Source organism: Pseudoroseicyclus sp. H15 (genome assembly GCF_054353345.1).
Genome location: NZ_JBTHJE010000008.1, coordinates 109,274 through 164,168, shown reverse-complemented (window position 1 = coordinate 164,168; position 54,895 = coordinate 109,274). Strand labels below are relative to the sequence as shown.

Here is a 54,895-nt window from a genome sequence, read left to right as displayed (position 1 = left end):
AAGTCGATGACCGGCCACCTGCTCGGCGCTGCCGGCGCCATCGAGGCAATCTTCTCGATCCTCGCGATCCGTGACCAGGTTTGCCCGCCGACGATCAACCTCGACAATCCTGCGGTTGAGACGAAAGTCGATCTCGCGCCCAACAAGAAAGTCGAGCGGCAGGTGAATTACGCCCTGTCGAACTCCTTCGGCTTCGGCGGCACCAATGCCAGCGTGATCTTCGGGAAAACCGACTGATGTGGAAGGGCATCGCGTCGAACGCACTGACGCTGTTCATCGTCGTCCTCTTCCTGCTCGGCGGCATCATCAGCTGGGGCGCGAACGAATACCGCACTGAAGGCCCGCTGGAGACGGCGATCTGCCTGCGCGTGCCCTCGGGCAGCAACATGCGCCGGGTCAGCGACGATCTGGCCCAGCAGGGCGCCATCAGCTCGGCCGCCATCTACCGGATCGGCGCCGATTATTCCGACAAGGCCTCCGACCTGAAGGCCGGCGCCTTCCTCGTGCCCGCCGGCGCATCGATGGAGCAGATCCTCGACATCGTCACCCGCGGCGGCCAGTCGACCTGCGGGACGGAGATCGTCTACCGCGTCGGCCTCACCGGCCTGCTCGCCGAGGTGCGCGAGCTAGACCCCGAAACGAGCCGCTTCGAGGAAGTCGCGGAATGGGACCCGGCGGCCCAAGCCGAAGCCCCCGAGGAATACACCCGCATCCGCGAGGCCGCCGACACGCGCTACCGCGTCGTGCTGCCCGAGGGCCTGACCTCCTGGCAGGTGGTGCAGGGCCTGAACGCCGTAGAGGTTCTGAGCGAGCCGGTGGAGGATATCCCACCCGAAGGCATGCTCGCTCCCGACAGCTACGAGATCGTGCCCGGCGATAGCGTCGCCAGCGTGCTGGAGCGCGCGCAAAGCTCGCAGGCCGCCATCCTCGCCGCCGCCTGGGCCGAGCGGGAAGACGGGCTGCCGATTGCGACGCCGGAAGAGGCACTCATCCTAGCCTCCATCGTCGAGAAGGAGACTGGCGTGCCCGAAGAGCGGCCCATGGTGGCCTCTGTCTTCGAGAACCGGCTGATCCAGGGCATGCGCCTGCAGACCGACCCGACGGTGATCTACGGCGTCACCGAAGGGCGCGGCGTGCTTGGCCGGGGCCTGCGGCAGAGCGAGCTGCGCGGCGAGACGCCCTACAACACCTATGTGATCGACGGCCTGCCGCCGACACCCATCGCCAACCCTGGCCGCGCCGCCATCGAGGCGACGCTGAACCCGGCCGACAGCAACTACATCTTCTTCGTGGCCGACGGTACGGGCGGGCACGCCTTTGCCGCGACGCTCGATGAGCACAACGCCAATGTCGCCCGCTGGCGGCAGATCGAGGCCGAACAGGCGACGAGCGGAGACGATTGAGGTTAACGCCGCCCTGCGCCACAGCGCGCAGGGCAGGGCGCAACACATTGACTTTTCGAAGAAAAAAGCGGAATACTCTGCGCAATAAGAACAACGAAGGGGGGCCGAATGTGGCCCCCTCTTTTCGTTTGAGGCACATCCCCGGGCCGCGCCCGGGGGAGCAAAGGCAGCAGATGACCAACAGGATTCCACCCCCCCTTCAACCGGAAGGGGGCGTCGCCAAAGAGCTGGCCGACGCCGTGACCCTTCTGGGCTCGGCCCGCAGCCGGCTCGCCACCCTTCTCGCAGAGATCGAGACCGGCAATGCCGCCGCCGCCGGCGAGGCCAAAGCGGAAGTCGAGAAGCTTTTTGACGCGGTGCGCCGCGCGTTTGACGTAGAGGCGAAGTACAATGACTGGCACGCAAAGCAATCTGGGCTTGCAACCGGAGGCGAGCTCGATCTCGCCGATATCCGCCATCAGATCGGCTGCCGGCTGGCTCGCCTCCGGTCCTGCGGAGGCCCAGGCTGAGTTTCTCGACAGCCTCAGCGCCGAAGAGCTGCGCGCCCTGCCATGGCTCTTCGACTTCTGGGCGATGGAGCATCAGCTGCCGCCCGAGGGCGACTGGCGCTCATGGGTGATCCTCGGCGGCCGCGGCGCGGGCAAAACGCGCGCCGGCGCCGAATGGGTGCGCAGTATGGTCGAGGGTGCCAGGCCCGACAGCCCCGGCAAGGCGCGGCGCGTGGCGCTGGTAGGAGAGACCATCGACCAGGCGCGCGAGATCATGGTGTTCGGCGAAAGCGGCATAATGGCCTGCTCGCCGCCTGACCGGCGGCCCGACTGGATCGCGACGCGGCGCATGCTGCGCTGGCCGAACGGGGCAGAGGCGCGGCTCTACTCGGCGCATGAGCCCGAGGCGCTGCGGGGCCCGCAATTCGATGTGGCCTGGGTGGATGAGCTCGCCAAGTGGAAGAAGGGCGAGGAGGCGTGGGACATGCTGCAATTCTGCCTGCGCCTCGGCGACGACCCGCGCGTCTGCGTCACCACCACGCCGCGCAACTCCGCCGCCCTGAAAAGTCTGCTCGCCCAGCCGAGCACCTGCCGCACCCATGCGCCCACCATGGCCAACCGCGCCAATCTCGCGGCAGGGTTCATGGAGGAGGTGCAGCGCCGCTACGCAGGCACGCGCCGGGGCCGCGAAGAGATCGAGGGCCAGATGCTGGCCGAGGCGGAGGGCGCGCTCTGGCCCTCGGCCCTGATCGAGGCGGCGCGCACCGATGACGTGCCGAAGCTCGACCGGATCGTCGTGGCCATCGACCCGCCGGTCACGTCGCATGCCGGCTCGGATGAATGCGGCATCGTCGTCGTCGGCGCCGTCACGCAGGGCCCTCCGCAGGAGTGGCGGGCCTATGTGCTGGAGGATGCCTCGCTCGCCGGCGCCTCACCGTTCGACTGGGCCAAAGCCGCCATCGCCGCGCGCGAGCGGCACGGGGCCGAGCGGCTGGTGGCAGAGGTCAACCAGGGCGGCCAGCTGGTGGAGACGGTGCTGCGCCAGATCGACCCGCTGGTGCCATACCGCGCTGTCCGCGCCCAGGCCGGCAAATCGGCCCGGGCAGAGCCGGTCGCCGCGCTCTACGAGCAGGGCCGGGTGCGGCATGTGACGGGGCTGAGCGCGCTGGAAGACCAGATGGCGCTGATGACCCGCACGGGCTTCGAGGGGCGCGGCTCGCCCGACCGGGTGGATGCGCTGGTCTGGGCGCTGACCGAGGCGATCCTCGTGCCGGCCGCCATGTGGCGTCGTCCGCGGCTGCGGGCCCTGTGAGGAGGGGCGGCGCCGGGGGAACCGGCGCCGCGATACGTCTAGCGGGTGGCTTAGCGGGGCAGGGCGGCGGCTTCGGCCGCCAGCGCCTCGATCCCCGCCCAATCCTCGCTCTCGATCATGCCCTTCGGCGCCACCCAGGAGCCGCCGACGCAGAGCGTGTTGGACAGGGCCAGGTACTCCGGCGCGTTCTTGAGGTTGATCCCGCCCGTCGGGCAGAAGCGGATCTGGGGCAGCGGCGAGGCCAGCGAGCCCAGCGCCTTGGCGCCGCCGATAGCCTCGGCCGGGAAGAACTTCATCGTCTTGTAGCCGCGCTCCAGCAGCGCCATCGCCTCGGTCGCCGTGGCGACGCCGGGCAGCAGCGGCAGGTCATTGGCCTCGCAGGCCTCCAGCAGCCGCTTGGTGGAGCCGGGCGAGACACCGAAGCTGGCGCCGGCCTTCTTGGCCTTCTCCACATCTTCCGCCGTCAGAAGAGTACCGGCGCCGACAACGCCGCCCTCGACCTTCGCCATCTCGGCAATGGCTTCCAGCGCGGCGGGGGTGCGCAACGTCACCTCCAGCGCCGGCAGGCCGCCGGCGATGAGCGCGCGGGCCAGGCCCTCGGCTTTCGAGGCATCGTCGAGCACCAGCACCGGCACGACGGGGGCGAGCTGGCAGGTTTTGGCGGTGAGTTCAGAGGCGTGTTCGGGGGTCATCGGCTTGGGTCTCCGGCAAAGGGGGCCAGCGCGCGGGGGCGCCGGCGGAAGGGCTTAGAGCAGGGCGCTCGCACCGGCGGTGGCAAGGCCGACATTCTGGCGGAACACCTCGAAGAGGTCGCGGCCGAGCCCGGTGTCATTGGCCGACAGATCCACCGGCTCCGCCTCTCGGCCCGACAGATCGGCCAGCACCTCCAGCACGCCGGCCTCGGCATCGAGCCGCATCAGGTCGCCGTCGCGGATCAGCCCGATCGGCCCGCCATGCGCGGCCTCGGGCGAGACATGGATCGCCGCCGGCACCTTGCCCGACGCGCCGGACATCCGCCCGTCGGTCACCAGCGCGACCTTAAGGCCCCGGTCCTGCAGGACAGAGAGGGTGGGGGTCAGCGAGTGCAGCTCCGGCATGCCGTTCGCCTTCGGCCCCTGGTAGCGGACGACGACGATGGTGTCTTCGGTGAACTCCCCGGCGCGGAAGGCGGCCTTGACGCTCTCCTGGTCGTGGAAGACGCGGGCCTTCGCCTGCACCATCCGCCGCTCTGGCGCGACGGCGGAAACCTTGATGACAGCGCGGCCGATATTGCCGTTCAGCTGCGCAAGGCCCCCGGTTTTGGCGAAGGGGTCGCTGATGGGGCGCAGGATCTTGTCATTCTGCGTCACGCCATCGCCCTCGCGGTATTCCAGCTTGCCGTCCACCAGCTTCGGCTCGCGGGTGTAATGCTCCAGCCCCGTGCCTGCGACCGTCTCGGTGTCGTCATGCAGCAGGCCGGCCTCAAGCAGCTGGCCGATCATGTATTGCAGCCCGCCGGCGGCGTGGAAGTGATTCACGTCGGCCAGACCGTTCGGGTAGACCTTCGCCATCAGCGGCACGATGGCCGAGATATCGGCGAAATCCTCGATGTCGAGGATCACGCCCGCGGCCCGCGCCATGGCGGGCAGGTGCAGGACGAGGTTCGTCGAGCCGCCCGTCGCCATCAGCCCAACGATGCCGTTCACGAAGGTGCGCTCGTCGAGGATCTGCCCGACGGGGCGGTAATCGTTGCCCAGCGCGGTGATCTCCGCTGCCCGTTCGACGCCGGCCACCGTCAGCGCCTCGCGAAGCGGGGTGTTCGGGTTGACGAAGCTCGCCCCCGGCAGGTGCAGCCCCATGAACTCCATGAGCATCTGGTTGGTATTGGCGGTGCCGTAGAAGGTGCAGGTGCCCGGGCCGTGGTAGCTGGCCATCTCGGCGGCCATCAGCTCTTCGCGGGTGGCGTCGCCGGTGGCGAAGCGGTTGCGCACGGCGGCCTTCTCGTCATTCGGCAGGCCGGAGGTCATCGGCCCGGCGGGGATGAACACGCCCGGCAGATGGCCAAAGCTTGCGGCGGCGATGATGAGGCCCGGCACGATCTTGTCGCAGACGCCGAGGTAGAGCGCGGCGTCGTAGGTGTTGTGGCTGAGGCCCACGGCAGCGGCCATGGCGATGACATCACGGCTGAACAGCGACAGCTCCATGCCCGTCTGGCCTTGCGTGACGCCGTCGCACATCGCGGGCACGCCGCCCGAGACCTGCGCCGTCGCCCCCACGCGGCGGGCCGCATCGCGGATCACCTGCGGGAAAGTCTCGAACGGCTGATGCGCCGAGAGCATGTCGTTGTAGCTGGTGATAATGCCGATGTTCGGCGCCTTACCCTCGGCCAGCGAGCCCTTGTCGTCTCCCATCGCCGCATAGGCATGGGCCTGGTTGCCGCAGGCCAGATGACCCCGGTTCGGCCCCGCCGCGCGCGCCGCCTCCAGCCGCGACAGGTAGCTGCTGCGCGGCCCTTCAGAGCGGGCGCGAATACGGTCGGTGATCTCGATGAGCTTGGGATGGAGCGGCATGGGGGCGGCCTTTCCGGGTCTGATGGCGTCAGTGTCTGTTGGTTCGCTGTCTATCAGCAGGCGTTAGCGCTAACAAGCAACCTGAGCCCATTTGCCGCGGCTTTCGCCCGCGAGCGGGCCGGGATAGGAGGGCGCATGAGTGATTTGACCTCCATCTATCCCACCGTGCGCCTGATGCCCAAGGCGGAAGCGCGCGCCATCCGCCACGGGTTCCCTTGGGTCTATTCCAATGAGCTGGTTCTGGACAGACGGGCCAAAAATCTGGCGCCCGGCACATTCGCTGTGCTCGAAGATGCCGAGCGCCGGCCCATGGCGCTGGTCACGGTAAACCCCGCCTCGCGCATCGCGGCCCGGGTGATGGACAGTGACCCCGCCGCCGAGATTGGCCCGGCCTGGCTGCGCGCCCGGCTGGGGGAGGCCCTGGCGCATCGCGCGCGGCTCTATGACACGCCCTATTACCGGCTGGTGCATGCCGAGGCCGACCGGCTGCCGGGCCTGATCATCGACCGCTTCGGCGATATCGCCGTCATGCAGCCGAACGCGGCCTGGGCCGAGACGATGGCGGAGGAGATCGCCGCAGCTCTGGTGGAGGTCACCGGCGTGACGGCGGTGCTGAAGAACGGCACCTCCCGCGGCCGGGCGCTGGAGGGGTTGCAGGAAGAGACGGCAATGCTGGTGGGCGAGGCGCCCAGCGGCCCGCTGCCCGTGCCGATGAACGGCGCCACCTATATGGCCGACCTGATGGAGGGGCAGAAAACCGGCCTCTTCTTCGACCAGCGGCCCAACCATGCCTTCGCCGCCGGGCTGGCGAAGGGCGGCCGCGTGCTGGATGTCTTCGCCCATGTGGGCGGCTTCTCCATCGCGGCGCTCGCTGCCGGCGCCCAGAGTGCGCTGGCCGTCGACAGCTCCGCCACTGCGCTGGCGCTGGCCGGGCAGGGGGCCGAGGCCAGTGGCAGTGCCGCCCGCTTCAGCACCCGCCAGGGCGAGGCCTTCGCGGTGATGGAGGCGCTGGCCGCCGAGGGTGAGCGCTTCGACCTCGTCGTCTGTGACCCGCCGGCCTTCGCGCCCAATAAGGCGGCGCTCGACAAGGGCCTGCGTGCCTACGAGCGCGTCGCACGGCTCGCGGCGCCGCTGGTGGCCGAGGGCGGCTACCTGATGTGCTGCTCGTGCAGCCACGCCGCCGATCTGGCGAACTTCCGCGCCGCCAGTGCCCGCGGCATCGGCAAGGCCGGGCGGCGCGGGCCGATCGTGCACACCGGCTTTGCCGGGCCCGACCATCCGCAGGTGCCTCAGCTGGCCGAGAGCGGCTATCTGAAGACCGTGACCTTCCGCCTGTAAAGATGCGCGCCGTTCTCGACGCCTGCGTGCTCTACCCCACCGTCATGCAGCGGATGCTACTGGGCGCGGCCGGCGCGGGCCTGTTCGAGCCGCGCTGGTCGCCCCGCATCGAAGAGGAATGGGCCCGCGCCGCCGCCCGCAAGGGGCAGGAGGTCTTCGCCCGCGGCGAGATCGCCGCAGCCAATGCGGCCTTCCCCCGCGCCCGCGTGAGCTGGCAGGCCGAGCTTGAGCGGCGGCTCTGGCTGCCCGACCCGGCGGATGTGCATGTGCTTGCCGCCGCCATCGCCAGCTCGGCCGACATGATCGTCACATCGAACGCCAAGGATTTCCCCCGCGGGCTGCTGGCGGAAGAGGGCCTGTCCCGCGCCGACCCCGATGCGCTGCTGCTGGGCTTCTTCGAGGCAGACCCAGAGCGCCTGCGCCCCGTCGCCGAGAAAGTGCTGGCCGAGGCGCGCGATCTCTCCGGCGAGGCGTGGGAGATGCGGCCCCTCATGAAGAAGGCCCGGATGCCGCGACTGGGCAAGGCGCTGACCTAGGGCTGGGGCCCGCCCCGCTGTCCAGCTAAGACATGGTTAATTGCCGGCGCCCTGAAGCACCGGCCATTAACCCTTGTTACCGCTATCCTAAGCCTCGCCGCGTTAGCCCCGGGTGATCCACCCGCCGCCGAACACCCGCGTGCCTTCGCCGGCGTAAAAGACGCAGGCCTGGCCCGGGCTCACGCCCTCTTCGGCGAGGGCCAGTTCGACCTCGGCCTCGCGCGGGCCGGTCGGTCGCACCACCGCATCCACCGGCGGCTTCGTCGAGCGCACGCGGACGCGCACGTGATATTCGCCCTGGTCGGTGAAGGCGCCATCGCCCAGCCAGTTGACCTCTTTGAGCGGAATGCGTCGCACGGCCAGCATCTCCCGCGGGCCGACGACCACTTCGCGGCGATCAACATCCAGACGAATTACATAAAGTGGTTCAGACAATCCGCCGATGCCGAGCCCGCGGCGTTGACCAATTGTATAGTGAATCACCCCTTCATGAGTGCCAAGAACACGGCCGTCGGCATGCACGATCTCGCCCGGCTGGGCGGAGCCGGGGCGGATCTTCTGGATCAGCTTGGCGTAATCGCCATCGGGCACGAAGCAGATATCCTGGCTGTCCGGCTTGTCGGCCACACCCAGCCCGTAGCGCTGCGCGAGCTCGCGCGTTTCGCTTTTGCTCTTCAGATGGCCGAGCGGGAATCGCAGGTAGGCGAGCTGTTCCTTGGTCGTCGAGAACAGGAAATAGCTCTGGTCGCGCGCCGGGTCGGCGGCCATGTGCAGCTCGGGCCCATTCGGCCCTTCGAGGCGGCGGATGTAATGGCCGGTGGCCATGCATTCGGCCTCCAGGTCCTTCGCAGTGCCCAGAAGGTCTTGAAATTTCACACGTTCGTTGCAGCGGATGCAGGGCACCGGCGTGGCGCCGCCGAGATAGCTCTCGGCGAATTCGTCAATCACTGCCTCGCGGAACATGTTCTCGTAATCGAGCACGTAATGCGGGAAACTCATCGTTTCCGCTACGCGGCGCGCATCGTGAATGTCGCGCCCGGCACAGCAGGCGCCCTTCTTGGCCAGCGCCGCCCCGTGGTCGTAGAGCTGCAGCGTGACGCCGACGACATCGAAGCCCTGCTCGGCCAGCATCGCAGCCACGACAGAGCTGTCGACGCCGCCGGACATGGCGACTACGACGCGGGTAGAAGCGGGTGCGCCCGGCAGACCGAGCGCGTTGAGAGGTGTCTCAAGCGGCATGGATTGATCCTTGATATTGGCCGGAAATATAGGAAAATCCTCCGTATCTACAACCTCATGATTTACGACCCGTTAATATCCGCCACGGAGTCTGCGCGTGCAAACGATCCACGGAGGGGTGAGATATGTATTTGCGCAAGGTGGAGGGCCCAAGGGCCGTCCAGCTGCCTGATGGCAGCTATATGTCGAGGGCGGATCTTCCGCCACCCGAGACCCGGCGCTGGGTGGCCTCGCGAAAGGCCGCGGTCGTAAAGGCTGTGACTCACGGCCTGATCTCGCGCGAGACAGCGCTCGAGGATTACAGCCTGTCGGACGACGAGTTCGATAGCTGGATCAATGCCGTCGCCCGCCATGGCGAAGTCGCCCTGAAAGCAACCGCGCTCAAGCGGTTTCGCAAAACATAAATGGTCGACCGATTGGCAATCCTACAGTAACGTCGCGTTAACCATATTCTGGTTAAGCTCCGAACGCTGCTGTATCACGGAGGGTTGCATGCGAGTGCTGCTGGTTGAAGACGATCCTACCACATCTAAGAGCATCGAACTGATGCTCACCCACGCCAACCTCAATGTCTATGCCACGGACATGGGCGAAGAGGGCATCGATCTGGCGAAGCTCTACGATTACGATCTGATCCTTCTGGATCTGAACCTTCCGGACATGACGGGCCACGAGGTGCTTCGCCAGCTTCGCGTCAGCCGGGTCGATACGCCTATTCTGGTGCTCACTGGGGATGATGCAACAGAAAGCAAGCTGAAGAGCTTCGGCTTTGGCGCGGATGATTACCTGACCAAGCCCTTCCACCGCGAAGAGCTGATCGCGCGCATCCATGCCATCATCCGCCGCAGCAAGGGCCACGCGCAGTCGGTCATCAAGACCGGCAAGATCACCGTGAACCTCGATGGCAAATCGGTGGATGTCGATGGCCAGCCCGTGCATCTGACCGGCAAGGAATATCAGATGTTCGAGCTGCTTTCGCTGCGCAAGGGCACGACGCTGACCAAAGAGATGTTTCTGAACCATCTTTATGGCGGCATGGACGAGCCCGAGCTGAAGATCATCGACGTCTTCATCTGCAAGCTCCGCAAGAAGCTCAGCCAGGCAACCGGCGGCGAGAACCATATCGAGACGGTCTGGGGCCGCGGATATGTTCTGCGCGATCCCGATCCTGCGTCAGCGCAATCGCAGGTCGCCATCGGCGCCTGAGCCATATCCCGATGCCTGCGCCAGTTCTGGCGCGGGGCCGGCGGGGCGGGGGCCCCCAGCCGGAGGTGCCAGAAGGCACGCGGCCGCTCCAGGCGGGGCGCAGCCAGGCCGGGCGATCTGGTGCCATTTCCATCTCGGTCAGCGGGGCAACATCACGCGGTATTGCCGCCAGCGACTACAGCCCGGCCATCGCCGCCGCCAAGGCTGGACGCCTCCCTTGCCCCGTTTTAGACCTTGGCCAGGGGCGCGCCAGGCGCCAGCCGGCGGAGGGCCCATGAGCAAAGCGAGCGATGCGCCCGAAACGGCAAAAGCGGCCGATGTCGCCGTGGATGAGCTGACGCCAGAGGCCGCCGAGGCAGAGCTCGCGCGCCTCGCCGCCCGGCTCGCCGAGGCGAACGACGCCTATCACGGCGCCGACGACCCGGTGATCGACGATGCCGAATATGACCGGCTGAAGCGCCGCAATGCCGATATCGAGGCTGCCTTCCCGGGCCTCAAGCGCCCGGATTCCCCCAGCGAGCAGGTGGGCGCTGCCCCCTCTGAAGGCTTCGGCAAGATCCGCCACGAGCGCCCCATGCTCTCGCTGGCCAATGCCTTCGAGGCCGAGGACATCGCCGATTTCGACCGCGGCATCCGCCGCTACCTGGGCCTCGCGGGCGACGCCCCGCCGCTGGCGTATACGGCCGAGCCGAAGATCGACGGCCTCTCACTGTCGCTCCGCTACGAGCAGGGCGCCCTCGTCTATGCCGCCACCCGCGGCGACGGCACCACGGGCGAGAACGTCACCGAGAATGCCCGGACGATCGCCGACATCCCGGAAAGTCTGACCGGTGCGCCGGACGTGCTGGAAGTGCGCGGCGAGGTCTATATCGCGCACGACGATTTCGCCGCCCTCAACGCCCGCCTGGCCGAGGCCGGCGCCAAGACCCTCGCCAACCCGCGCAACGCCGCCGCGGGCTCCCTCCGCCAGCTCGACGTCTCCATCACCGCCAGCCGGCCGCTCCGCTACTTCGCCTATGCCTGGGGCGTCACGTCTGAGCCGCTGGCCGAGACGCAGATGCAGGCCATTGAGCGGCTCGCTGCCCTCGGCTTTCAGACCAACCCCGAGACGCGCCTTTGCGCCGGGCAGAAGGAGATGCTCGCCACCTACGAGCACCTCACCACCGCGCGGCCCGATCTGGGCTATGACATCGACGGTGTCGTCTACAAGCTCAACGATCTCGCCCTGCAGGCGCGGCTCGGCTACCGCTCCACCACGCCCCGCTGGGCCATTGCCCACAAGTTCCCCGCCGAGCTGGCCTGGACGACGCTGGGGGCCATCGACATCCAGGTCGGCCGCACCGGCGCGCTCTCTCCCGTGGCGCGGCTCGCCCCGGTCACCGTGGGCGGCGTCACCGTCTCCAACGCGACGCTTCACAATGAGGATTACATCGCCGGCCGCGCCTCCTCTGGCGAGGAGATCCGGGGCGGCAAGGACATCCGAATCGGCGATCGGGTGCAGGTGTACCGCGCCGGCGACGTCATCCCCAAGATCGCCGATGTCGATCTGGCCAAGCGCCCGGAGGGCGCCGAGCCCTACCAATTCCCCGAGACCTGCCCCGAATGCGGCTCGCCCGCCGTGCGCGAGCCGGGCGACGCCATACGGCGCTGCACCGGCGGCCTCATCTGCCCGGCGCAGGCTGTGGAGAAGATGCGCCATTTCGTCAGCCGCGCCGCCTTCGACATCGAGGGTCTCGGCGCCCGGCAGGTCGAGCAGTTCTTCGCCCTCGGCTGGATCCGCGAACCGGCGGACATCTTCACGCTGGAGGCGCGCGACAGCGACAAGGCGGTCGCCGACATCACCGAGAGCCTCACGCGCCAGGTCGCCAGCAGTACCGAACCCGCACCCGAGGCGGCGGTGATCGAGCGCTACCGCACCATCCTCGCCCCCCTCGGCGAGCCTGTGATGGAGGAGAGCCTGGCTGGCGTGGCCGAGGCCGTGCAGCGCCTGTCGACCCGGCCACTCTCCAAGACCAAGGGCTGGGGTGCGAAGAGCGCCGCCAACCTCTTCGCCGCCATCGAAGAGCGGCGGACGATAGAGCTGGCCCGCCTGATCTTCGGCCTCGGCATCCGGCATGTCGGTGAAGTGGCAGCCAGCGATCTCGCCCGCCACTACAGCACCTGGACCGCGCTTGAGCGGGCGATGGATCTCTCCCGCCCCGCCGCGCTAGCGCACCGCGCCGCCGACGAGGCCGAACGGGCCGAGCGGCAGGCCGCGGCGGAGGAAGGTCGGCGTGCCCGGCTGACCGAGGCGCGCGACAAGGCCGCGGCAGAGGCGGCTGCCCCGGTCGAGGCCCGCGCCGCCTGGGACGAGCTGGTCGGCACCGATGGCATCGGCCCCGTGCTGGCGCTGTCGCTCTCCGACGCCTTCGCCAATAGCGACGAGCGCGGCTCGATCGACCGGCTGGCGGGCGCCCTTGAGGAAATCACCGCCGCCGAGAAACCCGCGAGCGACAGCCCCGTCGCGGGCAAAACGGTCGTCTTCACCGGCACGCTGGAGAAGATGACCCGCGCCGAGGCCAAGGCCCGGGCCGAGAGCCTGGGCGCCAAGGTGGCCGGCTCGGTCTCGGCGAAGACCGACCTGCTCGTCGCCGGCCCCGGCGCCGGCTCGAAGGCCAAGAAGGCGGCCGAGCTGGGCGTGGAGACCATCGATGAAGATGGCTGGCTGGCGCTGATCGGCGATGGCTGAGCCGCCGCGCGCCAAAGGCCGGCCAGAGCTGCTCTGGCCGCTGTTCGCCAGCCTCACCAAGCTCGACGGCATCGGCGACAAGACCGCCGCCCTGCTCGCGCCCGCCGGCATCGAGAAGCCGAAGGACATGCTCTACACCCTGCCGCATACCGGCATCGACCGGCAGATGCGGCGCACGATCAAGGGCTTGGCCCTGCCCGGGACGGCGACCGTGCAGGTGCGCATCGGCCTGCACCATGCCCCGCGCGTGAAGGGTCGGCCCCATATCGTCGATGTCGAGGATGAAGAGACGAGCTTTCATCTCGTCTTCTTCCATGCCGGCAGCGGCTGGCTGGCCCGGCAGCTGCCGCCGGGCGAGACCCGCGTCGTCTCCGGTAAGCTGGAGCTCTACGACGGGGTGGCGCGCATGGTGCATCCCGACCATATTGTCTCGCCCCGCGCGGCCGAGAGCATTCCGCCCTACGAGCCGGTCTACCCACTTGTGCACGGCATCACGCAGAAGCTGATGTTCCGCGCCAGCCGCTCGGCGCTGGGGATGGCGCCGGACCTCGCCGAATGGGCCGATGAGGGGCTGGTGGCGCGCGAGGGGTGGCCCGCCTGGCGCGCGGCGCTGCAAAGCGCGCATGCTCCGGTTGGGGCCCAGGCGCTCGACCCGGCCGATCCGGCGCGGCGGCGGCTGGCTTACGACGAGTTCTTCGCTCATCAGATGACGCTGGCCCTCGCCCGCGCGAATGCCCGCCGCGGCAAGGGCCGCCCCTCCAGCGGCGACGGCCGGCTGCGCGAGAAGATCCTCGCCGCGCTGCCCTACAAGCCGACCGGTGCCCAGATGCGGGCCGGCGAGGAGATCGCCGCCGACATGGCCGCGCCGCAGCGGATGAACCGGCTGCTGCAGGGCGATGTCGGCGCCGGCAAGACGCTGGTGGCGCTGATGGCGCTGCTCAACGCGGTGGAATCGGGCGGGCAGGGAGCGCTGATGGCCCCGACGGAGATCCTCGCCCGCCAGCATGCCGCTGGCCTTGCGCCGCTGGCGATGACGGCGGGCGTGCGGATGGAGCTGCTGACGGGACGCGACACGGGTGCCGCCCGCGCCGCCAAGCTCTCCGCCCTCGCTGAGGGGCGCATCGACATCCTCGTCGGCACCCATGCGATCTTCCAGGCGGGCGTCGAGTTTCGCGACCTGCGCCTTGCCGTGGTCGACGAGCAGCATCGCTTCGGCGTGCGCGAGCGGATGGAGCTGGGCGCCAAGGGCCGCGCCGCCGATATGCTGGTGATGACGGCAACGCCGATCCCCCGCAGCCTGGCTCTGGCACAATACGGCGACATGGATGTCTCGGTGCTCGATGAGAAGCCGCCGGGGCGCAAGCCGATCACCACGGCGCTCGTCTCCACCGGGCGGCTCGATGAGGTGCTGGAGCGGCTGAAGGGCGCGCTTGATGAGGGCCGGCAGGTCTACTGGGTTTGCCCGCTGGTGGAGGAGAGCGAGACCTCAGACCTCGTCGCGGCAGAGCAGCGCTTCACCTGGCTGCGGGCGCGGCTGGGGGAGGGGCGCGTGGGGCTGGTGCATGGGCAACTCCCCCCGGCAGAGAAAGACGCCGCCATGGCTCGCTTCGCCGCCGGCGAGACAGGGCTGCTGGTGGCGACGACGGTGATCGAGGTGGGTGTGGATGTGCCCAATGCCTCGATCATGGTGATCGAGCGGGCCGAGAGCTTCGGCCTTGCCCAGCTCCATCAGCTGCGCGGCCGCGTCGGCAGGGGCGAGGCCGAGTCCACCTGCCTGCTGCTCTACCGCGCCCCGCTGAGCGAGACGGCCCGGAGGCGGCTGGAGATCCTGCGCCAGAGCGAGGACGGCTTTCGCATCGCCGAAGAGGATCTGGCGATCCGCGGCTATGGCGACCTCATCGGCACCGCGCAATCGGGCGTTCCTCGTTTTCGCATCGCCGATCCAGAGCGGCAGGGCGCGCTGATGAAGCTCGCGCAGGACGACGCCCGTGCCCTTCTCGCCCGCGACCCAAAGCTCGAAACACCGCGCGGAGAGGCGGCCCGCACCCTGCTATGGTTGCTGGAACAAGACCGCGCCATCCGGCTGTTAGGTGTTGGTTAACAGCGATTTGCTCGTTTGTTCGCGAATGTTCTCACAAAGTTCTTTACAGAATGAGAACAATGTGGGAACTCTACTCCATCAGAGGATGGAGGCCAGCATGGCGCAGCGCATCAAGCAACTGATTACCCGGGCAGACGAAAGCTGGCTGGGGGAAGCCGCCGGCGCCGTGAGCCTGTTCGCCATCCTATTCGCGGCCCTCACCCTCGGGGGAGTGTCCTGATCTCTGCCTGGCGATGATTTTGTGAAAGCCCGGGCCCGGTGCGCTGCCTCGCACCTGCCTGAAGCTGCCTCTTCGGGCCCCTGTCCGGCTTGGGTCTTTCTGTCCCCATGACATCGCCTGCCTGCCGCCGCTGCCCCCTGCCCGGGCAGCGGCGGTTTTTTCTTTAGGGCAGGGGTGTCGTCAGAGCTTTCGCGTCAGAGCTTCTGCGCGATGATCCGGGCAGTCAGGGCCAGCACCAGCACGCCGATTCCCAGCGGCACGGGCGTGCCGTTGAAGGCCAGCCCGATCGGCCCGGCTACCAGCGTGGCGGCAACGGTGCCGAAGGCTGTCATCAGCGAAGCCGCCATGCCGGCGACATGGCCGAGCGGCTGCAGGGCGAGCGCGTTGAGGTTGCCCATGCAGAAGCCCATCTGGAAGAAGATGCTGATGAGCCAGAGATAGAAAAGCGGGAAGTGCAGCGCCTCTGGCGCCCAGACCCAGCCGGCCAGCATCACGGCGACCAGCACGATCTGCACCACCATCATCAACCGCACCGCGCCGCCCATGCCGATCCGCTCGACAAAGCGCGCGTTGATCGGCCCGCCGGTCGAGGCGATGACGGCGACGCCGCCGAACCAGAGCGGGAAGCCCGCGCCCCGGTCGAAGGCGACATCGAAGAGCTGCTGCACAGAGGCAAGCGTTGCGAAGAGCATCGCGTAGATCAGTGCTTGCAGGATCGCGGAGCGCCGGGCGACGGAATTGCGAACGACCTCCAGAAAGGCGATCTTCAGGGGTGAGAGGCGCAGCTGGCTGCGGCGCCCCTCCGGCAGGGTCTCTTCCAGCCGGCTGACCATCCACACCATGGTCACGAGCGAGAACACCGCGAGAAATGCGAAGATGCCGCGCCAATCTGCCAGGAAGAGGATGGCGGTGCCGAGCAGCGGGGCCAGTGCTGTCAGCAGCGCGAAGATCATCATCACGAAAGACAGCAGGCGTGCCATCTCGTTGCCCTCGTACCGGTCGCGCACGCAGGCGAGCGCGATCACGCGGGGGGCGGCGGCCCCGATGCCCTGCAGCACGCGGGCCGCCAGCATCCAGCCGAGCGAATGCGACATCGTCGAGAGGGCGGCGCCGATGAGGTAGAGCGCGGCGCCGATCAGCATGGCGCGCTTGCGACCGATGGAATCCGAGATCGGCCCGGCGAAGAAGGTGCCGACGCCCATACCGAAGAGGAAGAAGGTGACGATCAGCTGCGCGCGGTTCGGCTCGCCGGGCGTCAGCGTCTCGGCGATATAGGGCAGGGCGGGCAGCATGGAATCGACGGAAAGGGCAACCGTCGCCGTCAGCGCCGCCATCAGCGCAATGAATTCGAACCGGCCCATGGCCGGCCGCGCCGGCGTGGACGAGGTTGTCACGCCCCGGCGCCCTGCTCTTCGATCTCCTCGATCACCTTGGCCCAAAGCTCGGCCGGCTGCGCGCCAGGCACGACATGCTGCTCTGCCACGATGAAGGTCGGCACGGCGCTCACACCCATGCCGCGGGCCTGCACATCGAGGTCACGAACCTCGGCGAGGTCGGCATCGCTGGCGAGCAGCCGCAGCACCATGTCGCGATCCATCTCGCAGCGGGCGGCGACATCGGCGAGCACCTCATGGTCGCTGATGTCGAGGCCATCCTGCCAATAGGCCTGCATCAGCGCAGAGACGACGGGCGTCGCCCGCTGCTCCAGCGTGGCCCAGTGGATCAGGCGGTGCGCATCGAGCGTGTTGGGCACGCGGCCGATCTTGTTGAAATCGATCGTCAGCCCGGCCTTGGCAGCATGCTCTGCGAGCATGGCATTGGCGCGCTCGGCACCCTCCTTGCCCATCTTGCCTTCCAGATAGCTGCGCCGGTCTGCGCCTTCGCGGGGCATGTCGGGGTTGAGCTGGAAGGGGCGCCAGGTGATCTCGAACGGATTAATCCGGCCTTCCAGCGCATTGAAGAGATTGGTCTTTCCGATATAGCACCAGGGGCAGATGGGGTCGGAAAAGATGTCGAGCCGAACCATGGGGCGGCCTTTCGTTTATTGCACATGTCTCGGGGCGATGCGCCGCGCAGGCGCAGGGCGTTGAGGCCTACTTAAGGGCGGGGCGCGGCGCTGTCCAATGCGGCACCTTGGCAGGGGCCGCCATTGCCTCTGGCGCGGCGCGCAGCCTATAACGCCCGCCATGGCACTTGAAGAGAACGGCTCGATCCTGCGCCTGGCGCGCGAGGGCGGCGGGGAGGACCCGGTCACGCCGCTCGACTTGGGCGCGCGGGTGCGCGAGCTGCGCAAGGCCCAGGGCTGGACGCTGGAACAGGCCGCCAGCCAGGCCGGCCTCGCCCGCTCGACCCTCTCGAAAATCGAGAACGGCCAGATGTCGCCGACCTATGACGCGCTGAAGAAGCTGGCGACGGGGTTGCAGATCTCCGTGCCCCAGCTCTTCACCGCACCCTCACGCGGCCAGGTGACGGGGCGCATGGCGATGACCCGTGCGGGCGAGGGGGTGAGCCACCCGACGGCGACCTATGAGCACGAGCTGCTCTCTGGCGCGATGACCCGCAAGAAAATGCTGCCCTACCGGGCGCGCGTGCGGGCGCGGCGTATGGAAGAGTTCGACGGCTGGGTGCGGCACGACGGCGAGGAATTTCTCTACGTGCTGACCGGGGTGATCCGGCTTTTCACCGAGTTCTACGAGCCGGTGGAGATGAAGCGCGGCGACAGCGCCTACTATGACGCTTCGATGGGGCACAACGTGGTCTCTGTCAGCCCGGAGGATGCGACGATCCTCTGGGTGACCTCTCTCGACTGACCTCGCCGCTCAGCGCACGGAAATCGCGCGATTTCCGTGACGAATTTCGCGCGAAATTCGGGGGCGCTGATTGCTGAGGGAGGGAGCGGAAACCATATGGTTTCCGCTCGCGATTTCCATATGGAAATCGCCTACTCGTCTTCGGGGTCTTCCAGCTCGCCGCCGATCTCGCGCTCGTCCATGTTCTCAAGGAAGTCGGCCAGCTCGTCTTCGGCCTCGGCCTCGTCCAGCCCTTCGACCTCGGCGAGATACTTCAGAAACCCCGCCTCGTCGCCGTCCATCTCTTCGAGCGTCTCTTCCTCCATGTCCGACCACCGGGCCAGAATGAAGGGAAGAGCGGCCTGCCAGTTCTCTTCGATGCGTGTCCAGTTCATCGGGGTTCCGCTTGCTGCCAGTTTGAAAAAGAAGAAACCGGGAGTGTGCTCCCGGTTCCATCTTCGGTCTCAATTTTTGAAGGCGACGTAAAGAGGCTTATTCGGCCTCCGCGTCAGCATACCACACGTCGGGCAGCCAGCCCGGCCAGTCACCGAAGAGCGGGATGTGCTCGGGGTGATGCAGCTCGGAATTGTAGGCGATATACGTGTTGTTCCACTGATAGATCGGGATCACGTAGCGCCCGGCCATCAGCGCCCGGTCCAGCGCCTTGGCGGCGGCATAGAACCCATCCTGGCTTTCGGCATTGAGCAGCGCATCGATCATCGCATCGACCGCGGGCGAGGCGACGCCCATGGCGTTGCGCCCGCCCGTCTCGGCCTGCTCGGAGCCGAAGTAGAGATACTGCTCGTTGCCCGGCGAAAGCGACAGGCCGACCCGGTAGTAGGTCATATCGAAATCATATTCCTGCGTGCGCTCGGTGAACTGGGCGCTGTCGGCCTGCACGACGTTCACGTCGATGCCTAGGCCGTCGAGCGACTGCTCGAAGATGTCGACCATGGCCTGCTGCTCGGTCGCGCCCGTCTGGGTGAGGATCTCGAAGGTGAAGGGCTCGCCCTCAGGGGTCGTCATCACGCCGTTCTCGACGGTGTAGCCGGCCTCCTGCATCAGCTCCAGCGCGCGGCCAAGCCCGGCCCGGTTGCGCTCGCTGCCGTCAGAGACGGGCAGGGCGTAGCCTTCGATCGCGCCGGGGAGCAGGTCATCCGCATATGGCTGCAGCAGGTCGAGCACCATGCCCTCGGCTGGCGTTCCCGGCTCCATGCCGAGCGGCGAATTAGAGAAGTACGAGGCGATGCGCGGCTGCTGGTCACCGGTCATCGCTTCGTTGATGAACTCGAAGTTCCACGCCTCGATCATCGCCTGGCGCACGCGCCAGTCTTCGAACGGCTCGCGGCGGGTGTTCATGACGAAACCCGTCATCCCCGAGGGGCGCGAATGGGTGAAGGTTTCCTTGGTGACCTCGCCATTCTCGACGCGCGGGAAGTCGTAGTTGCTTTCCCAACGGGCGACGTTGAACTCACGGGTGAAGGTGACTTCGCCAGTCTTGAAGGCCTCGAACGCGGCGGTCTCGTCCCCGAAGAACTCGATGCGGTAGCTGTCGAGGTTGTAGGTGCCGCGCCGGAACGGAATGTCCCAGCCCCAGTAATCGGGGTTGCGCTCGAGCTCGAGGTAACGACCCGCCTCGAAATCACCGATGATATAGGGGGAGGAGACGATGGGCACGATGTCGGTGCCGCCGGTCTCGGCGAAATCCACGCCTTCCCACTGCGCCTTCTTCAGGATCGGGCGCAGGCCCGCCAGCAGGGCCAGCTCGGGATTGTCTTCGTTGAAGGTGATGCGCACCTTGCCTTCGCCGGTCTGTTCGATGCTGTCGACGGCAGACCAGAAGCCGGCGTAGCGGCCATGGCCCTCTGTCCCCAGCGTCTCGAACGACCAGATCACGTCTTCGACGGTGACCGGCGAGCCGTCCTGGAATTCGGCGGCGGGATTGAGCGTGAACTCGACCCATTCGCGATTCGGCCCGGTCTCTACGGATTCGGCGAGAACGCCGTAAAGGGTAAATGGCTCATCCAGCGTGCGGCCCATGAGGCTTTCGCCGATCACGTAGCGCAATTGCCACGGCACATTGCCCTTGCGCACCCAGGGGTTCAGCGAGTCGAAGCTGCCGACGGTCGCCTCCACAAGCGTGCCGCCAGTCGGCGCATCGGCATCTGCATACGGCAGAGACACAAAATCCTGTGGCAAAGCCGGCTCGCCATACATGGATATGCCGTAGGTCGGCTCTGCTGCGGCGCTGCTGGCCACAACAGCCAGACCGGCGCCAACGGCACCCGCCTTCAAAGTTGCGAAAATCTGCCCGTGCTTCATGTCCACTCGCTCCCCGGTTCCAGAGGTTGTTTATCGGAAGCCTACGGGCGCCCTCCTTTGATTACAAACTTTTAGCTTGGAGAGCGGCGCGAGATTGCCTATAAAGTCCGTACTGCTCGATAGGTTTCTTGCCTGTATGAAACCTGCCTCAATAACTTAACGCCCGCCTTGTGCGGGCGTTTTTTTCTTGGGGCCCCGTGCATTGCACACAGTGCCGCGCAGGCCTGCCTCCCGCTCTCTTTTTCGTGATTCCCTCCGCCGCGAATCTCCCGGCGAATCTGGCACCCCGCAGTGCGTCCGAGGGCCTGTCATTGCCGGCGCCCGTCTCTATGCTCGGTGCCGCAACGACTCGCGAGGAGGCTTCGCCCATGTCCCTGAAAGGCAAACGCGCCATTATTACCGGCTCCAACTCCGGCATCGGGCTTGGCGTCGCCACCGAACTGGCCCGCGCTGGCGCCGAGGTTGTGCTGAACTCCTTCACCGACAGCGACGAAGACCACGCGCTGGCCGAAAAGCTAGCGAGCGAGACGGGTGCGCCGGTGCGCTACATCAAGGCCGATCTTTCGAATGGCGAAGAGGCGCGGGCCCTCGTCGAGGCCGCGGGCGGCTGCGATATTCTGGTGAACAACGCCGGCATCCAGCATGTCGCCAAGCTGGAGGAGTTTCCCACCGCCAAGTGGGACGCGATCCTCGCCATCAATCTTTCCAGTGCCTTCCACACCACAGCCATGGCGCTGCCCGGCATGAAAGAGCGTGGATGGGGCCGCGTCATCAACATCGCCTCCGCCCACGGGCTGACAGCCTCGCCCTACAAGGCGGCCTATGTTGCCGCCAAGCACGGTATCGTCGGCCTTACCAAGACGGTCGCGCTTGAGGTGGCGGGGCAGGGCATCACTGCCAATGCCATCTGCCCCGGCTATGTGCTGACCCCGCTCATCGAGGCGCAAATCCCCGACCAGATGAAGACCCATGGGATGGACCGCGAGACGGTGATCCGCGAGGTGATGCTCGACCGGCAACCCTCGAAGGAATTCGCGACGGTGGAAGAGATCGGTGGCACGGCGGTGTTCCTGTGCTCCGACGCGGCGCGCCAGATCACCGGCACGACCATCTCTGTCGACGGGGGCTGGACGGCGCTCTGACGTCGGCGAAATCTCACCCATCGGCGGGCCTGACCCAAAAGTGCGTGGACAGGCCCCGCCATCTCCGATCCAAGCTCGCGGGAAACGAGCAGGAGGAAAACCTCATGAAGACTTTAGCAAAATCCGCTTTCGCCCTGGCCTTCGCCTTTGCTGCCAGCAGCGCGATCGCCCAAGATACAAGCACTGAGGGGCAGATCACGCTGCCCGAGGGCGCGCAGATGGTGGAGGTGCCCGGCGGGTCCTGCGGCCTTTACGCCATCGTCATCCTCGCCGATGGTAACCAGCAAGTCATCACCGCCGGAGGCGACGTGCGGCCGGTGGCAGAAGACGATGTTGCCTGTTTGACTGAGCTGATCAGCGGCTGATTGCTGAGAATTCTTGTCTGCCGCAGGTGCAACAACCGGAGGAAGACAATGAAAACGATCCTTTCCATCACGGCTCTTGCCGCGCTCGCCGCCTGCAGCTCCGGCTCTGGCGGCGGCTCATCCACCCCGCCGCCCGGCGGCAACGGCGGCGGCTCGGGCGGGGGCGACACCCCGGTGGCGACCCAGCAGTTCCAGGGCTCGATCAACTCGATCCGCGCCGACAATGGCCGCCGCGCCATCACCGCCGATCCGCTTCTGAACGAGGCCGCCGGCGATTACGCCGAGGTGCTGCGCGCCGAGGGGCCGACCTACATCTCGCACACCGGCCCCGACGGCAGCACGCTGGGCGAACGGCTGGATGCCGTGGGCTACGAGTATGCCTGGGCCGCCGAGAACCTCGCCGCGGGGTACAACAGCAACGAAGCCGTTCTTGAGGGCTGGATGAACTCGCCCGGCCACCGCTCGAACATGCTGGCGCCCGAGGCCGAGGAATTCGGGCTGGGGCTGGAAGACCGGACCTGGGTGCTGGTGCTCGCTGCGCCGGCTGACTGACCGCTAGAGCCAGAACTCCGCCAGCAGCTTGGCCGCGATGGCCCACATGACGAGCCCCACCAGGCCGTCGAACACGGCCCAGGCGCGGGGGCTGCGCATCACCGGTGCCAGCAGCCGCGCCCCGTAGCCAAGCGCGAAGAAGAACACGAAGGAGGCGGCAACAGCCCCGGCCCCATAGGCCAGCCGCGCCGCCCCTTCGAATTGCAGCGAGACAGCGCCGATCAGCCCCAGCGTGTCGAGATAGACATGCGGGTTCGCCCAGGTGAAGGCCGCGGCCATGGCCAGCACCCGGCCTAGGCTCTGCACCGCCGGTGCCTCATTCGCCGCCAGGCCCTGATCGGGCCAGAGCGCGGCGCGGAAGCGCATCACCCCGTAGACGATCAGAAATCCCGCCCCCGCCAGCGCCATGGCGCGCGGCAGCCAGGGCAGGGCGCTCGTCGCCGCCCCGAAGCCCGCGACGCCGGCGCTGATCAGCACGGCATCCGAGACCGCGCAGAACAGCACGAGCGGCAGCACATGGGTGCGCAGCAGCCCCTGACGCAGCACCAGCGCGTTCTGCGCCCCGATGGCGAGGATCAGCGAGAAGCCGGTGGCGAAACCGGTGAGGGCAGCGGCAAGCACGAAAGCCTAGCTGGCGCGGCCGCGCACGGGCAGGGGGATGGCAGCGCGGCCCTCGGGCTCGCGGTCGGCCGGATAGACAAGCCCGGCCGAGATCACCAGCTTGGCGGCGTCCTCTACCGTCATCTCAAGGTGCACCACATCGCGCCGCGGCACGAAGAGCAGAAAGCCCGAGGTCGGGTTCGGCGTGGTGGGCAGGAAGACGGTGACGATGTCTTCATCCTCGCCCAGATGGCTGCGGATCTCGCCCTTGGCGGCGACCGAAATGAAGGCGATCGCCCAGATGCCGGGGCGCGGATATTCCACCAGCACCGCCTCGTCGAAGCTCGTTTCGGTCTGCGCGAAGACCGTCTCCGCGATCTGCTTGACGCCGTTGTAGACCGAGCGAACCACGGGCATCCGGTCGACCAGGCTTTCGCCCCAGCCCAGAAAGCTGCGCCCGATCAGGCCCTTGGCGACCCAACCCACGATGATGGTGAAGATCAGGAACAGCACCACGCCGACGCCGTGGATGTTCACATGCACATAGTCGGGCAGCGTCGGGTCGGCCTGGCCGGCGGCATTCACATGGCCGAGCACGCGGTTGACGATGGATTCCGGGGTCCAGGCATTGGGCACGAAGGGCAGCACCCAGCCGTCGAACCAGCCGATCACCGTCCAGATCAGCCAGACCGTCAGGCCGATGGGCGCAATCACGACAACGCCGGCGAGGAAGTTGTTCCTCACCCGGTTGAACAGCCCGGATCGCGGTTTCGTTGGCTGATCGGACATTTAGCGCCTTCTGGATGACCCACGCCAACTTAAGGGTCCGCCGGGGCTACCGCAATGTAAGCCCCGGCCCTGGCCGAAAATTCAGCGTGAACGGCTGAGTTCGCCCGCAATCTCGGCAGCGAGCCGGGCATTGTTCTTCACCAGCGCGATATTGGCGGTGAGAGAGGCGCCATTCGTCAGCTCGAAGATGCGCTGCAGCAGGAAGGGCGTCACGGCCTTGCGGTTGATTCTCTGGTTCTCGGCCTCGCCGAGCGCTTCGAGGATCACGGGCAGCAGCTCTTCGGCAGGGATTTCGTCGGCCTCCGGGATCGGGTTGGCCACGAGCTGACCGCCCGGCAGGCCGAGCGTGGCGCGCATCCGGTGAGCGGCGGCGATCTCGGCGGCGTTGTCCATGCGCAGCGGCGCCATGATGCCGGAGCCGCGCGACCAGAACGCCGGCAGCTCCTCCTGCCCGTAGGCGATAACGGGCACGCCGAGTGTCTCCAGCACCTCCAGCGTCTTCGGCAGATCGAGGATCGCCTTCGGCCCGGCGGCGACGACGGTGACGGCTGTCTTCGCCAGCTCCTGCAGGTCGGCTGAGATGTCGAAGCTCCGCTCCGCGCCACGATGCACGCCGCCGATGCCCCCGGTGGCGAACACCTCGATGCCGGCGAGCCGCGCGGCGATCATCGTGGCGGCGACGGTGGTCGCACCCGTGCCGCCGCGAGCCAGATGCACGGCCAGATCGGCGCGGGAGAGCTTGGCGACGTTCTTGGCGTTGGCCAGCGCGCCGAGCTGATCGTCGGTCAGGCCCGCGTGGAGCGTGCCATCCAGAACGGCCATCGTGGCGGGAACGGCGCCGCCGCTGCGCACTTCGGCCTCAACGGCGCGGGCTGTCTCGATGTTCTGCGGATAGGGCATGCCGTGGGTGATGATCGTCGATTCAAGGGCGACGACGGGCGCGCCGCTCGACAGGGCGTCAGCGACTTCGGGCGAGTGGTTAATCGGGATCAATGCGGGTTTTCTCCGGAGACGTAGGTTGCAGCAGCGCCGAGCGCGCGGGCGAAGGCAGCCTCGCGCGCCATGCCGGCGCGTTCAGAGGCGATATGGGCCGCCATGAAGGTATCGCCAGCCCCGGTGACGCGGGTGACGAGCACTTCGGGCGGAGCGAGGCGCAGCGTGCCCTCGGGGCTGGCCTCTGCCGCCTCATCCCCGCCATTGGTGACGAGGGCGCGGGCGACGCCGCGGGCGCGCAGCCCCTCGGCGGCGCTGGCGGCGTCGGAAAAGGCCTGCTGGCAGATCAGGCCGGCCTCTTCGAGGTTCACATAGAGACAAGCCGAGCTGTGCCCGACGAGCGCCATAAGCCGCTGCGCCTTGCCGGGCGAGGCCGGCGCCACGCGCAGATCGGCGCGAGAGAGCAGGGGCGAGGCCGCGATGCGGGCGAGCAGGCTTTCGGTGAGGTTGCCATCCAGCGCGACGGGGCCGGGCCAGGGCGAGGCCTCGCTGCCGAGCCGTCCGTCGGAGAGCGGCGCGAGGATCTTCTCCCCCGCCGCCTCCAGGCTGTGGGCATCGGCGATGGCGGCGACGAGGCCGTTGGCGCCCTCGCAGGCCATGTAGATATCGGTCGGCAGATCGGCGGAGCGGTAGGCGAAGGCGGTCTCGACACCCAGCTCCTGCGCCCGCTCGGCAAGCTCGTCGCCCGCCGGGTCTTGCCCGATGGCGGTGAGCACGGCGGGCTTCAGGCCGAAATGCGAAAGCGTCATGGCGATGTTCATGGCGACGCCGCCCGGCAGACGGGTGATGCGGCCCGGCACGTCGGCGCCGAGCTTCATATGGCTGGCGGAGCGGCCGATGATGTCCCACAGGACGGCGCCGATGCAGAGGATGTCGGGCTGGGTCATATTGAAGTGGCGCCTGAGCTTTGCTGCGCAACAAATTGGGAAAGCTTGGGAATTATACCAAAACCAGACCGCATCAGGGGCCGGCCGTCGGCAGCAGACCACCTTCCGGTCGCTATTCGCCCGGGGTCAACGGATCGAGATATGAACTTGCACATGGGCATTGCCCGGCACATGGGCCGCCTCCGGGCGGCCTTGTCAATGGGGCTGGCGCTGCTGGCCGTAGCCGCGCCGGGCCCGCGATGGCTCAAGGGGAGGCGAAGTGCAGCGCCTCGCAGTCTGAGACGCAGACGGAAGCCGGGCGAGCGCCTGCCCGTGGGGTGGCGCTGCTCCGGGGAAGCAGGGCTGTTCATGGTGCAACCCACCTCCCAGCTCTAAGCGTTGCGCTGCCTTCACCAGAGCGCCGGCCCGCCGGGACGGGCAGGCGCTCGCACGGCGCCTGCGGCTTGATTCCGTGCGAGGAGAAGAGCAGGCAGGCTGCACGGGTTCGTTTCACCCGGGGTTGGTCGGAGTTCACTCCACTGGTCCGCGCCCAGTCACCCCTTGACGCCGCCCCCTCCGTCCCCCATCTCACAGCTCTTGCAGAGCGGCGCATCGGCTGCTATTCGCGCGCCACTTTGCAAATCTCAGGCGGAGGCGGGCCATTCGGGGAGACATCCCGAAACGGTCCACCGGTTGGAGCAATCCTGATCCTCCGCCCAAGGCATGAAACCGGAAAGGATATAGGCATGGGCCTTCCTGAATTCTCCATGCGCCAGCTGCTTGAAGCCGGCGTTCACTTCGGCCACCAGACCGCTCGGTGGAACCCCCGCATGGGGCCGTATATCTACGGCGCCCGCAACGGCATCCACATTCTCGACCTCACGCAGACCGTCCCGATGCTGGACCAGGCTCTGCATGTGGTGCGCGAAACCGTCGCCCGCGGCGGCCGCATCCTGTTCGTCGGCACCAAGCGTCAGGCCTCTGCGGCCATCGCCGATGCCGCCGAGAAGTCGGCGCAGTTCTACATGAACCACCGCTGGCTGGGCGGCACGCTCACCAACTGGCAGACGGTCAGCAAGTCCATCGCCCGTCTGAAGGCGATCGATGAGGCGGCCGAGCAGGGCTTCGAGGGCCTCACCAAGAAAGAGCGCCTCGGCATGGAGCGTGAGCAGGCCAAACTGCAGGCCTCGCTCGGCGGTATCCGCGAAATGGGCGGCGTGCCCGATCTTCTGTTCGTCATCGACGTGAACAAGGAAGACCTCGCCATCGCCGAAGCCAAGAAGCTGGGCATCCCGGTCGTGGCCATCGTCGACACCAACTGCTCGCCCGATGGTGTGGATTACATCATCCCCGGCAATGACGACGCTGCCCGTGCCATCGCGCTTTATTGCGATCTGGCCGCCCGCGCCGCGCTCGACGGCATGTCGGCCCAGCTCGGCGCCGCAGGTGTCGACCTTGGCGAGATGGAAGCCGCGCTGGCCGAGGAAGGCCTCGGCGAAGACGCCGCTGCCGAAGCCGCCCCGGCGGAAGACGCGCCGGCCGCGAGCTGAAGGCCCCAGGGGCAGGGCAGGGCACTCGCCCACCCGCCCCGGCCGTCACATGGCATTCACCCCGCGCCTTATGATGGGCGCGGGGCATGAGATTTCCCGAAAGGAGAGTTAAGATGGCTGTCACCGCGAGCATGGTGAAAGAGCTGCGTGATTCCACCGGCGCCGGCATGATGGACGCCAAGAAGGCGCTGACCGAAACCGACGGCGACATGGACGCCGCAGTTGACTGGCTGCGCACCAAGGGTCTTGCCAAAGCCGCCAAGAAATCCGGCCGCACGGCTGCCGAGGGCCTCGTGGCTCTGGCGATCGACGGCGGCAAGGGCGTGGCTGTCGAGGTGAACTCCGAGACCGATTTCGTCGGCAAGAACGCCGAGTTCCAGAAGATGGTCTCCGGCATCGCCGAAGCCGCGCTGACGGTCGACGATGTCGATGCGCTGGCCCAGGCCCAGGTGAACGGCAAGCCCGTCTCTGAAGTGCTGACCGATGCCATCGCCAAGATCGGCGAGAACATGACCCTGCGCCGGATGGCCAAGATCGAAGGCGACACCGTTGTCTCCTACGTTCACAACGCCGCCGCCGAGAACATGGGCAAAATCGGCGTGCTGGTCGCGCTGACCGGTGACGAGAGCTTCGGCAAGCAGGTTGCGATGCACATCGCCGCCGCGAACCCGGCCGCCCTCGGCGAAGACGATCTCGACCCCGCCGTGGTTGAGAAAGAGCGTCAGATCCAGATGGATATCGCCCGCGAAAGCGGCAAGCCGGAAGCCGTGATCGAGAAGATGATCGTCGGCCGCATGAAGAAGTTCATCGCGGAATCGACGCTGCTCGGCCAGGCCTTCGTCATCAACCCCGACCTGACGGTCGAAGAAGCCGCCAAGCAGGCCGGCGCCACGATCACCGGCTTTGTCCGGCTGGAAGTCGGCGAAGGCATCGCGCGCGAAGAGACTGACTTCGCCGCCGAAGTTGCTGCCGCCGCCAAGGGCTGAGCCTTCCGGCGTACGCGCCAACGTCAAAGCAAACGGGCCGCCTGAAAAGGCGGCCCGTTCTTTTTGCCCGAGGGGACAGGCCCGGGCAGGGAGGAGAGGGTGCGGCGCTGCCCTGGGAAGGCAACGCCGCAGGCACGCATCCAAGGGGACGAGGAAGGCGCACCTTGCTCTGACCGCCGCAAACGACGGCTCAGAGGATCCCGGGGGAGCCCCGGTAGTGCGGACCGGCCGATCCGATAATCGTCGGCGACCGGCCCGCTGTTCCTGGCCTAAGGCCACCACTCACGGAACGGTTAACATATGACATCTGGACGTGACGCGACGTAGTCAGGGATTCCTGACCCGCTCGCGACATCATGCGTCCTTCGACGCTCCGTCACTTATCGGATTGTTGCGGCGTCGGATTCCAGAATGAACATCTGGTTGTAGAACGCGGCCTTGAGAACGGCCTGCGCCGTTGTCTCAACGTCGAGCGCTTCACGCGCGAGCCGCAGATGCTTCTCGACAGTGGCCGCCGTCAGGCCGAGGATCACGGCGATGTCCTGCGTCGTCTTGCCGTCGCCGACCCATTGCAGCACCTCGATCTGCCGCTTGGTCAGATTGCGGCTGCCGGACCAGGGCAGGGTGAGCAACTTCAGGTGGAAGACCTTGTTCATCACCAGCAGCTCGGGGCCCTGCTCATCCCAGATCGCATCGACCTCGGCCTGGCTCACACCCGGTGCCGCTGTCAGCGCCATGGCGCCCTTGGTGCGCTCAGAGACAGAGCGGAACGACAGCGTATAGCCGGCCGTCACACCCATCTTGCGGTTGAACTCCATCACCCGCAGCTCGGCGGGCGTCAGCCCCTCGGTGGCATTCATCTCCTGCAGCCAGCTCCACGAGCAGGCGCCGTCGTTCTCCAGCGCCCAGCGGGTCATGGGAGCGTTGTGGAAGAAACCGCCTTCGAGGAAGCGTGACATGTATTCGGGCGAATGATTGGTCAACATGACCCAATCCTGCGGGTCGCCGAAATTGTGGCTGGAGAGGTAGCGGGTGTAGCCGTAGAGCAGCCGGGTGAAGCCACGCTCGGCCATCTCGTCGAGATGGCACGACCACAGGTCTTCGACCCGCGGGGCATTGGTGATCCGCTCAAGGTGATCCAGCAGCCGGCTCATGGCGCATGATTTCTCGACAAAGGCGTTTTGTCAAAGAAAAGCAGGGCCTATGCGGCACTGCGGCGCAGCTTGGGGCCCGAAAGTGACGGTTGCGCCCGGCCTTCAGGCATCCGCTTATTTGACATAATACATATTATACGTCATTCTGATTGGCGGGTGAGGCGCGCAGAACGGGCCCGTTCAGGCCTTGACCATCAGCCCCGCTGGCGTGTCGGCCAGCAGCTCCGGCGCCCCTTCCGTGATGAGGATCGGCTCGGTCAGCTCGACACCGCCATCGTCAAGCCAGAGCGCCGGCATGAAGTGAAAGCACATGCCCGCCTGCAGCTCGGTCTCGTCGCTTTCGCGGAAGCTCATGGTGCGCTCACCCCAATCGGGCGGATAGCTTATGCCGATCGGATAGCCGCAGCGGCTCTTCTTGTGAAAGCCCTTCATGGCCAGCGTGTCGTACACGGCGCGCGCGACATCGCCGCAGGTCTTGCCCGGGCGTGCATTCTCCATCACCGCCTCTGTCGCCGCTGCCACGGCCTCTTCCGCCGCGCGATAGGTCTTCGGCGGCTCGCTGAGGAACAAAGTGCGCGATTGCGGCGCGTGATAGCGGCGGTAAACGCCGGCGATCTCGAAGAACGTCGGCTCGCCGGTCATCATCGGCCGGTCGTCCCAGGTGAGATGCGGCGCCGTGGCATCGAGCCCCGAGGGCGTGATCGGCACGATGGCGGGATAATCGCCCCAGATGCCATCGACGCCCAAGATGCCGGCACGCGTGATCTCGGCGACCAGCACGTGTTTCGGCAGACCCGGCTCGGCGACCTCCAGGATGGTCTTGTGCATCTGGGTGACGATGGCGCCGGCCTGGCGCATGAAGGCGATCTCTGCCGGCGATTTCACCGCCCTCGCCCAGTTGACGAGGCCGGTGGCATCCACCCGCTCAGCCTCGGGCGCGCCTGTGAAGAGCGCATCGCAAGCCGCTGCAGAGAAATAGTAATTGTCAAACTCAACGCCGATGCGGCCCTTGTCCCAGCCGCGCTCGGCGAGCTTGCGGGCCAGATCCTCCATCGGGTGATTGAGCGGGTTCTGCACGTAGATATCGGCGTAGGAGAGCACGAGATCGTCGCCCATCCACACCGTGCGCAGCGCACCTGCCGCATCCATCTCGCGGCCCCACCAGAGCGGCGGGCCCTCGGCCGGCACGATCACACCCTGATGGACGTAGAAGCTCCAGCCGTCATAGCCGGTGAGCCAGCCCATGTTGCTGGGATCGCTGATGAAAAGCAGATCGAGCCCCGCCTGCCCCATGCGCGCCTGAACATCGGCGAGCCTTGCGGCATATTCCTCTCGCGAGAAGGCCGGGTTCGGGTTTGCCAAGACCCCTACTCCGCGGCGGCTGGTGTACCGGAATCGCCTTGCGGCTGATCGGCCTGCTGCTGGTCGCCCTTGGGCGCGCGGCGGCGGCGCGGGCGCGGCTTGGGCGCGGCCTCGGCGGCCTCTTCGGGCGTCTCGACAAGGCCGCTGTCGGGCTGGTTGCCCTCGTTGCCCCGATCTTGGCCCTTGTCCTGGCCCTTGTTGCCACCGTCCTGGCCCTTGCCGGAATTGTTTTCGTCGCCGTTGGACTGGTTTTCCTGATTGCGCAGCCGGTCATTGCGCTCGCGGTCACGCTCGGCCTGACGGTCGCGCTGCTCCTGCTCCTGCTTTTCGCGGGATTTCTCCATCTCGCGCTGAGCTTCAGCGAGCATGCGCAGGTAATGCTCTGCGTGCTGGGCGTAATTCTCGGCATCCACCCGGTCGCCCGACAGATGGGCATCGCGGTGAAGCTGCGAATATTTGTCGATGATCTGCTGCGGGGTGCCGCGCACCTTGCCGTCAGGCCCGCTGGAATCGAACACCCGGTTTACGATGTTCCCACCCGAGGGCCGGTTGTTGCGGTTCTTGTTACGCGAGCGCGATTTCGAAGATCTCATGGGATGCTTGATTTCCAGCCTGATTGCAGTTTCGCGGCCCGCGGCGCCTTGCTTCAGCGCTGTTACGGGGCCTTGCGATTGTCTGGCGACTACCAGCGGGGAGTTGCCTCACCTCACCGGTCACCTTGAGTAAACATGGGCTGAGCCAAAGGGCAAGCCCTATCCGCCTCTGGGCAACGATATGGCACGAAAAGGGGGCCGTACAACCGGATAAAGGGAAATTCGGGCCGCCATCAGCCGAAATGAGCCGAGACAACCCTGTCTCGCCCATCGAGATCGCGGATGATGGCGACCTGCGTGAACCCTGCCGCATAGGCGAGCTGCATCACCTCGCGCCCCTGCGTCGGGCCAATCTCCATCAGCAGGCGCCCGCCGGGCATCAGGTAACTGGGCGCGCCGCCCACGATGTCGCGGTAGCAGCTCAGCCCGTCACCGCCATCGGTGAGCGCCAGATGCGGCTCGTAGTCGCGCACCTCGGGCTCGAGCTCTGGCAGCTCGTCCTGCGCGAGATAGGGCGGGTTGGCGACGATCAGGTCGTATTGCCCGGTGACACCGTCGAACCAGTCGGCAACGGCGAATTCGGACTTCACCTCAAGGTTCAGCGCGGCGGAATTACGGGCGGCAACGGCCAGAGCCTCTGGCGACAGATCGGTGCCCAGCCCGCGCGAGCCAGGCATTTCTGCCAGCAGCGTCAACAGGATGCAGCCCGTTCCTGTGCCCAGATCGAGCACCCGCTCGAAGGGCCGCGCCAGCGCGACCTCGATCAGCATCTCGGTCTCGGGCCGGGGATCGAGCACATCCGGCGAGACCACGAAGGGCCGGCCGTAGAACAGGCGCTGCCCGGTGATGTGGCTGACCGGCTCGCGCGCCTCGCGCCGGGCGATGCAGGCGGCGTAGGCAGCCGCGTCACCCTCCTCCACCGGCTCGGGAAGCGCCAGCGTCAGGCGGCCCGGTTCCAGCCCCAGGGCATGGGCGAGCAGGCGGCGGGCATCGACGGCCGGGTCGGGCACGCCGGCGGCGGTGAGGCTGCGCACGGCCTCGGCCAGCAGCTCGGTGCCTCTCACGCCTCCATCTCCGCCAGCAGCGCCGCCTGCGCATCGGCGGTCAGCGCGTCGATCACCTCATCGAGGTCGCCGCCCAGCACGGCATCGAGCTTGTAGAGCGTCAGGTTGATGCGGTGATCGGTCAGCCGGCCCTGCGGGAAGTTGTATGTGCGGATGCGCTCGCTTCGGTCGCCTGTGCCGACCTGCGCCTTGCGGTCGGCCGAGCGGCTCTCGTCCACCCGGCGACGCTCCATGTCGTAGAGACGGCTGCGCAGCACCTCCATCGCCAGCTCGCGGTTGCGGTGCTGGGACTTCTGGCTCGACGTCACGACGATGCCGCTCGGGATGTGGGTGATCCGCACAGCGGAATCGGTGGTGTTCACGTGCTGACCACCGGCGCCAGAGGAGCGCATGGTGTCGATGCGCAGATCGTTCGGGTCGATGGCGATATCCACCGCCTCCGCCTCGGGCAGCACTGCAACCGTGGCAGCGGAGGTGTGAATGCGCCCGCCGCTCTCCGTCTCTGGCACACGCTGCACGCGGTGCACGCCGCTTTCATATTTCAGCCGGGCAAAGACCCCCTGCCCCTCAATCCGCGCGATCACCTCTTTCAGCCCGCCGATTTCGGTCATCTGCTCTTCGATGATGTCGAACGACCAGCCGCGCGCATCGCAATAGCGCTGGTACATGCGCAGCAGATCTGCTGCGAACAACGCCGCCTCTTCGCCGCCGGTGCCGGGGCGGATCTCGATCATCGCGGGCCGTGCGTCGGCGGCATCCTTGGGGATGAGGGCGAGCTGCAGCGCGGCCTCCGCCTCCTCGATGCGGCGGCGGAGCACGGGCAGCTCGTCTTCGGCCAGCTTGCGCATCTCGGGGTCGCTCAGCATCGCCTCGGCCTCGGCCTTGTCGGCCAGCAGCGCGCGGCGCGTCTCGGCCGTCTCGTGCACCGGCTTCAGCTCGGCATATTCCTGCGCGAGCTTCACCATCTCGCCACCCGAGGCGCCCGAGGCCATGCGCGCCTCGAGATATTCGAAGCGGGAACGGATCTGGTCGAGCTTGTCTTGCGGGATCATGGGGCGTCCTTCTGGCCCGCCCGACCTACTCCCCGGGGCCGTCCGCTTCAAGTTGCGCGAGCCAATGCTCCACGCGCTTGCGGTTCACGCCCATGTCGCCCTTTCCGAAGCGCAGCCGCCCGTAGACGCTGAGCTTGCCGTCCGCCACGCGCGCCGTGGTGAAATCGGGAAAGCCCCACAGCGCCGAGCGGGTGCGCCAGGTGATCATGTCCTCACCGGGGCTGCCCGCGATACGCACGGTGCGCGGCGTGGCCAGGGCTATGGCATCGAGATGAGATAGCAGCTCCGGCCCGGGTTCGTTGATCGGACGAACGGCGAGGAAGCTGCCCTCCTCAAGGTAGTCGCCCGGTGGCTCATCGGCGGGCGGCACATGCCAGACAGACTGGTCTGTCGGCGCCAGACGAACATAAAGCCCGAAGACGACGACGATCACGACGAGCACGATCAGGATGATGGCGAGCGTCTTCATGAGCGACGGTTCCACAGCATGAGGCAGAGGATCTCCATCGCCACATGGGCGCCGGCCACCGCCGTCGCGCCGCCGGCATCGAAGGGCGGAGAGACTTCGACGATGTCACCGCCAACGATATTGGTGCCCGCCAGATCGCGCAGGATCGCGGCGGCCTGCCATGAGGCGAGGCCACCCCAGACCGGTGTACCGGTACCGGGGGCGAAGGCGGGGTCGAGCCCGTCGATATCGAAGGAAAGGTACGTAGGCCCCTGCCCCACAATGCTTTTCGCCTTGGCGACGGTGGCCGCGACGCCCTGCTCATGCACCTCGCGGGCCGTGATGACGTTCACGCCGCAATAATCCTCGGTCACCGTACGGATGCCGATCTGCACCGAGCGGGCCGGATCAACGAGGCCGGTTTTCACCGCCTTGTACATCATGGTGCCGTGGTCGATGCGGGACATGTCGTCGTCGGGCCAGAGATCGCTATGGGCGTCGAACTGGATCACGCCGAGGGGCCCGTATTTCTCAGCGTAAGCGCGCAGGATCGGCAGCGTGATGTAGTGATCGCCGCCCAGCACCACGGCGCCGGACACATGCGTCAGCATGCCTGCCATATGCGCCGTCAGCGCCGCCGGAAACTCCGAGACCATCGCGTAGTCGAAGGCCATATCGCCGTAATCGACGATGTCGAACTCGCTGAGCGGGTCGAATCCGTCCCAGCCGAAGGGCGGGTCATAGGGCTGCAGCGTGCTCGCCTCGCGGATGGCCCGGGGGCCGAGGCGGGTGCCCGGGCGGTTCGTCACCGCCTGGTCGAAGGGCACACCGGTGATGGCGAGGTCCGCCCCCGCCAGATCCTTGGTGTAACGCCGGCGGAGGAAGGAGGTGGCGCCGCCAAAGGCGTTCTCCCCCACCAATCCACGTGAAGATCGCGCCGTAAAGGCCTCATCGACCTTGGCTTTCGCATCCTGCAGAGCCATCAGGCGACCTTCTCGCCTTCGCGAACCAGCTGGTCTGCCACCTGATCGAGCGAGGCGCGCAGCTTGGTGATGATCTCCTCAACCTCGCCTTCGCTGATGATCAACGGCGGCGACATGACGTTGAGATGCCCCATCGGGCGCACCAGCAGGCCCATCTTCTCGGCGGCGTTGGAGACGCGCTTGCCGATGTCGATTTCGTCGGGATGCAGCGCCTTCGTCTCCTTGTTGGCGACATTCTCGATGCAGCCGATCAGAACATCGCCGCGGGCCTCGCCCACCAGCGGGTGATCCTCCAGCGATTTCAGGCCCTTCTGGAACAAAGCTCCAACGTGCTTGGCATGGTCCAGCAACCCATCGCGCTCGATGATCTCGATGCTCTTCAGCGCCGCGGCGCAGGCGATCGGGTGGCCGGAATAGGTGAAGCCGTGGGTGAACCAGCGGTCGCCCGACATCTCCTGCCAGAGGCCTTCCGAAAAGATAAGTGCACCAAGGGGTTGGTAGCCGGAGGTGAGGCCCTTGGCCGAGGTGATCATGTCGGGCACCACGCCGAACTTCGCCTCGGACGAGAACCATTCGCCCAGGCGCCCGAAAGCGGTGACCACTTCGTCTGCCACCACGAGAATGCCGTGCTTGTGGCAGATCTCGGCCATCCGCTTGAAGTACCCTTCCGGCGGGATGATCACGCCGCCAGAAGCCTGCACCGGCTCGGCGAAGAAGGCGGCGATCTTGTCGGCGCCTACCTCGGCGATCTTTTCTTCGAGCTCCTTCACCAGGAAGTCGGTGAAGCCCTCCGCACTCACCCCTTCCGGCCGGCGATAAGGATTTGGTGCGGAAAGGTGGTGTATGGTCTTCTCGAGGTAGCTGAACTCCTCGATCCGGTCGCCGTTGCGCATCCCGATGGAGGCGGAGGCGAAGGTCGAGCCATGGTAGCTGGCGTGGCGCGAGAGGATATGCGTGCGCCCCGGGAAGCCGCGGTGATGCTGCACGAATTGCGCCATCCGGTAGGCGCTGTCCACGGCGGTGGAGCCGCCGGTGGTGAAGAGCGTACGGGTAAAGCCCGTGGGCGCGATCTCGGCGATCTTGGCGGCGAGGCGGGCCGAGGGGGCGTTACCCATGTCGACGAAGGTGGAGGTATAGGCGAGCGTCCGGGCCTGCTCGGCCAGCGTGTCTGCCATTTCCTCGTTGCCGAGGCCAATCTGTGTGCACCACATGCCGCCGACAGCGTCGAGATATTGGCGGCCGTCCTCATCCCAAAGATGAACGCCCTTGCCCTTTGTCATCACGAGCGGCCCATCGCGCTCGGCCTGCTCGAAATGCGTCCACGGATGCATGTGATGGTCGCGGTCGAGCGCCGCGAGTTCTGAAATGTTGTTTGTCATAGCCTCACTTGGCTCCTCGGCAGGCAGAACGTCAAGACTGACTGAACAGTCAATATGGTGAATTCCGCGATCACGCTGGCAGCGCCCGCTCGACCAGGCGGGCGAAATAGCTGGCCCCGTAGGGCGCCGTCTCGTCGCTGAAATCATAGGCCGGATGGTGCACATCCGCTGTGTCGCCATTGCCGAGGAAGATATAGGCGCCGGGCCGCGCCTTCAGCATGTACGAGAAATCCTCGCCGCCCATCTCGGGCAGCGCCTCGCGGCTCTTCAGATGGCCGACCTCCTCGGCGACGTCGAAAGCGAAGTTCGCGCAATCGGCGTCGTTCACCGTGGGCGGCTCCCATTCGATGTAGTCGAGCGTCACCTTGACGCCGAAGGTCGCCTCCACCCCGCTGCAGATCTCGGCGAGGCGCCGCTTCGCCGTGGCCTGCGCGTCATCGGAGAAGCTGCGCACGGTGCCCGAGAGCTGGGCCTCGCCGGGCGTGATGTTGTTGGCGGTGCCGGCATGGAACTGCGTGACCGCCACGACCAGCCGGTCGAGCGCGTAGTGATCGCGAGACAGAATGGTCTGTATGGCGGAATGAATGGCGACGCCCGCCGTGATCGGGTCGCGCGTCAGATGCGGATAGGCGCCGTGGCCGCCCTTGCCCTCGACGCGGATCTCGAACTCGTCGATGCCGGCCATCGCGGCGCCGGTATTGCCGTAGAACGTGCCGATCGGCGTGCCGGGCATGTTGTGGATGGCGTAGACCTCTTCGACCTTCCAGTCGTCGAGCACGCCGGCCTTCACCATCACATCGGCCCCAGAGCCCCATTCCTCGGCCGGCTGGAAGATCAGCACGGCGGTGCCGGCGAAATTGCGCGTCTCTGCCAAGTACTTGGCGGCACCAAGCAGCATCGTGGTGTGCCCGTCATGGCCGCAGGCATGCATCGCGCCCGGCACGGTAGAGGCATGCGGCTTGCCCGATTGCTCCTGCATCGGCAGCGCGTCCATATCGGCCCGCAAGCCTATCGCGCGCCCGGGCGCCCTGCCCCGGATGATGGCGACCAGCCCCGATTCCGCAATGCCCTCATGGATCTCGTCCACCCCGAACTCGCGCAGCTTCTCGGCCACGAACGCCGCCGTCTGGTGGCAGTCGAAGCGCGTTTCCGGGTGGCGATGCAGGTGCTGCCGCCAGGCGGCCATCTCGCTGGCATAGTCGGCAATGCGGTTGAGGACGGGCATGGAAATCTCCGGGAGGTTTGGGCATGAAGAAATCCAAACGGCCGGGGGATGTCCATGGATGACGCGCTGATCTTCGACGAGACGCTCGACGATGGCCTGCAGATGCGGCGGCTGCTGGCGATCATGGCCCGCCTGCGCGACCCCCAGACGGGCTGCCCTTGGGACATAGAACAGACGTTCCAGTCTATCGCACCCTACACGATCGAAGAGGCCTATGAGGTCTCCGATTCGATCGAGCGGCAGGATTGGCGGGGGCTGGAGGGGGAGCTGGGCGACCTGCTGCTGCAGTCTGTCTACCATGCTCAGATGGGCGCCGAGGCCGGGCATTTCACCTTCGCCAGCATTGCGAAATCGGCCAGCGACAAGATGGTTGCGCGCCATCCGCATATCTTCGGCGACGAAAGCCGCGAGAAGAGTGCCGAGCAGCAGACAGCGGACTGGGAGCGCATCAAGGCCGCCGAGCGCGCCGATGCCGGCGAGGACCGCGTGCTGGATGGCGTGGCGCTTGCCCTGCCCGAGCTAATGCGGGCGGCGAAGCTGCAGAAGCGTGCGGCGCGGGTTGGCTTCGACTGGCCAGAGATCGGCAACGTTTTGGAAAAGCTACAGGAAGAGGCGGAGGAGCTGGCAGAGGCCCGCGACCAGCTCGGGCCAGAGGAGATTGAGGAGGAGATGGGCGATCTGCTCTTCGTCGCCGCCAACCTGGCTCGCTGGCTGGGGGTGGAGCCCGAAGCAGCGCTGCGCCGAGCAAACGACAAGTTCACGCGGCGGTTCAGTGTGATCGAAGACAGACTTCATGCAGAAGGCCGCTCGCCTGCCGACGCCAGCCTGGAAGAGATGGACGCAATCTGGAACGAGGTGAGGGCCGCCGACAAGGCAAAGTGAGGTGGCCGGCTATTGCCCGATACATTCTGTCAGGTATACGTGGCGCAACCAGTGAAAGGCCCAGTTCATGACCCGTCTCCCCCTCGTTCTTGCCCTTCTCGCCAGCCCCGCCGCGGCTGATGTGAACATCTACACCACCCGCCAGCCCGAGCTAATCACGCCCGTGCTCGATGCGTTCACCGAAGAGACCGGCATCGCCGTCAACCTCGCCTTCGTGCAAGAGGGTCTGCCGGAGCGGCTGCGTGCCGAGGGCGCGCGCTCGCCGGCCGATCTGGTGATGGTTGTCGATATCGCCAACCTGCAGCAGATCGTCGATACCGGCGCCATTCAACCGGTGCAGAGCGACGTGCTGGACGCCGCCGTTCCCGAGAGCCTGCGGGAGCCGGATGGCCTGTGGTACGCCCTGACCACCCGCGCCCGCATCGTCTACGCCAGCAAGGATCGGGTCGCCGATGGCGAAGTGACGACCTACGAAGCGCTGGCCGATCCCGAATGGCAGGGCCGCATTTGCACCCGCTCGGGCACGCATAACTACAACCTCGCGCTTCTTTCCGGCATGATCGCTCATCATGGCGAGGAGTATGCGCGCGAGTGGGCCGCTGGGCTGAAAGCCAATCTCGCCCGCAAGCCGCAGGGCAATGACCGCGGCCAGGTGCGCGCCATCTGGGCCGGCGAATGCGATATCTCGCTCGGCAACACATATTACATGGGGCTCATGGTCAACGACCCCGAGCAGCAGGAATGGGCCAATTCCGTGCGCATCGTCTACCCGACCTTCGAGGATGGCGGCACGCATGTGAACATCTCGGGCATCGCGATGACCGCCGCCGCGCCGAACCGCGAAGAGGCGCTGCAGCTGATGGAATTCCTCGTCTCGCCCGAGGCGCAGGCGATCTATGCCGATGTGAACAACGAATTCCCGGTGCTGGAGGGCGCTGAGCTCTCCAACCTGGTGGCAAGCTGGGGGCCCTTCACGCCGGACGACGTGTCGCTGGCCGAGCTGGCCGACCACCGCGCGGCGGCACTGCGGATCATGGAAGAGGTGAACTTCGACGGGTGAGCCGTTCAGAGGGCGGAAACCATATGGTTTCCGCCTTCGATTTCCATATGGAAATCGATCCTACCGCGCCGCAAGCGCCTCGGTCAGCAGGTCGCGCACCGCGTCGCCCGGCACATCCGACGTCACGAAAGCCTCGCCGATCCCGCGGGCCAGGATGAAGCGCAGGCGCCCGTCCTGCACCTTTTTGTCCTGCATCATCAGGCTCATGAGCGCCTCGGCATCCGGCAGATCGCCTTCGATGTCCGCCAGGCTCCGCTTGGTGCCCATTGCCGCCAGATGCGCGGATACGCGGCTCGGGTCTTCCTGGCTGCACAGCCCAAGCCTTGCCGACAGCTCGAAGGCTAAAGCGCAGCCGATGGCGACGCCTTCGCCGTGCAGCAGGCGGTCAGAATAGCCCGTCGCCGCCTCCAGCGCGTGACAGAAGGTGTGGCCGAGATTGAGCAGCGCCCGGTCGCCCTGCTCGGTCTCGTCGCGGGTGACGATCTCGGCTTTCATCTCGCAGGACCGGCGGACGGCATGGCGCAAAGCCTCCGGCTCGCGCTCCTTCACCGCCTCGGCGTTCGCCTCCAGCCAGCCGAAGAACGCCGAGTCTCCCAGCAGCCCGTATTTCACCACCTCGCCATAGCCGGCGAGGAAATCGCGCTGTGGCAGGCTCTCCAGCAGGCCAAGGTCGGCCAGCACCAGCGAGGGCTGGTGGAAGGCGCCGGCGAGATTTTTGCCCTGGGCTGTGTTGATGCCGGTCTTGCCACCGACGGACGAGTCTACCTGCGCCAGCAGCGTGGTGGGGATCTGCACCAGCCGCATGCCGCGCCGCGCAGTCGCGGCGGCAAAGCCCGCGAGGTCGCCGATGACACCGCCACCAAAGGCGACGATCAGATCTGTCCGTTCGAACTTGCCTTCGAGGATGAACTCGGTGGCCCGGCGCAGCCCCTCCCAGCTCTTGGTCGCCTCTCCAGGCTCCAGCACCAGCCACTCGGAAGCGATGTCGCCGAGGCCGGCTTCCAACGCCGCGCGATGCGCCTCGGCCACCCGCGCCTCCGTGATCACCGCCACGCGGGGCTGGCGCAGGAGCGGCGCGAGATGCACCGCCACTTCGGCCACCAGGCCCTCGCCGATGCGGATCTCGTATTCCCGGGCGGGCAGCGGCACGAAGACCGTCTCGTAACCCATCAGATTGTCTCCAGAATATCCGGTCGCTCGCGCAGGGCCGCCAGGGCCCGGCCCGTCGTCTCGTCGATCGAGGCGCGGGGTTTCGAGGTTACATGCACCTCGGCCAGTTCGTAGATCGGGCGGCGCGCCTCGTGCAGGTCGGCGAGCGTCTGGCGCGGGTTGGCGGTGGCGAGGAGCGGGCGGGTGCTCTTGTGGCGCACCCTCTCCCACAGCGTCGGCAGATCGGCATCGAGCCAGAGCGCCACGCCGGCATCGCTGATCGCCTGACGGTTGCGCTCGGCCAGATAGGCGCCGCCGCCGGTGGAGAGGATGCAGGGGCCGCCGGCCAGAAGGCGCTGGATGACGGCGGCCTCGCGATCGCGAAAAAAGCTCTCGCCGTCGCGGTTGAAGATCTCTGCGATGCTGGCCTGCGCCGCCTCTTCGATGGCCGCATCGGAGTCGACGAAGGGCACGCCAAGCCGGGCCGCCAGCGCCTTGCCGATGGCGGTCTTGCCGGAGCCCATCATGCCGACGAGCGCCACCGAGCGCCGCAGCCGCATCACTCCCTGTCTGGCCAGAGGCTCTTGCATGGCTCCCCTTCGTTGGCCCAGCCTTGCCGATTGGCAGGGCGGCGCCTTCAATGACGTGATCTTACGCAAAAGACCATATATAAACGCGGCAACAAGAAGCAGGGCAAAGACGAGGCAACCTATGTGGCGACTGATCAAAATATTGATCTACCTGATTATTCTAGCAGCCATTGCGTTGATCGTCTTCGCCTATCTCGGCCCCATCTTCATGCCCGGCGATTTCGATCCGCCCGCGCAGGAGATGAACATGCCGGTGGATATCGGGCGATGAGCCCGATGCGGCAGCCTGATCGCCCGAAAGGGCGGCGCACGGCCCCTGCCCTGACGGCGGCGCTGGCCCTGCTGGTGCCGCTCGCCGGGCCGCTGGCCGCACAGGAATCGCCGCTCTCGGCGATCGACTGGCTGTCGCGCTCTGTCGCCGCCGCACCGCCAGAGCAGGCGGGCCCGAGCGAGCCGCCGGTGGCCGAAAGCGGCGCGCCGCCAAGCATCACCGTCACCCCGCTCGACGATGCCTCGCTCGACGGCATCGGGCTGTATGGCCCCGCTGAAACCGGCCTGCCCGCCAATCTGTGGAGCGGCAGCGACGAGACGATGCTCGTTACCCTCATCGCGGCCGAGCGGCGCCAGTCGCTTCCCGCAATCGACGAGTTCTTCGCCCTGCTCCTCCTGGCCCAGGCCGAACCGCCGCAGGGCGCCACAACGGAAGACGGGCTGTTCCTCGCCCGTGTCGACAAGCTGCTCGATCTGGCGCGGCTGGGCGAGGCCGAGGCGCTGCTAAGCGTGGCAGGCGTCGAGAAGCCCGGCACCTTCCGCCGCTGGTTCGACATCTCGCTGCTCACGGGCACCGAGAATATCGCCTGCGCGCAGATGCAGTCGCGCCCCGCGCTGGCGCCCACCCTGCCGGCCCGCGTCTTCTGCCTCGCGCGCCAGGGCGACTGGAATGCTGCGACGCTGACGCTCGGTACCGCTCGGGCCATCGGCGCCGTCAGCGACGAAGAGCTGGAGCTGCTCACGCGCTTTCTCGACCCGGCCCTGGCCGAGGGCGAGGCGCCCCTGCCCGACCCTGAGCGTCTGTCGCCGCTGAATTTCCGCCTCTACGAGGCCATCGGCGAGGCCATGGCCACCGGCCCGCTGCCGCTGGCCTTCGCCCATGCCGAGCTGCGCGGCCTCTCCGCCTGGCGGACAGAGGTGGAATCGGCCGAGCGCCTGGCTCGCGCCGGTGCGATCCCGCCGCAAGAGCTGGCACGGATCTATCTCGACGGCACCCCCGCCGCCTCGGGCGGCATCTGGGACCGGGTCGATGCCGTGCAAAAGCTCGACCGGGCGCTCGACCGCGGCGACGACGAGGCCCTGGCCGAGGCTCTGCCCCGGGCGGAACAGCTGCTGGGCGCGGTGCATCTGCAGCCCACCCTCGCCCGTCTCGTCGTGCCCCGCCTGAGCGGCAAGGAGCTTTCGGGCCCGGCCGCCGCCGCCGCCTTTCGCCTCGCCCTGCTGACCGATGATTACGAGGCCGCCGCCCAGGCGCATGAGCCTGCGAATGACGACGAGCGGTTTCTCACCGCCATCGCCCGCGGCAAGCTCGACGATATCGCCACGCGCGGCCCCAGCGAGGCCGCCATCGCCTCGGCCTTCAACGGCCTGGCGCCGCCGGATGTGCTGCTCGACCTCGCGGATGAGGGCCGGCTGGGCGAGGCCCTGCTGCGCGCCATCGCGCTCTTCAACGAAGGGCTCGCCGGTGACCCGCAGGCCGTGGCCGAGGCGCTGGCCTTCTTCCGCCATGTCGGGCTGGAGGATGTCGCCCGGCAGGCGGCCCTGCAATACCTGCTGCTCGAGGATGACGTTTGACCGCCCAGGGCACCTCCTCCGCCCCCTCCAGTATGGAGGGGTGGATCTCTGTCTATCTCGAGGCGGCGCAGGCCGAAGCGGGCGCCGCGCAGAACACCCTGCTCGCCTATGGGCGCGACCTGAAGGATGCCGCCGGCCATCTCGCCGCCCGCCGGCTCGATTTCGCCCGCGCCAGCGAGAGCGACATCACCGGCTATCTGGTTGCCTGCGAGGCGGCGGGCCTGTCGAAGGCCACGCGGGCGCGGCGGCTCTCTGCCCTGCGCCAGCTCTTCCGCTTCGCCTATGAGGAGGGCTGGCGGGCCGACAACCCGGCCATCAAGCTCAAGGGCCCCGGCCGCAGCAAGGCGCTGCCGCAGGTGCTGAGCGAGGCCGAGATGACGCAGCTGGTCGAGGCCGCCAGTGACGGCCGCGACGGGCTCCGCCGCGCCTGCCTGCTGGAGCTGGCCTATGCCACGGGCCTGCGGGTGACCGAGCTGGTCTCGCTGCCCCTCTCGGCGGCCCGCGGCGAACCCGCCATGCTGCTGGTGCGCGGCAAGGGCGGGCGGGAGCGCATGGTGCCGCTGGCCGGGCCGGCCCGCAGTGCGCTCGCCGCCTGGGCCACGGCCCGCGAGCGGCAGGAGGCGGCGGCGAAGGCGGCCGGCCAGCCCGGCTCTCGGGCGCTCTTCCCCTCTCGCGGCAAGGCCGGGCACCTGACCCGCCAGGGCTTCTTCGCCCTGCTCAAGGAGCTTTCCGTCGAGGCGGGCGTCGACCCGGGCAAGGTCACGCCCCACGCCCTGCGCCATGCCTTCGCCACCCATCTTCTGGCGGGCGGCGCCGATCTGCGCTCGATCCAGCTATTGCTCGGCCATGCCGACCTCTCCAGCACCGAGATCTACACCCATGTGCTGGACGAAAAGCTCAAGGAGCTCGTGCTGACCCATCACCCCATGGCGCGCCGAGGCGCCAAGGCTTGAAGCCGCGCCCCCGCGGCCCCATAAATACCTAACCCCACAGGACAACCCCAGGCCCCATGTTCGCCTCTCTCGACGCCGCCTTCTGGATCACCTCCGGCGCGATCCTCTGCCTTCTCGTGCTTTCCGGCTTCTTCTCGGGCTCCGAGACGGCCCTCACCGCCGCCTCACGCGGCAAGCTGCGCAACCTGGCCGACAAGGGCTCGAAGGGCGCGGCTCAGGCGCTCGACATCACCGAAGACAACGAGCGTCTGATCGGCTCTATCTTGCTGGGCAACAACGTGGTGAACATTCTCGCCACCTCGCTCGCCACCGCCACGCTGACACGGGTGCTGGCCGGCGGCGGCGTGGGGATTGCCACGCTGGTGATGACACTGCTGGTGCTCATCTTCTCCGAGGTGCTGCCGAAGACCTATGCCATCACCAATGCCGAGAAGACAGCCTCGTTCGTCGCGCGGCCCATCGCGCTGCTGGTGCTGATTGTCTCGCCGGTCGTCAGCATCATCCGGGCCATCGTACGCGGCGTGCTGCGCCTCTTCGGCGTACGTCCCGACCCGGGTGCCAAGATCCTGGCCGTGCGCGAAGAGATCGCCGGCGCGCTGCATCTCGGCCATTCCGAGGGCGTGGTCGACCGCGAAGACCGCGACCGCATCCTCGGCGCGCTCGATCTTGCCGACCGGACTGTCGAAGAGATCATGCAGCACCGCTCGGGCATCGAGACCATCGACGCCGACCTGCCGGTGACCGAGATCCTCAGCCTGGTGCTCGACAGCCGTCACACCCGCCTGCCGCTCTGGCGCGGCGAGCAGGAGAACATCGTCGGCGTGCTGCATGCCAAAGACCTGCTGCGCGCCATGCACCGCATGATGGGCGACGGGCAGATCACCTCGGAAGAGATGACGCGCTTCGACATCATGGACGTGGCGATGGAGCCCTACTTCATCCCCGAATACACCACGCTCGACGACCAGATGCGCCAGTTCCTCGCCCGCCATACGCATTTCGCGCTGGTGGTGGATGAATACGGCGCCCTGCAGGGGCTGATCACGCTGGAGGATATTCTGGAGGAGATCGTCGGCGAGATTTCCGACGAGTTCGACGAGCCGGAGGAAGAGCCGCTGCCCGCCGCGGCCGATGGCAGCTACGAGGTGGACGGCGCGATGACCATCCGCGACCTCAACCGCATGTACGACTGGTCACTGCCGGATGAAGAGGCCAACACACTGGCCGGGCTGGTGATTCACGAGGCCCAGATCATCCCCGCTCAGGGGCAGGTCTTCTCCTTCCACGGCTTCCGCTTCGAGGTGGTGGCGAAGGAGGAGAACCGGCTGGCCCGGTTGAAGGTGACGCCGTTGGAGGGGGTTGGGGGGTAGAAATACTAGGTAACGAGCAACCTACGCTTCTTCGCGCCAGACAGGTTGATCCGCATTTGGATGACTTGTTCAGTAATGGTCCACATCTCAGAAAGCTCGGTGATGGTGAATCTAGAGCCTTCAATCAAACTGTAGGCGCGTAAAGCGGCCGAATCGGACAACAGAAGAGTAGGACCTAGCCGTTCTGCCTCAGCTTCATGCTCCGGTAAGAAGGCCCTCGTTCCATCAGAACCGAAGGGGTTTGATGGCGGGTGGCGAAGTATGATGTGCGCTAATTCGTGCGCGATATCGGAAGATTGACGCTTCGGGTCGTGACCATCGTTCAGCAAGACAAAAGCGGCGGATCCATCGAAGCACGCTGCTGCTGAAAAGTCATGCCCAGCTACCTTGCCCAGGAGAGCCGTCCGCTCATCACAGTCAGGTAGGCTCCTCAGCCCAATTATTGGGACAGCAAGATGCTGAGCTAGTGCCCACGGGCACAATGGCTGGTCGAGATCAATCTCCATCTCGCGGCGCAGATCGTCAGACCAACGGTGCGATTCAGAAACAAAGCCACGACGCAACTTGCTAGGAGTCCTCGCCAACCTCTCTCTCCCGCCTGAATTGGACATAGGCAGCTTTGACCATCGCTTCAATAGCGCGAGCACCCTCAGGTGTTAACTGCTTGTCAGCGCGCAGGTGCCCCACAATCTCTGCCAAAGGCTCGGCGGGTTTCTTTTCCACGTAGCCAATGAACTGGTCGGCACTCAAACCCGACCATTTGCAGAGTGCCGCCAACGTATCCACGTCGGGGCGCTTGCCCTGAGCGATGCGTGTAAGCGTAGAGGCGCTCACGTTGGCCTGATCAGCCACCGCTCGCCAAGTCAGCCCCGATGCGAGGCGCCTAGCGTCCAATGCCTGGAAAAAGGCATCGTTGAGAAACTGTTCCTTCATGAAGATTTCACTCTTGCAATCTCCTGCCACATGCGCAACAAGGTAGTCGTTGCGATCTTGCAACCCTTATCCCAAAGTGAAACACAAGGAAATACGACAATGGGAAAAAATCAATACGTGGTCCGGCACGGCGATGCCTGGGGAGTTCGTGGTGAGGGCAATCAACGCCTCACGCGCGAATTCGACACGCAGCGCGATGCCATTGGCTTCGCAAGGGGCATCGCCCGAAACCAACAATCGGAGCTGCGCATTCAAGGCCGAGATGGTCGTTTCCGTGACGCAGACAGCCATGGGAAAGATCCCTTTCCGCCGAAAGGGTAATCGATGATCAGCTTCAAATATAAAGGACGCACATACACCAACGGCAGATCTTTGACGGCGGCGCTCAACAAAGACCTGAAAGACGAATACGAACGCAAAATTCGCCAAGCTGCTTCGGCGTCAGGCGTTCGTGTTCAGCGAACCAGCAGGGGTTTCCAATTTACCGGAGATGCCAACAGCATGGCTCGCATGAATAAGCGGCTTGGAAATTAATAACCGTGGCCCACTTGGGGGGATGGATTAGGCGCAGCTCATTCTGAGTTGCGCCTAATTCTATATTAGGTAGCCCCTCAAACCCGCCCACTCCCCGACAACAACACCGCGATCGGCCGCGTCGTCCGGATCTCTGCGAACACCAGCACCAGGCTCGCCGTCATCGGCACCGCCAGCACGGCGCCGGCTATGCCCCAAAGGGTGCTCCAGAACGCCAGGGCCAGCAGCACCACCAGGGGCGAGAGGTTGAAGGCGCGGCCCATCATCCGAGGCTCCAGGTAGAAGCCCACGAACACCTGCGCCGTCGTCAGCGCCAAGGCCACGAGGATCGACAGCCCCAGCTCGCCGAATTGCGCCAGGCTCAAGAGCACCGGGAAGATCACCCCCACCAGCGAGCCGATGTAGGGGATGTAGTTGAGAAAGGCGATCAGCACCGCCCAGAACAGCGCGTATTCGATGCCGAACAGCAGCATCAGCACGAAGGAGATGGCGCCGAGGATGACGTTCAGCGTCGTCTTCACCAGAAGGTAGCTGCCGATCCGCTCGTTGATCCGCTCCAGGAGCAGCAGCGTGCGCGCGCCATCCTCCTCACTGCCGACGGCGATCACCACCTTGCGGGCGAGGCCGTTGCGCTCGGCCATGAAGAAGGCGGCGTAGAGCACCATGAGGAACAGCATCGTGCCCAGCCCCCGCAGCGACAGCAGCGTCGGCGTGATGAGCGAGCCGATGTCGATGCGGTCGAGGGTGGCGGTACGCACATTCTCCCACGTCGGCTCATCCTCGATGCCCCAGAGGCCGACGGTGCGGGTGACCAGCGCCTCGAGATTGGCCTCGTAGCGCGGCAGGGCGCCGGCGACCTGGGCGAGGTTGTTGATGATGAGGATGAAGAACAGCACCACGCCGAGCGTGAAGATCATGAGCACCAGCAGGTGCTGCACCACGGCGGGCAAGCGGCGGAGGACAGGCACCCTGTCCATGCTGCGGGCGGCGGCGAGCAGGATGTAGACAGAGATCAGCGCCGCGATGATCGGCAGCAGCACCGGCCGGCCAACCCAGAGCAGCCAGCCCACCATCAAGGTGAGCGCGGTGGCGTAGGTGAGATTGCGCAGGCTCATGTCCGTCTTCAACATCAAGCCGCCTCTCCTCGTCACGCAAGCGAGCCCATGATGGCATGGGCACGAGGGAGGGTCTATCGCAGGGCGGCCTGCGGCGGCGTTAAGGGCGTGCGGCGGAGCGGCTCAGCCCGCTGTTTCGGCAGTGGCGCCGCCCGGGCGCCCGGATTGCGCGCCCCCTGCCCCGATCTCGCGCAAGGCCCGGTTCTCGGCGCGGATGCGGATCGTGAGGATCGCGGCGTTAAGGGCGGTGAACAGCAGCGCGACCCAGGTGAGGCCGAGCACCATGGGCGCGACGGCGATCTCCGCCACCACCAGCGCGTAGTTCGGGTGCGAGATCCAGCGGTAGGGGCCGCGGCGAACGGGCGGCTCGGGCACGGTGATGATGCGCGTCGTCCAGCGCCCGCCGAGGCTGAGGAGGATCCAGGCGCGCAGGACTTGCAGCAGGGCGAAGGCGGCGAGCCAGGGCAGGCTGACCGCGGCGCCCCAGCCGAAGAGCGCGATGCAGGCGATCCAGGCACTGTGCATCGCCACGATCAGCGGATAATGCGCCGCCCCATGCTCCACCCCGCCCCGCGCCATCAGCCGGGCCGTGTTGCGCCGGGCGATCACCAGCTCGCCCAGGCGCTGGACGATGAGGAAGGCGATGAAGGCGGCGGAGGGCAAGAGGCTCATGCGCTGACCGGCAGAAGCGACAGCGTGAAGCCAGGGCCGAGCGCCGCCAGCAGCAGCTGGCCAGAGGTGCCGCGTTGCAGGGCCCGCTCCAGCACGAACAGCACCGTCGGGGCCGACATGTTGCCGGCGTCGCGCAGCACCTCGCGTTCGATGTCGAGGCTGCCCTCGGGCAGGCGGAACACCTCTTCCATGGCCGTCACAACCTTGGCGCCGCCGGGGTGGCAGACCATCCGGTCTACGGCGGCCGTCCCCAAGGCTGGCTCGGCAGCGGCATAGGCGGCGGCGAGCTGCTCGGTGGCGAAGGCGGGGATCGAGCGGTCGAAGATCACGCCGAGACCGGTGTCGTCCACATCCCAGCCCATGATGTCGAGCGTATCGGGCCACATGTGCTGCGCCCCTTGCCCGATCTGCGGCGCGCCTGTGCGCTCTGCCGCCGCGCCGCTGCCCAGAACGGCCGCTCCGGCGCCGTCGCCAAAGAGGGCGGTGGCGATGATGTCGGATTTCTCCAGCCGATCCATGCGGAAGAGCACGGTGCAGGTCTCGACAGCCACCATCAGCACCCGCGCGCCGGGCCGGCCGGCGGCGAGGTCTCGCGCGATGGAGAGGCCAGAGACGCCGCCGGCGCAGCCGAGGCCGAAAACCGGCACGCGCTGCACATCGGGGCGGAAGCCCATCTCGGCGGCGGCGCGGGCCTCGAGCGTCGGGGTGGCGACGCCGGTGGAGGAGACCGTGACGATGATGTCGATTTCGGAGGCCGCCACGTCTGCCGCCTCCAGCGCCCCGCGCGCGGCCCGGCTGAACAGGTCGAGCGCGCCGGCGAGATAGGCGTCGTTCCGGGCCTTCCAGCCGTGGCCCTGGCCGAACCATTCCATCGGCACGACGGAGCTGCGCCGCTCGATGCCCGCGTTGTCGAAGGCGGGGGCGAGGCGGTTGAACTGCGGGTAGCGCGGGGCCAGCAGCTCGCGGGCCCGGGCGACCACGTCGGTCTGCTCAAGGACATTGGGGGCAAGAGCAGTTGCCAGGCCAAGAAGAGAGACCGGGGCAGCGCCGGCGGCACACCGGAGCGGCACCGGCTTGGGGTCTTGATAGGTCACGAGGGTTCACCAATCACGCTGGGGTACCCCGAGCGATGTAGCCCGGTGCTTCGGCGTGACCCGCCAGGGCGGCTTCAAGATCCCGTGCGAGGTGCCCGGCGGCAGCCTCAGATGCGGATGGTCACCACGCTGCGGCCCTTGGCGGCCAGCGCCAGCTCGCCGGCACACAGGCTCAGCGCCTCGGCCCCGAAGACTTCACGCCGCCAGCCGGCCAGGCACGGCAGGTCGCGCTCGCCCGAGGCGAGGGCATCGAGCTCGGCCGAATTTGCGATGAGCTTTTGCGCCACATCGGAATCCTCGGCACGCGCCTTCAGCAGCACGCGGAGCAGATCGGCCAGCGCCGGATTGACCTGGCGCTGCTCATGGGCGCGGTCGACGCGCGGCAGCTGGTCGGCCGGGCAATCCACGCCGCGGCCCACGGCGGCCATGATGCCCTCGGCGATATCGCCGCGACGGGCCTCGCGCAGCAGCAGGCGCGAGCGCGACAGATCCTTCTCGCTGCGCGGCTTGGTCGAGGCCAGCTCGACGAGCGCATCGTCCTTGAACACACGGTTGCGCGGGACGTCATGCGATTGCGCATAGGCCTCGCGGAAGGCGGCGAGCTCACGCACGATGGCGAGGAACTTCGGGCTCTGGGTGCGGGTCTTCACGCGCTTCCAGGCATCCTCCGGCTCGGTGCGATAGGTGGCGGGGTCGGTGAGCACCGCCATCTCCTCTTCGACCCAGGCCTTGCGGCCGGTCTTCTCCAGCCGGGAGGACAGGCTCTCGTAGATGACCCGCAGATGCGTGACATCGGCGAGGGCGTAGCGCTGCTGCGCCTCTGTCAGCGGGCGGCGCGACCAATCGGTGAAGCGAGACGACTTGTCGACCTCGGCCTTGGCGATCTTGCGCACCAGCGTCTCGTAGCCCACTTGCTCGCCAAAGCCGCAAACCATGGCGGCGACCTGCGTGTCGAAGAGCGGCGTGGGGATCAGCCCGGCGGCGACGCAGAAAATCTCCAGATCCTGCCGGGCGGCGTGGAAGACCTTCACCACGCTCTCGTCACGGAAGAGCTCATAGACCGGCTCGAGGCTCAGCCCCTCGACCAGCGGGTCGACAAGCACGGCGCCCTCGTCGCCCTCGCCGGGATGGGCGAGCTGCAGGAGGCAGAGCTTGGCGTAATAGGTGCGCTCGCGCAGGAACTCGGTGTCGACTGTGACATAGGGGTACTGGGCGGCGGTGGCACAAAAATCCGCCAGGTCCGCCGTTGTTGTAATAACGCGCATTCGGGTCCTGCCTTTGCTTGCGCAACGGCTTAGGCGAATTGCTGCGCATTGAAAAGCCGTAGGCGCGCGTCCTTCTGCCCCGGTATCGCCGGGGGATTGGCGGCTTCTTCTCTTGGTCTGGTCACAATCGTTCCGAAATCTCTTGGCATTAGCACGATCTGACGGGCCCGCAGCGAGGAGGCAGCATGTCGACCGTAACACTCTACCTGACCGGCGATCAGATCGGCACCTATGACAGTCTGAACTCTGGCGGCAACGGCGATGACATGGCCGTCACACTGAACGGCACCCAGCCGCTCGGCGGCCCGGAGGATGTGTACCGGCTGGAGATTATCCAGGTCGGCGACGGGGTGGACGACTTCAGCAACGGCCAGTTCGTCTCGATCTACCCCTACCCTGACAGCGACCCGCCCGCTGACCCGATTGTGACACGGCTTAACCCGCAGCACGACATGTTCCAGGGCCGCGCCTCTTCAGAAGAGCACCAGATCTTCACCTCGCCCGAGAACTACGTGATCGACCTCAACGGCGTCTCCGCCGGCTCGATGCAATACGGGCCGGGCTATGAGCCGCCGCGCGCCGAGCAACTGCCCTTCTCCGGCCTGCCCTCGCAGCCGCCAAGCGTGACCTGCTTCGCCGCCGGCACCCTGATCGCGGCAGAAGGCGGGCTGCGGCCGGTGGAAGAGATTGCGGCGGGCGACCGCGTGATGACGCGCGACGGCGGGCTGCAGGTTGTGCGCTGGGCCGGCCAATCCCGCGTGCCGGGCAGGGGCACTCTGGCCCCGGTGGAAATTGCCGAGGGGGCGCTGGGCAATGACCGCGCCCTGCGCGTCTCGCAGCAGCACAGGTTGCTCATCAGCGGCTGGCGGGCCGAGCTGCTGTTCGGCCAGCCAGAGGTACTGGTGGCGGCACGGCATCTGGTGAACGACCGGACGATCCGCATCCTGCCCTGCGACGAGATCACTTACGTGCATCTGGCGCTGGACAGACACGAAATACTCCACGCCGAAGGGCTGGCGGCAGAAAGCCTGTATCTCGGCCCCGGCGCCCTCGCCTCGCTCAGCCATGCCGCCCGCGCCGAATTGCTGGCGATCTTCCCCGAGCTGGAGGAGGAGGGCACCATGCCCCTCGCCCGGCCCGGCCTGCGGGCCTGGGAAGGTGCGCTGTTGGCGCCGTGAGGCCGGCTAGGGGCTGTGGGCCTCGGCCTCGTTCAGATAGAGCGGGCTGCGCTCGCCGCTGACAAAGCGGCGCAGGACGGCCGGATACAGCCGGTGTTCCAGCGGCAGCACCCGCGCCGCCAGCTCATCGGGCGTCTCGCCGGGCGCGATGGCCAGCCGCGCCTGCCCGAGGATCGGCCCGCCATCAAGCTCCGCCGTCACCTCATGCACCGTGCAGCCATGCTCGGCATCGCCGGCCGAGAGGGCGCGGGCATGCGTATCGAGCCCCCGGTACTTCGGCAGCAGCGAGGGGTGGATATTGAGCATCCGGCCCGACCAGGCATCGATGAAGGCCGGGGTGAGCACCCGCATGAAGCCGGCGAGGCAGATGACATCGGGCTCTGCCGATTCCAGCCGTTCCGTGAGCGCCGCCTCGAAGGCGGCGCGATCTCCAAGGAACGGGCGATGGTCGATGACGGCGGTGCGGATACCGCGCGCCTCGGCCTTCTGCAGGCCGCCGGCGTCGGACCGGTTGGAGACGACGAGCACCGGCTTGGCCGGATGGCCGCCGTTCATCGAGTCGGCCAGCGCCACCATGTTGGAGCCCGAGCCGGAAATCAGGATGGCGACCCGCGCCGGGCGACGCTCTGGCGTCACCAATCGGCTCACGGGGGTCTCGGCAGCGCTCACCGGCTCAGCGTGCCCGTGTAGCGCACGCCCTCGCCCTCGGTGACATGGCCGAGGCGCGACACCGTTTCGCCCGCCTCGGTCAGCGCGGCTTCCACACTCTCCGCCGCGTCAGGCGCCACAGCCAGCACCATGCCGATCCCGGCGTTGAAGCTGCGCAGCATCTCGGCCTCGGCGACGCCGCCCTGATCCATCAGCCAGGCGAAGACCGGCGGCAGGCGCCAGGCGCCCAGGTCGATCTCGGCCCCATGGCCTTCCAGCACGCGCGGCACATTCTCTGTCAGCCCGCCGCCAGTGATATGGGCCAGCGCATGCACGCCGCCCCCTGCGATGGCGGCGAGAGCCGGGCGAACGTAGAGGCGCGTCGGCGTGAGCAGTGCCTCGCCGAGCGTCCCCTCGCTGAACGGGCTGGCATCGCCCCAAGACAGACCGGTCTGTTCCACGATGCGGCGGACCAGAGAATAGCCGTTGGAATGCACGCCGTCGCTGGCGAGGCCGAGCAGCACGTCGCCCGCTGCCACGCCATCGGGCAGGCCCCTGCCCCGCTCCATCGCGCCCACGGCAAAACCGGCGAGATCGAAATCACCGCCGTGATACATGCCCGGCATCTCGGCCGTCTCGCCGCCGATGAGCGCGCAGCCCGAGGCTTTGCAACCCGCCGCGATGCCCTCGACAATCGCTGCGGCCTTGTCGACCTCCAGCTTGCCGGTGGCGAAATAATCTAGAAAGAACAGCGGCTCGGCGCCCTGGCAGACGAGGTCGTTCACGCACATCGCCACCAAGTCGATGCCTATGCCTGAGACCACTCCGGTGTCGATGGCGATCTTCAGCTTGGTGCCCACGCCATCGGTGGCCGCCACCAGAATCGGGTCGTCATAGCCCGCGGCCTTCAGATCGAAGAGCGCCCCGAACCCGCCGAGCCCGGCCATCACGCCGGGGCGATCCGTTGTCTTGGCGGCAGGCTTGATACGCTCCACCAGCGCGTTGCCGGCATCGATATCCACACCCGCGTCGCGGTAGGACAGGCCGTTGCTGCGATCCATCAGGTGCCCCCTAGTTTGTTGGGCCCGCGCCTACCCGATCCGTGGGCGCCGCGCAATCGGCAGGGCCCTGTCGATAGGCCGCCAGCATCCGGCTTACGTTGAGCTCCACAATCTCAGCGGTGGGGTGAATCCGATCCGGCCCATAGGCACGAGAGCGGTCGGTGAGCGTTACCGACTCGTAGCTGGGGAAGTAGTCAACGAAATCCAGCCGCTCGCGCGCCATCTCTGCCGCCACACGCAGCAGCGACTTGGAATAGGTGTTCGCCTCCAACACGTCCTGCCCGGTAAAGCTGCGCGCCATCGGCACGGGCGAGACGGTGAGAACGGTCCGCTGCCCCTCTGGTCCCGCGTCATGGATAAGCCGGAGCACTGCCTCCACCTGCGAGATCACCTCCGACGGGGCGGGGCGGAAGAAGGTGAAACGCTTGGGATTGGCGACGACGACTTGCCGCGGCGGCGCGATGGTCAGCACGCGGCCCGTCTCTTCATCCAGCCAGCATTCGACGAGCCCGAGCGTGACGACCGCGACGCGGCAGGAGCGCATGGCTTCGGCGAAGAGGGCGGAAACCTCCGCCCTGCGCGCCACCGCCCGCTCACGGGAGACAGAGTAGTTCGCGTTCAGCGACAGGTCGATCCAGCCGTCGCCATGGGGAACAATCAAATCCCGCCCACCCTCGCCGCCACCGAGCGCAATGGTGAGCTCTTCCAACATCGAGGCGGGCGTGTACTTGTTGAGCTGGCCCGCCGGCTGGCGGGCAGCGCCGAAGCGGGCCTGCTCTTCGGGGGGCACCGCGTAGGAGAGCATCGGCGCCGGTTGCCCGGCCGCGGCCAGCGCCACTTCGATATGGCGCGCAAAGCACGAGCCGACGGCGAAGACCGGCTCGTCCGGCGCGATGCAAAATCCGGGTGTGAAGGTTGGCTGGCAGTCGGGCGCAAGCCGATCCTCTGCCTGTGCTGAAGAGGGCCAGCGGCTTTGCGGGCGGTCGCGGGCGAGGCGTAAGGCGTCGGGGGCACTCATCGACAGCCGGTAGGGACTCATCGTGCTCCTTCTGGCGCGCCGGCGCCGCTTGACCGCCCCCGCGCCGCTCCGTAGGCAATGGCGGCGTGGGCCTGTAGCTCAATTGGTTAGAGCAGACCGCTCATAACGGTTTGGTTGGGGGTTCGAGTCCCTCCGGGCCTACCACGCCCAACGCAATGCACAGGTTACTCGGC

Annotated in this window: 58 protein-coding genes and 1 tRNA gene (2 of these 59 cut by a window edge); 27 read left to right on the top strand and 32 right to left on the bottom strand. The window is 67.0% G+C overall.

Going from position 1 to position 54,895, the window contains the following annotated elements; genetic code table 11:
- The 4 genes from fabF to ACXN5S_RS18710 form a co-directional block, all read left to right on the top strand.
- On the top strand, positions 1–237 hold the end of the coding sequence (gene fabF, locus ACXN5S_RS18725; RefSeq protein ID WP_458607002.1) for a beta-ketoacyl-ACP synthase II. Its footprint begins 1,023 nt before the window's first position; only the last 237 of its 1,260 coding nucleotides appear in the window; its start codon lies off the left edge, out of view; its stop codon occupies positions 235–237.
- A complete protein-coding gene (gene mltG / locus ACXN5S_RS18720) occupies positions 237–1,403 on the top strand; it encodes an endolytic transglycosylase MltG (protein WP_458607001.1) in 1,167 nt (388 codons plus the stop codon). Before fabF ends, mltG begins: the two co-directional genes overlap by 1 nt.
- A gap of 173 nt (positions 1,404–1,576) precedes the next feature.
- Complete coding sequence (locus tag ACXN5S_RS18715) at positions 1,577–1,912, top strand: hypothetical protein (protein WP_458607000.1); 336 nt, start codon at positions 1,577–1,579, stop codon at positions 1,910–1,912.
- Positions 1,860–3,203: a DNA-packaging protein gene (locus ACXN5S_RS18710; protein ID WP_458607018.1), complete on the top strand. Its 1,344-nt coding sequence runs from the start codon at positions 1,860–1,862 to the stop codon at positions 3,201–3,203. Before ACXN5S_RS18715 ends, ACXN5S_RS18710 begins: the two co-directional genes overlap by 53 nt.
- A 50-nt stretch (positions 3,204–3,253) precedes the next feature.
- Here the strand turns inward: ACXN5S_RS18710 and eda are convergent, their stop codons facing one another.
- Both eda and edd read right to left on the bottom strand, forming a co-directional pair.
- On the bottom strand, positions 3,254–3,895 hold the full coding sequence (eda, locus tag ACXN5S_RS18705) for a bifunctional 4-hydroxy-2-oxoglutarate aldolase/2-dehydro-3-deoxy-phosphogluconate aldolase (protein WP_458606999.1): 642 nt from the start codon (positions 3,893–3,895) through the stop codon (positions 3,254–3,256).
- A 54-nt stretch (positions 3,896–3,949) separates the two neighbouring features.
- Positions 3,950–5,752, bottom strand: coding sequence for a phosphogluconate dehydratase (edd, locus tag ACXN5S_RS18700; RefSeq protein ID WP_458606998.1), 1,803 nt, complete (start codon positions 5,750–5,752; stop codon positions 3,950–3,952).
- A gap of 135 nt (positions 5,753–5,887) precedes the next feature.
- On the opposite strand from edd, the gene ACXN5S_RS18695 reads away from it, so the two are divergent.
- Both ACXN5S_RS18695 and ACXN5S_RS18690 read left to right on the top strand, forming a co-directional pair.
- Entirely contained in the window at positions 5,888–7,090 is a 1,203-nt protein-coding gene (locus ACXN5S_RS18695; RefSeq protein ID WP_458606997.1) for an RSP_2647 family RNA methyltransferase, read from the top strand.
- A gap of 2 nt (positions 7,091–7,092) precedes the next feature.
- Entirely contained in the window at positions 7,093–7,626 is a 534-nt protein-coding gene (locus tag ACXN5S_RS18690; RefSeq protein ID WP_458606996.1) for an RSP_2648 family PIN domain-containing protein, read from the top strand.
- Positions 7,627–7,728: 102 nt separating this feature from the next.
- Here ACXN5S_RS18690 and mnmA read toward each other — a convergent pair whose 3' ends face one another.
- On the bottom strand, positions 7,729–8,865 hold the full coding sequence (mnmA, locus tag ACXN5S_RS18685) for a tRNA 2-thiouridine(34) synthase MnmA (protein WP_458606995.1): 1,137 nt from the start codon (positions 8,863–8,865) through the stop codon (positions 7,729–7,731).
- A 125-nt stretch (positions 8,866–8,990) separates the two neighbouring features.
- Between mnmA and sciP the strand changes: the two genes are divergently transcribed.
- From sciP to ACXN5S_RS18660, 5 genes are all read left to right on the top strand, one after another.
- Positions 8,991–9,269, top strand: coding sequence for a CtrA inhibitor SciP (sciP, locus tag ACXN5S_RS18680; protein WP_458606994.1), 279 nt, complete (start codon positions 8,991–8,993; stop codon positions 9,267–9,269).
- Between the two features lie 88 nt (positions 9,270–9,357).
- Positions 9,358–10,071, top strand: coding sequence for a response regulator transcription factor CtrA (gene ctrA / locus ACXN5S_RS18675; protein WP_458606993.1), 714 nt, complete (start codon positions 9,358–9,360; stop codon positions 10,069–10,071).
- A 274-nt stretch (positions 10,072–10,345) separates the two neighbouring features.
- Positions 10,346–12,799: an NAD-dependent DNA ligase LigA gene (ligA, locus tag ACXN5S_RS18670; RefSeq protein WP_458606992.1), complete on the top strand. Its 2,454-nt coding sequence runs from the start codon at positions 10,346–10,348 to the stop codon at positions 12,797–12,799.
- Entirely contained in the window at positions 12,792–14,900 is a 2,109-nt protein-coding gene (gene recG, locus ACXN5S_RS18665; RefSeq protein ID WP_458606991.1) for an ATP-dependent DNA helicase RecG, read from the top strand. Before ligA ends, recG begins: the two co-directional genes overlap by 8 nt.
- 97 nt (positions 14,901–14,997) lie before the next feature.
- A complete protein-coding gene (locus ACXN5S_RS18660) occupies positions 14,998–15,120 on the top strand; it encodes a hypothetical protein (RefSeq protein ID WP_458606990.1) in 123 nt (40 codons plus the stop codon).
- 194 nt (positions 15,121–15,314) lie between these two features.
- On the opposite strand, the gene ACXN5S_RS18655 is transcribed toward ACXN5S_RS18660, so the two are convergent.
- Together ACXN5S_RS18655 and ACXN5S_RS18650 are read right to left on the bottom strand one after the other, a co-directional pair.
- Positions 15,315–16,514, bottom strand: coding sequence for an MFS transporter (locus tag ACXN5S_RS18655; RefSeq protein ID WP_458606989.1), 1,200 nt, complete (start codon positions 16,512–16,514; stop codon positions 15,315–15,317).
- Complete coding sequence (locus tag ACXN5S_RS18650; RefSeq protein ID WP_458606988.1) at positions 16,511–17,146, bottom strand: DsbA family oxidoreductase; 636 nt, start codon at positions 17,144–17,146, stop codon at positions 16,511–16,513. Before ACXN5S_RS18650 ends, ACXN5S_RS18655 begins: the two co-directional genes overlap by 4 nt.
- 160 nt (positions 17,147–17,306) lie before the next feature.
- Between ACXN5S_RS18650 and ACXN5S_RS18645 the strand changes: the two genes are divergently transcribed.
- On the top strand, positions 17,307–17,930 hold the full coding sequence (locus ACXN5S_RS18645; RefSeq protein ID WP_458606987.1) for a helix-turn-helix domain-containing protein: 624 nt from the start codon (positions 17,307–17,309) through the stop codon (positions 17,928–17,930).
- A 131-nt stretch (positions 17,931–18,061) separates the two neighbouring features.
- On the opposite strand, the gene ACXN5S_RS18640 is transcribed toward ACXN5S_RS18645, so the two are convergent.
- Entirely contained in the window at positions 18,062–18,304 is a 243-nt protein-coding gene (locus ACXN5S_RS18640) for a hypothetical protein (protein ID WP_458606986.1), read from the bottom strand.
- A gap of 97 nt (positions 18,305–18,401) precedes the next feature.
- Complete coding sequence (locus ACXN5S_RS18635; RefSeq protein WP_458606985.1) at positions 18,402–20,231, bottom strand: extracellular solute-binding protein; 1,830 nt, start codon at positions 20,229–20,231, stop codon at positions 18,402–18,404.
- A gap of 368 nt (positions 20,232–20,599) precedes the next feature.
- Between ACXN5S_RS18635 and ACXN5S_RS18630 the strand changes: the two genes are divergently transcribed.
- The 3 genes from ACXN5S_RS18630 to ACXN5S_RS18620 are packed head-to-tail and all read left to right on the top strand — an operon-like array spanning position 20,600 to position 22,290.
- Entirely contained in the window at positions 20,600–21,373 is a 774-nt protein-coding gene (locus ACXN5S_RS18630; RefSeq protein ID WP_458606984.1) for a 3-hydroxybutyrate dehydrogenase, read from the top strand.
- Between the two features lie 44 nt (positions 21,374–21,417).
- Positions 21,418–21,738 (top strand): hypothetical protein, encoded by a 321-nt coding sequence (locus ACXN5S_RS18625; RefSeq protein WP_458606983.1) that lies wholly within the window; start codon positions 21,418–21,420, stop codon positions 21,736–21,738.
- Between the two features lie 48 nt (positions 21,739–21,786).
- Complete coding sequence (locus ACXN5S_RS18620) at positions 21,787–22,290, top strand: CAP domain-containing protein (RefSeq protein ID WP_458606982.1); 504 nt, start codon at positions 21,787–21,789, stop codon at positions 22,288–22,290.
- Positions 22,291–22,293: 3 nt separating this feature from the next.
- Here the strand turns inward: ACXN5S_RS18620 and ACXN5S_RS18615 are convergent, their stop codons facing one another.
- From ACXN5S_RS18615 to ACXN5S_RS18600, 4 genes are all read right to left on the bottom strand, one after another.
- On the bottom strand, positions 22,294–22,911 hold the full coding sequence (locus ACXN5S_RS18615) for a LysE/ArgO family amino acid transporter (protein ID WP_458606981.1): 618 nt from the start codon (positions 22,909–22,911) through the stop codon (positions 22,294–22,296).
- Between the two features lie 6 nt (positions 22,912–22,917).
- Entirely contained in the window at positions 22,918–23,679 is a 762-nt protein-coding gene (locus ACXN5S_RS18610; RefSeq protein ID WP_458606980.1) for a DUF502 domain-containing protein, read from the bottom strand.
- Positions 23,680–23,760: 81 nt separating this feature from the next.
- Positions 23,761–24,672 (bottom strand): pseudouridine-5'-phosphate glycosidase, encoded by a 912-nt coding sequence (locus ACXN5S_RS18605; protein ID WP_458606979.1) that lies wholly within the window; start codon positions 24,670–24,672, stop codon positions 23,761–23,763.
- On the bottom strand, positions 24,669–25,559 hold the full coding sequence (locus tag ACXN5S_RS18600) for a PfkB family carbohydrate kinase (protein ID WP_458606978.1): 891 nt from the start codon (positions 25,557–25,559) through the stop codon (positions 24,669–24,671). The genes ACXN5S_RS18605 and ACXN5S_RS18600 overlap by 4 nt, the downstream gene beginning before the upstream one ends.
- Positions 25,560–26,284: 725 nt before the next feature.
- On the opposite strand from ACXN5S_RS18600, the gene rpsB reads away from it, so the two are divergent.
- The gene (rpsB, locus tag ACXN5S_RS18595) at positions 26,285–27,088 is read left to right on the top strand and encodes a 30S ribosomal protein S2 (protein ID WP_458606977.1); all 804 of its coding nucleotides are present in this window, start codon (positions 26,285–26,287) and stop codon (positions 27,086–27,088) included.
- A gap of 113 nt (positions 27,089–27,201) precedes the next feature.
- A complete protein-coding gene (tsf, locus tag ACXN5S_RS18590; RefSeq protein ID WP_458606976.1) occupies positions 27,202–28,074 on the top strand; it encodes a translation elongation factor Ts in 873 nt (290 codons plus the stop codon).
- A gap of 380 nt (positions 28,075–28,454) precedes the next feature.
- Here the strand turns inward: tsf and ACXN5S_RS18585 are convergent, their stop codons facing one another.
- The 9 genes from ACXN5S_RS18585 to ACXN5S_RS18545 all read right to left on the bottom strand — a co-directional run bounded on the left by ACXN5S_RS18585 (position 28,455) and on the right by ACXN5S_RS18545 (position 37,334).
- A complete protein-coding gene (locus ACXN5S_RS18585) occupies positions 28,455–29,228 on the bottom strand; it encodes a LuxR family transcriptional regulator (RefSeq protein WP_458606975.1) in 774 nt (257 codons plus the stop codon).
- Between the two features lie 180 nt (positions 29,229–29,408).
- Positions 29,409–30,590, bottom strand: coding sequence for a M24 family metallopeptidase (locus tag ACXN5S_RS18580; RefSeq protein WP_458606974.1), 1,182 nt, complete (start codon positions 30,588–30,590; stop codon positions 29,409–29,411).
- 5 nt (positions 30,591–30,595) lie between these two features.
- Entirely contained in the window at positions 30,596–31,183 is a 588-nt protein-coding gene (locus ACXN5S_RS18575; protein WP_458606973.1) for a DUF4167 domain-containing protein, read from the bottom strand.
- Positions 31,184–31,416: 233 nt separating this feature from the next.
- On the bottom strand, positions 31,417–32,247 hold the full coding sequence (gene prmC, locus ACXN5S_RS18570; RefSeq protein ID WP_458606972.1) for a peptide chain release factor N(5)-glutamine methyltransferase: 831 nt from the start codon (positions 32,245–32,247) through the stop codon (positions 31,417–31,419).
- On the bottom strand, positions 32,244–33,299 hold the full coding sequence (prfA, locus tag ACXN5S_RS18565) for a peptide chain release factor 1 (RefSeq protein ID WP_458606971.1): 1,056 nt from the start codon (positions 33,297–33,299) through the stop codon (positions 32,244–32,246). Before prfA ends, prmC begins: the two co-directional genes overlap by 4 nt.
- 25 nt (positions 33,300–33,324) lie before the next feature.
- Positions 33,325–33,768 (bottom strand): DUF1499 domain-containing protein, encoded by a 444-nt coding sequence (locus tag ACXN5S_RS18560; protein ID WP_458606970.1) that lies wholly within the window; start codon positions 33,766–33,768, stop codon positions 33,325–33,327.
- The gene (gene speB, locus ACXN5S_RS18555; RefSeq protein WP_458606969.1) at positions 33,765–34,730 is read right to left on the bottom strand and encodes an agmatinase; all 966 of its coding nucleotides are present in this window, start codon (positions 34,728–34,730) and stop codon (positions 33,765–33,767) included. Before speB ends, ACXN5S_RS18560 begins: the two co-directional genes overlap by 4 nt.
- The gene (locus tag ACXN5S_RS18550) at positions 34,730–36,109 is read right to left on the bottom strand and encodes an aminotransferase (protein ID WP_458606968.1); all 1,380 of its coding nucleotides are present in this window, start codon (positions 36,107–36,109) and stop codon (positions 34,730–34,732) included. Before ACXN5S_RS18550 ends, speB begins: the two co-directional genes overlap by 1 nt.
- A gap of 70 nt (positions 36,110–36,179) precedes the next feature.
- Positions 36,180–37,334: a M20 aminoacylase family protein gene (locus tag ACXN5S_RS18545; RefSeq protein WP_458606967.1), complete on the bottom strand. Its 1,155-nt coding sequence runs from the start codon at positions 37,332–37,334 to the stop codon at positions 36,180–36,182.
- A gap of 54 nt (positions 37,335–37,388) precedes the next feature.
- Between ACXN5S_RS18545 and mazG the strand changes: the two genes are divergently transcribed.
- Positions 37,389–38,216: a nucleoside triphosphate pyrophosphohydrolase gene (mazG, locus tag ACXN5S_RS18540; RefSeq protein ID WP_458607017.1), complete on the top strand. Its 828-nt coding sequence runs from the start codon at positions 37,389–37,391 to the stop codon at positions 38,214–38,216.
- A gap of 67 nt (positions 38,217–38,283) precedes the next feature.
- The gene (locus ACXN5S_RS18535) at positions 38,284–39,276 is read left to right on the top strand and encodes a Fe(3+) ABC transporter substrate-binding protein (RefSeq protein WP_458606966.1); all 993 of its coding nucleotides are present in this window, start codon (positions 38,284–38,286) and stop codon (positions 39,274–39,276) included.
- A gap of 60 nt (positions 39,277–39,336) precedes the next feature.
- Here the strand turns inward: ACXN5S_RS18535 and aroB are convergent, their stop codons facing one another.
- Together aroB and ACXN5S_RS18525 are read right to left on the bottom strand one after the other, a co-directional pair.
- On the bottom strand, positions 39,337–40,446 hold the full coding sequence (aroB, locus tag ACXN5S_RS18530; RefSeq protein ID WP_458606965.1) for a 3-dehydroquinate synthase: 1,110 nt from the start codon (positions 40,444–40,446) through the stop codon (positions 39,337–39,339).
- The gene (locus ACXN5S_RS18525; protein ID WP_458606964.1) at positions 40,446–41,015 is read right to left on the bottom strand and encodes a shikimate kinase; all 570 of its coding nucleotides are present in this window, start codon (positions 41,013–41,015) and stop codon (positions 40,446–40,448) included. Before ACXN5S_RS18525 ends, aroB begins: the two co-directional genes overlap by 1 nt.
- 142 nt (positions 41,016–41,157) lie before the next feature.
- Between ACXN5S_RS18525 and ACXN5S_RS18520 the strand changes: the two genes are divergently transcribed.
- The 4 genes from ACXN5S_RS18520 to ACXN5S_RS18505 are packed head-to-tail and all read left to right on the top strand — an operon-like array spanning position 41,158 to position 45,183.
- Positions 41,158–41,286 (top strand): hypothetical protein, encoded by a 129-nt coding sequence (locus ACXN5S_RS18520; protein WP_458606963.1) that lies wholly within the window; start codon positions 41,158–41,160, stop codon positions 41,284–41,286.
- A 5-nt stretch (positions 41,287–41,291) separates the two neighbouring features.
- Entirely contained in the window at positions 41,292–42,860 is a 1,569-nt protein-coding gene (locus tag ACXN5S_RS18515; RefSeq protein ID WP_458606962.1) for a hypothetical protein, read from the top strand.
- Positions 42,861–42,892: 32 nt separating this feature from the next.
- Positions 42,893–43,813: a tyrosine recombinase gene (locus ACXN5S_RS18510; protein WP_458607016.1), complete on the top strand. Its 921-nt coding sequence runs from the start codon at positions 42,893–42,895 to the stop codon at positions 43,811–43,813.
- 56 nt (positions 43,814–43,869) lie between these two features.
- A complete protein-coding gene (locus ACXN5S_RS18505; RefSeq protein WP_458606961.1) occupies positions 43,870–45,183 on the top strand; it encodes an HlyC/CorC family transporter in 1,314 nt (437 codons plus the stop codon).
- A gap of 5 nt (positions 45,184–45,188) precedes the next feature.
- Here the strand turns inward: ACXN5S_RS18505 and ACXN5S_RS18500 are convergent, their stop codons facing one another.
- Together ACXN5S_RS18500 and ACXN5S_RS18495 are read right to left on the bottom strand one after the other, a co-directional pair.
- Positions 45,189–45,689: an ImmA/IrrE family metallo-endopeptidase gene (locus ACXN5S_RS18500; protein WP_458606960.1), complete on the bottom strand. Its 501-nt coding sequence runs from the start codon at positions 45,687–45,689 to the stop codon at positions 45,189–45,191.
- Positions 45,690–45,750: 61 nt separating this feature from the next.
- A complete protein-coding gene (locus ACXN5S_RS18495) occupies positions 45,751–46,116 on the bottom strand; it encodes a helix-turn-helix domain-containing protein (protein ID WP_458606959.1) in 366 nt (121 codons plus the stop codon).
- 30 nt (positions 46,117–46,146) lie between these two features.
- Here ACXN5S_RS18495 and ACXN5S_RS18490 point away from each other — a divergent pair, with 30 nt between their 5' ends.
- Together ACXN5S_RS18490 and ACXN5S_RS18485 are read left to right on the top strand one after the other, a co-directional pair.
- Positions 46,147–46,437: a DUF2188 domain-containing protein gene (locus ACXN5S_RS18490; RefSeq protein WP_458606958.1), complete on the top strand. Its 291-nt coding sequence runs from the start codon at positions 46,147–46,149 to the stop codon at positions 46,435–46,437.
- A gap of 3 nt (positions 46,438–46,440) precedes the next feature.
- Complete coding sequence (locus tag ACXN5S_RS18485) at positions 46,441–46,650, top strand: hypothetical protein (RefSeq protein WP_458606957.1); 210 nt, start codon at positions 46,441–46,443, stop codon at positions 46,648–46,650.
- Between the two features lie 77 nt (positions 46,651–46,727).
- Here ACXN5S_RS18485 and ACXN5S_RS18480 read toward each other — a convergent pair whose 3' ends face one another.
- The 4 genes from ACXN5S_RS18480 to rnd all read right to left on the bottom strand — a co-directional run bounded on the left by ACXN5S_RS18480 (position 46,728) and on the right by rnd (position 50,796).
- Complete coding sequence (locus ACXN5S_RS18480) at positions 46,728–47,780, bottom strand: AI-2E family transporter (RefSeq protein ID WP_458606956.1); 1,053 nt, start codon at positions 47,778–47,780, stop codon at positions 46,728–46,730.
- 108 nt (positions 47,781–47,888) lie between these two features.
- Positions 47,889–48,437, bottom strand: a complete 549-nt coding sequence (locus tag ACXN5S_RS18475; protein ID WP_458606955.1) for an isoprenylcysteine carboxyl methyltransferase family protein — start codon at positions 48,435–48,437, stop codon at positions 47,889–47,891.
- Entirely contained in the window at positions 48,434–49,531 is a 1,098-nt protein-coding gene (locus ACXN5S_RS18470) for a type III polyketide synthase (RefSeq protein ID WP_458606954.1), read from the bottom strand. Before ACXN5S_RS18470 ends, ACXN5S_RS18475 begins: the two co-directional genes overlap by 4 nt.
- 107 nt (positions 49,532–49,638) lie before the next feature.
- Positions 49,639–50,796, bottom strand: a complete 1,158-nt coding sequence (rnd, locus tag ACXN5S_RS18465) for a ribonuclease D (RefSeq protein WP_458606953.1) — start codon at positions 50,794–50,796, stop codon at positions 49,639–49,641.
- A 185-nt stretch (positions 50,797–50,981) separates the two neighbouring features.
- On the opposite strand from rnd, the gene ACXN5S_RS18460 reads away from it, so the two are divergent.
- A complete protein-coding gene (locus tag ACXN5S_RS18460) occupies positions 50,982–51,974 on the top strand; it encodes a Hint domain-containing protein (protein ID WP_458606952.1) in 993 nt (330 codons plus the stop codon).
- A gap of 6 nt (positions 51,975–51,980) precedes the next feature.
- Here the strand turns inward: ACXN5S_RS18460 and purN are convergent, their stop codons facing one another.
- The 3 genes from purN to ACXN5S_RS18445 are packed head-to-tail and all read right to left on the bottom strand — an operon-like array spanning position 51,981 to position 54,722.
- Positions 51,981–52,622, bottom strand: coding sequence for a phosphoribosylglycinamide formyltransferase (purN, locus tag ACXN5S_RS18455; protein ID WP_458606951.1), 642 nt, complete (start codon positions 52,620–52,622; stop codon positions 51,981–51,983).
- Between the two features lie 17 nt (positions 52,623–52,639).
- Positions 52,640–53,683 carry a phosphoribosylformylglycinamidine cyclo-ligase gene (purM, locus tag ACXN5S_RS18450; RefSeq protein ID WP_458606950.1) on the bottom strand — a complete coding sequence of 348 codons (1,044 nt, stop codon included), beginning with the start codon at positions 53,681–53,683 and terminating at the stop codon, positions 52,640–52,642.
- Positions 53,684–53,693: 10 nt separating this feature from the next.
- Positions 53,694–54,722: a GSCFA domain-containing protein gene (locus ACXN5S_RS18445; protein ID WP_458606949.1), complete on the bottom strand. Its 1,029-nt coding sequence runs from the start codon at positions 54,720–54,722 to the stop codon at positions 53,694–53,696.
- Positions 54,723–54,789: 67 nt separating this feature from the next.
- Between ACXN5S_RS18445 and ACXN5S_RS18440 the strand changes: the two genes are divergently transcribed.
- Positions 54,790–54,866 (top strand) — tRNA-Ile (locus tag ACXN5S_RS18440).
- Positions 54,867–54,886: 20 nt separating this feature from the next.
- Here the strand turns inward: ACXN5S_RS18440 and ACXN5S_RS18435 are convergent.
- Positions 54,887–54,895, bottom strand: partial view of a GSCFA domain-containing protein gene (locus ACXN5S_RS18435; RefSeq protein WP_458606948.1) — the 3' portion only. Its footprint extends 999 nt past the window's final position; 9 of the gene's 1,008 nt are visible here — the last part of the coding sequence; its start codon lies beyond the right edge, outside the window; its stop codon occupies positions 54,887–54,889.

Bases quoted from the DNA above. Each gene is read 5' to 3' on its own strand.
- mltG (WP_458607001.1), top strand. From the start codon at position 237: ATGTGGAAGGGCATCGCGTCGAACGCACTGACGCTGTTCATCGTCGTC.
- ACXN5S_RS18715 (WP_458607000.1), top strand. From the start codon at position 1,577: ATGACCAACAGGATTCCACCCCCCCTTCAACCGGAAGGGGGCGTCGCC.
- eda (WP_458606999.1), bottom strand. From the start codon at position 3,895: ATGACCCCCGAACACGCCTCTGAACTCACCGCCAAAACCTGCCAGCTC.
- edd (WP_458606998.1), bottom strand. From the start codon at position 5,752: ATGCCGCTCCATCCCAAGCTCATCGAGATCACCGACCGTATTCGCGCC.
- ACXN5S_RS18695 (WP_458606997.1), top strand. From the start codon at position 5,888: ATGAGTGATTTGACCTCCATCTATCCCACCGTGCGCCTGATGCCCAAG.
- ACXN5S_RS18690 (WP_458606996.1), top strand. From the start codon at position 7,093: ATGCGCGCCGTTCTCGACGCCTGCGTGCTCTACCCCACCGTCATGCAG.
- mnmA (WP_458606995.1), bottom strand. From the start codon at position 8,865: ATGCCGCTTGAGACACCTCTCAACGCGCTCGGTCTGCCGGGCGCACCC.
- sciP (WP_458606994.1), top strand. From the start codon at position 8,991: ATGTATTTGCGCAAGGTGGAGGGCCCAAGGGCCGTCCAGCTGCCTGAT.
- ctrA (WP_458606993.1), top strand. From the start codon at position 9,358: ATGCGAGTGCTGCTGGTTGAAGACGATCCTACCACATCTAAGAGCATC.
- ligA (WP_458606992.1), top strand. From the start codon at position 10,346: ATGAGCAAAGCGAGCGATGCGCCCGAAACGGCAAAAGCGGCCGATGTC.
- recG (WP_458606991.1), top strand. From the start codon at position 12,792: ATGGCTGAGCCGCCGCGCGCCAAAGGCCGGCCAGAGCTGCTCTGGCCG.
- ACXN5S_RS18660 (WP_458606990.1), top strand. From the start codon at position 14,998: ATGGCGCAGCGCATCAAGCAACTGATTACCCGGGCAGACGAAAGCTGG.
- ACXN5S_RS18650 (WP_458606988.1), bottom strand. From the start codon at position 17,146: ATGGTTCGGCTCGACATCTTTTCCGACCCCATCTGCCCCTGGTGCTAT.
- ACXN5S_RS18645 (WP_458606987.1), top strand. From the start codon at position 17,307: ATGGCACTTGAAGAGAACGGCTCGATCCTGCGCCTGGCGCGCGAGGGC.
- ACXN5S_RS18640 (WP_458606986.1), bottom strand. From the start codon at position 18,304: ATGAACTGGACACGCATCGAAGAGAACTGGCAGGCCGCTCTTCCCTTC.
- ACXN5S_RS18635 (WP_458606985.1), bottom strand. From the start codon at position 20,231: ATGAAGCACGGGCAGATTTTCGCAACTTTGAAGGCGGGTGCCGTTGGC.
- ACXN5S_RS18630 (WP_458606984.1), top strand. From the start codon at position 20,600: ATGTCCCTGAAAGGCAAACGCGCCATTATTACCGGCTCCAACTCCGGC.
- ACXN5S_RS18620 (WP_458606982.1), top strand. From the start codon at position 21,787: ATGAAAACGATCCTTTCCATCACGGCTCTTGCCGCGCTCGCCGCCTGC.
- ACXN5S_RS18610 (WP_458606980.1), bottom strand. From the start codon at position 23,679: ATGTCCGATCAGCCAACGAAACCGCGATCCGGGCTGTTCAACCGGGTG.
- ACXN5S_RS18600 (WP_458606978.1), bottom strand. From the start codon at position 25,559: ATGACCCAGCCCGACATCCTCTGCATCGGCGCCGTCCTGTGGGACATC.
- rpsB (WP_458606977.1), top strand. From the start codon at position 26,285: ATGGGCCTTCCTGAATTCTCCATGCGCCAGCTGCTTGAAGCCGGCGTT.
- tsf (WP_458606976.1), top strand. From the start codon at position 27,202: ATGGCTGTCACCGCGAGCATGGTGAAAGAGCTGCGTGATTCCACCGGC.
- ACXN5S_RS18585 (WP_458606975.1), bottom strand. From the start codon at position 29,228: ATGAGCCGGCTGCTGGATCACCTTGAGCGGATCACCAATGCCCCGCGG.
- ACXN5S_RS18575 (WP_458606973.1), bottom strand. From the start codon at position 31,183: ATGAGATCTTCGAAATCGCGCTCGCGTAACAAGAACCGCAACAACCGG.
- prfA (WP_458606971.1), bottom strand. From the start codon at position 33,299: ATGATCCCGCAAGACAAGCTCGACCAGATCCGTTCCCGCTTCGAATAT.
- ACXN5S_RS18560 (WP_458606970.1), bottom strand. From the start codon at position 33,768: ATGAAGACGCTCGCCATCATCCTGATCGTGCTCGTCGTGATCGTCGTC.
- speB (WP_458606969.1), bottom strand. From the start codon at position 34,730: ATGGCTCTGCAGGATGCGAAAGCCAAGGTCGATGAGGCCTTTACGGCG.
- ACXN5S_RS18550 (WP_458606968.1), bottom strand. From the start codon at position 36,109: ATGACAAACAACATTTCAGAACTCGCGGCGCTCGACCGCGACCATCAC.
- ACXN5S_RS18545 (WP_458606967.1), bottom strand. From the start codon at position 37,334: ATGCCCGTCCTCAACCGCATTGCCGACTATGCCAGCGAGATGGCCGCC.
- mazG (WP_458607017.1), top strand. From the start codon at position 37,389: ATGGATGACGCGCTGATCTTCGACGAGACGCTCGACGATGGCCTGCAG.
- ACXN5S_RS18535 (WP_458606966.1), top strand. From the start codon at position 38,284: ATGACCCGTCTCCCCCTCGTTCTTGCCCTTCTCGCCAGCCCCGCCGCG.
- aroB (WP_458606965.1), bottom strand. From the start codon at position 40,446: ATGGGTTACGAGACGGTCTTCGTGCCGCTGCCCGCCCGGGAATACGAG.
- ACXN5S_RS18525 (WP_458606964.1), bottom strand. From the start codon at position 41,015: ATGCAAGAGCCTCTGGCCAGACAGGGAGTGATGCGGCTGCGGCGCTCG.
- ACXN5S_RS18515 (WP_458606962.1), top strand. From the start codon at position 41,292: ATGCGGCAGCCTGATCGCCCGAAAGGGCGGCGCACGGCCCCTGCCCTG.
- ACXN5S_RS18510 (WP_458607016.1), top strand. From the start codon at position 42,893: ATGGAGGGGTGGATCTCTGTCTATCTCGAGGCGGCGCAGGCCGAAGCG.
- ACXN5S_RS18505 (WP_458606961.1), top strand. From the start codon at position 43,870: ATGTTCGCCTCTCTCGACGCCGCCTTCTGGATCACCTCCGGCGCGATC.
- ACXN5S_RS18500 (WP_458606960.1), bottom strand. From the start codon at position 45,689: ATGGAGATTGATCTCGACCAGCCATTGTGCCCGTGGGCACTAGCTCAG.
- ACXN5S_RS18495 (WP_458606959.1), bottom strand. From the start codon at position 46,116: ATGAAGGAACAGTTTCTCAACGATGCCTTTTTCCAGGCATTGGACGCT.
- ACXN5S_RS18490 (WP_458606958.1), top strand. From the start codon at position 46,147: ATGCGCAACAAGGTAGTCGTTGCGATCTTGCAACCCTTATCCCAAAGT.
- ACXN5S_RS18485 (WP_458606957.1), top strand. From the start codon at position 46,441: ATGATCAGCTTCAAATATAAAGGACGCACATACACCAACGGCAGATCT.
- ACXN5S_RS18480 (WP_458606956.1), bottom strand. From the start codon at position 47,780: ATGTTGAAGACGGACATGAGCCTGCGCAATCTCACCTACGCCACCGCG.
- ACXN5S_RS18475 (WP_458606955.1), bottom strand. From the start codon at position 48,437: ATGAGCCTCTTGCCCTCCGCCGCCTTCATCGCCTTCCTCATCGTCCAG.
- rnd (WP_458606953.1), bottom strand. From the start codon at position 50,796: ATGCGCGTTATTACAACAACGGCGGACCTGGCGGATTTTTGTGCCACC.
- ACXN5S_RS18460 (WP_458606952.1), top strand. From the start codon at position 50,982: ATGTCGACCGTAACACTCTACCTGACCGGCGATCAGATCGGCACCTAT.
- purM (WP_458606950.1), bottom strand. From the start codon at position 53,683: ATGGATCGCAGCAACGGCCTGTCCTACCGCGACGCGGGTGTGGATATC.
- ACXN5S_RS18445 (WP_458606949.1), bottom strand. From the start codon at position 54,722: ATGAGTCCCTACCGGCTGTCGATGAGTGCCCCCGACGCCTTACGCCTC.